A 53,621-nucleotide genomic window follows, 5' to 3' on the forward strand; every position below is an offset into this window, starting at 1 on the left:
GGCGCTCCGGTGTCGGCTGCCCGGATGCGTCTCCCCGCTCGCTTTCCCGCCCGAGGAACCCCTACAAGGCCGATCGGAGGATGGCCTCTACGGCCTTCGTGATTCCGTCACCAGGCGCGCACGGGCAGGACCGCCTCCCGAGGGCGTCCTCCTCGTTCAGGTGCAGCGTCTCCGTCGGCTGCACGGCCTCGTCGTGATCCGACTGATCGGCCTCACCTCGGCCGGGCGCGGGCTCGTTCGCGGATCCCCGGCGGCGAGAGGAGGATCGCCGGCGCATCCGCAGTCGCTCATCGACCCATCAGGACGTCCGCTCCGTTCCGGCTCCTCCGACGCTGCCGTCGCGTCGTCCGACCTCGGCGCCGGAGCGGCGGCGACGGGCGCCGCTCCGATGGGACTCGGGTCGGGTCCGGTGAGCGGGCGCGTTCCGCCTCCGGCGCAGTCGGGTGCGGGAGGATGATCGGATGGACGACACGGCGGTACGGCGGCTCCTCGAGGGGCTCGCGGGGGCGGAGGCGAGCTTCCCGTTCGGCCCGGGCACGCGGGTGTGGAAGGTCGCCGGGAAGGTCTTCGCGCTCGAGTCGGAGCGCTTCGAGCGCCCCGTCGTGAGCGTCAATGCGCTGCCCGAGAACGTGGTGCACCTCGTCGCGGGGGTCGAGGGCATCGAGCCCGGGTACCACCTGAACAAGAAGCACTGGGTGACCGTCGATGCGGGCGGGGCGGTGGAGTCCGGGCTGGTGCTGGAGCTGATCGAGGAGTCCCACGCGATCGTCGTCGCCGGACTGCCCAAGCGGCTCCGGCTCGCCCTCGGCGGCACCGCCGCCGGCTCGCTGAACGAGGACCGCTGAACGACGCCCGCCCGGCGCCGCCCTGCCGCAGCGCCCCCGCCGCGGCAGAGGCTCGCGGGGCGCGGCCTACAGGCCGTAGGAGCGGAGGTACGCGGCGGTGTCGTGCCAGCCCTCGACGGCGAAGCACTCGACGCCCATCGCCTTGACGGGGTAGTCGTTGCCGTCCGGGTCGAGGCGGTCGCCGACGAAGATCATGTCGTCGAGAGGGATGCCCGTCAGCTCGGTGAGCTTGTTCATCCCGTACGCCTTGTCGATGCCCTTGCGGGTGATGTCGACCGACGTCGAGCCGCCGGAGCGCACCTCGAGGTCGGGGAGCACGGCCTGCACGGCCTCGCGGAGGGTGTTCTTCTTCTCGCCGTCCGGGTCCCAGGCCTGCTTGACCTCGACGGGCGCGGACTGGCCGAGGGCCGAGAAGGTGATCTGCGAGTCGCGGTCCTCGAGGATCGGGCCCCAGGTCTCGGACTCCCAGTAGCCGAGCTCCTTCGCCTTCTCCTCGACGGCGGCGAGCGCGCGCGACTTCTCGTCCTCGGTGAGGTTCTCGGCGTAGATCTGCGCCCAGTCGCCGTTCTCGTACCGGTAGTACTGCGTGCCGCAGGTGGGCATGAGGTGCAGCTTCGCGAGGACCTCGGGGTCGGCGCCCTCGAGGCGGTCGAGCACCTGCATCCGGAACTGGCCGATCTGGCCGCCCGAGATGATGCACACCTCGGTGGCCTGGAGCAGCTTCACGAAGAGGTCGGCCATCGCCGGGTCGACGGGGGACTTCGAGGCGGCGAGGGTGTCGTCGAGGTCGAAGGCCATCAGGCGGGGCAGGGTGCTCATGGAACTCGTTTCACGGTCTGCGGACGGGGCGGTAACGAGGATACGGGGCGCCGCCGGAACGCGCTCGCGGTCGGCGCGAGCGGGCTCCGAGCGCAGACTGGGGGCATGACCGCCGCCACAGCGACCGACGGAGGACGCCGCTCCCTCCCGCGCACTCTCGCCCGCATCCTCCTGGGCCTGCTGCTCGTCACGGCCGGCACGGCGCACCTGACGGTCGCGCGTCAGGCCTTCCAGGCGCAGGTCCCGCCGTGGCTGCCGGCCGACCCGGACCTGGTGGTCGTCGCGTCGGGCGTCGTCGAGATCGCGCTCGGGCTCGCGCTCGTCGTGCTCGTGCGGTGGCGCGTGATCGTGGGAGTCGTGGTGGCGGCGTTCTTCGTCGCGGTCTTCCCGGGGAACATCTCGCAGCTGGTGACGCGGACGCCGGCGTTCGGCCTCGAGACGGACGCGGCGCGCGCGGTGCGGCTCGTCTTCCAGCCCCTGCTGGTGGTCTGGGCGCTCTGGTCGACCGGGGCGTTCTCGGCCTGGCGGGCCCGCCGGTCGCGACGCCGCGGGGACTGAGCCGCCGGTCCGCGGCCCGATCGTCCCGCGATCCTCCGGAACGGCGAACGGCGGCCGGCGGGAGACCCCGCCGACCGCCGCCCGTGCCCTGCTCGGCTAGGCCGCGAGGCGGCGTCGCGCGACGACCAGCGCGAGACCCGACAGCAGCAGCACGAGGGCTCCGCCGATCAGGCCGGCCGCGTCGGCGCCGGTGTTCGCGAGCGAGCCCGGGCCGGAGCCTCCCGCGACGGGGGCCGCCGTGGTGGTGGGGTGCGGCGACGGAGCTGTGGTGGGCTGCTCCGTCGGGGTGCCGGGCTCGGTCGGCGCCGGGGTGACCGGGACCTCGGCGGCGGGCTCCGTCGTCAGCGACCAGTTGGGGTCGTAGAAGTCGGCCTGGTCGATCACGCCGCGGGCGGTCGACCAGTCGATGAGGAGCTGGCGGATCTCGAGACGCTCGTCGTAGACGAGCGGTGCCTGCGCGACGGCCGGGTAGGCGCCTCCGCCGCTCTGGCGGTAGTTGTTGACCGCCATCACGAAGCGATCGTCGTCGGCGACCGGGGTGCCGTCGGCGTGGGCGAGACCGCGGATCCGCGAGCCGGCGGGCTGGGAGACGTCGATCACGTAGTCCAGGCCCGAGATCGCGTCGTAGTTGTAGTCCGGGATGCCGTCGGGGCGGTCCTCGGTCGTCGCGTTGGTGCCGGTCTCGGGGTCGAACACGGCGCCCTCGGCGGTCTGCACGAAGTAGCGGGCCGAGAACTCGAGGTAGTCGCGCACCTCGGCTCCGGTCAGCTCCACTCCGCGGAGGGTGTTCTCGTAGATGTACAGGCCCGCGATGTCGCGGATGCTGACCTGCCCCTTCGGGAAGACGGCGGTGCGCGAGAACGGCGACGCCTGCGAGATCACCGGCAGGTCGGCCCACTCGGTGCCCTCGAGCGCCGACTCGACGGTCTCGGCCTGGACGGTGTTGATGAAGTCGATGATCGGGGTGTCCTCGTAGCGCGAGGTCGCGGCCGAGAGCTCCTCGACCGAGTCGGCGACGGGGGTGTTCACGTACTCGATCGTGGCGGCGTGCTGCTCGGCGAGGGCGTCGACCAGTGCGGGCGACTCCTCGGCGATGTCCTTCGCGTAGACGGGCTGCGTGACGGGTGCGTTCCCGGCCGACCAGTCGACCTCGAGGCCGCCCGCGGCGTCCGGCACCAGGTTCAGGGTGACCTCGGTGAGGCCCTGCGCCCAGAACTCGGGCTGGGTGACCAGCACCTGCTCGCCGGCGACGTTGGTGAACAGCGTCTGCGGCAGGTCCTTGTGGCTGTGGCCGGCGACGACCACGTCGATGCCGGGGACCTGCGTCGCGATGTTGTTGACGACGTCCTCGTTGAGGTCGGCGGCGTCGTACTCGGCGTCCGGGACCGTGCCCTGGCCGGTGTGCGCGAGGACGACGACCACGTCCGCCTGCTCCTGCACGATCGGGACCCACTGCTTCGCGGCGGCGACCATGTCCTGGAACTCGAGGACGCCGTCGACGTACTGCTTGTCCCAGACGCGGACGCCGGGGGTGACGAGGCCGAGGACGCCGACGGTGACCGTCTTCCCGTCGATCTCGCGCTCGATCAGCGTGTAGGGGTCGTGGTACGGCTTGCCGGTGGCGACGTCGACGACGTTCGCGCCCAGCAGCGGGGCGTTCAGGTCGCCCTCGTACGCGCTGAGCATGTCGAGCCCGTAGTTGTACTCGTGGTTGCCGACGACCTGCGCGTCGTAGCCGATGGTGTTGAACGCGGTGGCCATCGGGTGCGTCGTCTCGCCGGAGAGGACGCCCGCGGCGCCGTCGCCGAGGCCGTAGTAGTAGGTGAGTGGCGTGCCCTGGATCGCGTCGCCGTTGTCCATGACGAGCACGGACTCCTCGCCCTTCTCGGCGCGGAGGCGGTCGACCTCGGTCGCGACGCGGGTGAGGCCGAGCGCACCGTCGGCCGGGTACGGCGCGTTCGCGAAGTAGTCCCAGTCGTAGACGTGCCCGTGCGTGTCGGTCGTCGACACCAGGGTGAGCTCGACGCCGTCGTCGAGAGGGGCGGCCGAGGCGATCGGAGCGGCGGTGGCGGCTCCGAGTGCGACGACGGCGAGGAGGCTTGCGGCGCGGAGTCTGCGCATCGTGGTCCTGTTCGCGTGATGAGTGGAGTGTGAACGTCCTCGAATCTATGCGCCGCGTGTGAACTGCGCATGACGGGATCGAGAGCATTGCTCGGCGATGCGTCCGCGGGGCGGCCCGGTGCCGGGGGAGTCCGCGGGCCGGCTCGGAGCCGGGGAGTCCGCCGGTGCGGCCTCGCGCCGCGGGCGTGCACTGCACCGGCCTCGTGGGCTGGAGCCGTCCTCCGGCCCCTCCGCTAGAATCGAGCGGCTGGTCGCGCGGAGGCGGCACGACTGCCGCGCCGCACCCGCCCACCCCCGCCCCTCCCGTCGAGAAGGACACGCCATGCCAGCAATCGTCATCACCGGCGCCCAGTGGGGCGACGAGGGCAAGGGACGCGCCACCGACCTCCTCGGCAGCCGCGTCGACTACGTCGTGAAGTTCAACGGCGGCAACAACGCCGGGCACACCGTCGTGGTGGGCGACGAGAAGTACGCCCTGCACCTGCTCCCCTCCGGCATCCTCACCCCGGGCGTCGTCCCGGTCATCGCGAACGGCGTCGTCGTCGACATCGAGGTGCTGTTCCACGAGCTCGAGGCGCTGAGCGCCCGCGGCGTCGACGTGTCGAAGCTGCTCGTCAGCGCCAACGCGCACGTCATCACCAGCTACCACCGCACCCTCGACAAGGTGACGGAGCGCTTCCTCGGCAAGCGCCAGATCGGCACCACCGGCCGCGGCATCGGCCCGGCGTACGCCGACAAGATCAACCGCGTCGGCATCCGCATCCAGGACCTCTTCGACGAGAACATCCTCCGCCAGAAGGTCGAGGGCGCCCTCGACCAGAAGAACCACCTGCTGGTGAAGGTCTACAACCGCCGCGCGATCCTGGTCGAGCAGGTGCTGGAGGACCTGCTGCAGTACACCGAGCGCCTGCGCCCGATGGTCGCCGACACGTCGCTGATCCTCTCGCAGGCGCTCGACGCCGGCAGGACGGTGCTGTTCGAGGCCGGCCAGGCCACGATGCTCGACGTCGACCACGGCACCTACCCGTTCGTCACCTCCTCCAACGCGACCTCGGGAGGAGCGGCCACCGGCTCCGGAGTCGCACCGAACCGCATCGACCGCGTCATCGCGGTCATCAAGGCGTACACGACCCGCGTCGGCGCCGGCCCGTTCCCGACCGAGCTCTTCGACGAGTGGGGCGAGTACCTCCGCCGGCAGGGCTTCGAGTTCGGCACCACGACCGGCCGCCCGCGCCGCTGCGGCTGGTACGACGCCCCGATCGCCCGCTACTCGGCGCGGATCAACGGGGTCACCGACTTCGTCCTCACCAAGCTCGACGTGCTCTCGGGCCTCGAGACCATCCCCGTCTGCGTCGCCTACGACGTCGACGGCGTGCGCCACGACGAGGTCCCGGTCTCGCAGAGCGACTTCCACCACGCGAAGCCGATCTACGAGGAGTTCCCCGGCTGGCAGGAGGACATCTCCGGCTGCCGCGAGTTCTCCGACCTGCCGCAGACCGCGCAGGACTACGTGCGCGCGCTCGAGGCGATGAGCGGTGCCCGGTTCTCGGCGATCGGCGTCGGGCCGGAGCGCGAGCAGGTCGTCGTGCTGCACGACCTGCTCGACTAGAAGCGGCGAGGAGCCGGGTCGGGCAGACCTCTCGGAGGCGGCCGACGTGGTCACAACGGAGGAAGAACGTCGGGGACCTCGCGGAGTGACGCGGATCCCGGGCCCTCTCGACGAATCCTTCCGCCGGTGTGGACACGCCCGCCGCCGAGCGCGCCGGATAATCGGCGCATGCAGATCTACGCCGACCTCCCGGCCGTCCGCGCGCGGCAGATCCTGGCCGACGCCCTCGCTCTCGGCGTGGCCGTCGTGGCGATCGCCGCGGGGATCGCGGTCGGCTCGCTGATCGCCGGCCTGGCCGAGATCGGCCGGCGGCTCGAGAGCGCCGGCAGCGGCTTCGGCTCGACCATGAGCGACGCCGGGACCACCCTCGGCGGCATCCCCCTGCTCGGCGACGCCGTGCGCGCGCCGTTCGACGAGGCGAGCGGGGCCGGCTCCGTGCTGGCCGCCGCCGGACGCGACCAGCAGCAGCTCGCGAGCGCCCTGGCCGTGGTCGCCGGGCTCGCCGTCGGGGGCCTCCCGCTCCTGCTCCTGGCCGTGCTCTGGCTCCGGCCCCGGCTCCGCTTCGCCCGCCGGACCGCCGAGCTGCGCGCCCTCGGCTCGACCGGTGGCGGAACCGAGCTGCTGGCCCTTCGCGCGCTCACCCGGGCGTCCCCCCGCGACATCCTCGCCGCGCACCCGGAGGCCGCCGCGGGCTGGCGGACCGGTGACCCCGCCGTCACCGCCGCGCTGGCGGCCCTCGCCCTCCGCCGGGCGGGGCTCCGGCCCCGCTGACCCCGCAGGACCATCGCGGATCCGCCGGAGGGATGACGCGGCGAGCCACTGCGGACGACGCCGGCGACACGGGTGCCTCCGTAGCGTCGAGGACATGCAGAACCAGACCTCCTCCGTCGTGGCGCGCGTCGAGGGCGTGCGCAAGCTCTACGGCAGCACGCCGCCCGTCGTCGCCCTCGACGACGTCACGCTCTCGATCGAGCGGGGCGAGTTCACCGCGGTGATGGGCCCCAGCGGATCCGGCAAGTCGACGCTCATGCACGTCCTCGCCGGCCTCGACACCGCCTCCTCCGGCCGCGTGTTCCTCGGGGACGCCGAGATCACCTCGATGAGCGACGTCGAGCTGACCGTGCTCCGCCGCCGCAGCGTCGGCTTCGTCTTCCAGGCCTTCAACCTCGTCCCCACGCTCGACGTGCGCGGAAACATCCGCCTCCCGTTCGAGCTCGACGGCCGCTCCGTGACCGGCGACGAGGAGCAGTGGATCGCCCGGCTGATCGAGTCCCTCGGGCTCCGCGAGCGCCTCACGCACCGGCCCCATGAGCTCTCGGGCGGGCAGCAGCAGCGCGTGGCGATCGCCCGCGCCCTCGCCACCCGGCCGCAGCTGATCTTCGCCGACGAGCCCACCGGCAACCTGGACTCGCGCACCGGCCGCGAGGTCCTCAGCCTGCTCCGGGCCTCCACCCGCGAGTACGGCCAGTCGATCGCCATGGTCACCCACGACCCGATCGCGGCGGCCTACGCCGACCGCATCGTCTTCCTCCGCGACGGGGCCGTCGTCGACGACCGCCGCGGGATGAGCGCCGAGGAGATCTCGCGCGCGATGCTCACGATGGAGGGCGCGGCGTGAGCGGCGTGCGCACGGGCTCGAGCCAGGGCGGGGGCGCCATCGTCACCGTCGCCGCACTCGCCGCGGCGTTCGGCGCCGTGCTGGTGCAGGTCATCGCCGACATGGTCGCGGCCTTCGCGGCAGCGGGGATCGACGGCATCGGCCAGGTCGCCCTCATGCTCGGGATGGTCGGCGCCGTCTTCTTCGGCATCGCGGTGTTCGTGGGCGGGATCGTCACGGCCAATGCGGTCTCGACCGTCATCGCCGGGCGCACCCGCGAGATCGCCCTGCTCCGCCTGCTCGGCGCCTCCGGCCGGTCGCTGCGCAGCGGGATCGTCCGCACGGGCCTCCTGCAGGGGCTCCTCGGAGCGGCGATCGGCCTGGTCGCCGGCGTCGCTCTCGTGGCGCTCGCCGCGGAGCTCGCCATCCGGAGCGGCACCCTGCCCCGCTTCGACTACCCGCTCGTCTCGCCCGGCCTCGTGCTGCCGCTGATCGCCGTGGTCGCCTCGACGGTCATCGCCTCGTGGTCCGGATCGCGCCGCGTGCTCGCGGTCGCGCCGTCGCAGGCCGCCGGATCCTCCGCCGAGCCCCGCTACGAGGAGCTGCGCGGCCGCACCGCCCGCAACGTCACGGCGATCGTCTTCGTCGTGGTCGGCGCGCTGCTGCTCGCCGCCGGTGTCGTCCTCGGGCTCGCCAACCCCGGCGGCGTCCTCCTCGGGCTGGTCGGAGGCATGGCGTCCTTCACCGGCGTGATCCTCGGGGCGCCCGTCCTGCTCCCTCCGCTCACGGCCCTCGTGGGCCGCGCCTTCGGCCGGGGCCCCGTCGCCCGCCTGGCGTCCGCCAACGCCGTCCGCAATCCGGCGCGCAGCGCCCGCGCCGTCATCGGACTGGTCATCGGAGTGTCGCTGGTCACGATGTTCGCGGTCGCCGCCGCCACCTTCGGCACGATCATGGAGCGCTCGGGTGAGACGAACCCCGAGGTGATCGCGGCGTTCGAGCAGTTCATCCAGGTGAGCACCGCGGTGATGAGCGTCCTGCTCGGCTTCTCGGTCGTCCTGGCCGCCGTCGGGATGGTCAACACGCTGTCGCTCAGCGTGCTGCAGCGCCGGCGCGAGCTGGGCCTGCTCCGCGCGCTCGGCTTCACCGGCTCGCAGGTGCGGTCGATGGTGGTGCTCGAGGCGGCGCAGATGATCATCGCTGCCGCGGTGCTCGGCATCGTGCTCGGGATCGTCTACGGCTGGTGCGGCGCGATCTCGGTGTTCGGCTCGCTGCCGGGCATCGGACTGATCCCGCCGACCGTCCCGGTGCCGATCCTGGTGGCGGTGCTCGTGGTCGGTGTCGTGATCACGGTCGTCTCGGCCGTGCTGCCCGCCCGCCGCGCCACGAAGGTGTCGCCGGTCGCCGCTCTCGCCGTGGCCTGAGGACCGGCACCACGTAGAACCCGCGGCCCGAGGATCGGCGCCCTCACCACGGAGGACCCGGTGCCCCGAGGGCCGGCGCCGCGCAGAACCCGCAGCCGGAGGGCCGGCGCCCTCACACCACCGAGAACCCCGCGGCGAGGGGCTCCCGCCCGCTCAGCGCGAGCAGGAGCTCCTCGCCGCGTCCGGCTCGAGCGGCCAGCCCGCCGGTCAGCGCGCAGCACGCCTCGACGGCCTCGCCGGCCAGCACGTGCGGGATCCCGGTGGCCCGCGAGAGGTCGAGCGTGTGCACGACCAGCTCGAGCAGCCGGGTCCGGAGGTACTCGTCCAGCTCGATCGCGCGGCCGCCCACGGCGACGAGGCGGCCGGGACGCTGGGCGGCGACCAGCTCGACCGCGCGGCCCGCCGCCTCCGCCAGCGCCTGAGCCGGCCTGTCGCCGAGCAGCAGCCCCGCCTCGACCCCGCGCCGCGCCACCGCCGCGGGGTCGGCGACGTTCCCGGCCAGCGCGTCGTAGTAGTCGAGCGCGTCCTCGATGGTCGGCTCGGGCGGCTCCGGAGCGAGGAGGTACGCCTCGACCGTCAGCACCGCCCGCGACGCGTGGCCCGCGAGGCCGCGGACGTCCCAGACGCCGAGCCCCGGCTGCTCCCACTGGTCGTCCCGCACCTGCGCGAGCAGGCCGACGAGGGCGGCGGCGGCGGACTCGAACAGCGCGGCGGTGCTCATGGAGCCATGCTGGCACGGTGCCCCACACTGATCGCATGAGCAGCCCCCGCCGCCCCGGTCCCGTCACGCTCGTCGGCCGCTCGATCGTCCTCGAGCCGCTCGCCGTCGAGCACGTCGAGCCGCTCGGGCGGGCGATCGGACGTCCGGAGGTGTTCGCCGGCGGCTACGGAGGAGGACCGTCCGGCCTCCCCGGCACCCCGGAGGAGTTCCGCACCTTCGTCGACCGCTACTACCCCTGGGGCACGGGCCTGCCGTTCGCCGTGCTGCAGGAGGGACGCGTCGTCGGCACGACCTCGCTGGCCGACTTCGACGAGGCGCGCGAGGCGGCCCACCTCGGCTGGACGGCCTACGCGCCCGAGACGTGGGGCACCGTCGTGAACCCGGAGGCGAAGCGGCTGGTGCTCGGGCTCGCCTTCGACAGCGGCTACGAGCGGGTGAAGCTCCAAGCGGATGCGGTGAACGCGCGCTCGCGGGCCGCGATCCTCCGCCTCGGCGCCGTGTTCGAGGGGGTGCTCCGCCACGACCAGCGGCGGGCCGACGGCTCGTGGCGCGACACGGCCGTCCACTCGATCCTCGCGGCCGAGTGGCCGGCCGTCCGCGACGCGCTCGACCGCCGGATCGACGCGGCGCTAGCGCTCCCCGCCTCGACCGCGCAACCGCTGACCGGGCGGCCGCCCGAGGAGTAGGAAGGAGGCATGGAACGCATCCACTACGCCGGCAGCTCCGTGCTGACGGGTACCGCCATCGCGCGGTCGCTGCTGGCCTACGCGGAGGCGCTGGCGCTCACCAAGGGGTCGATCACGGTCGACATCCCGATCCGCCAGGAGTCCGGCCGGCCTGGACGGGCGGCGCTGCTGATCGGACCGGCGAGCCAGCTGTTCTCGGAGTCCGAGGACGACGGAGCCGAGGAGCTGCTCGACGAGGAGCTCGTCGAGCGCTTCACCCGCGAGACGGCCCGCCTGGGCGTCTCACACCCCGTGGCCGAGGAGGACGGCGGCGCCGGGCCCCTCTCCGCCGTCGACACCGAGATCCCGCACTTCCACGGCGAGGACGACTCCTGGTGAGCATCCGGGGCGCCGGTAGGATCGACACTCACGACTCCGCCCGACCCTTCGCGGACGGGCGACTTCCCGAACGGAGAACCGCCTGATGGGGCGACTGATCTACGACTCGACCCTCGAGGCCGACTTCGACGACCGTCTGCTGGCGCACCTGCAGATCGTGATCGGCTCGAAGCTCGCGCGCAACGAGTCCTTCTACTTCTCGTGGAAGGACTCGCAGGCGGTCGGCGACGGACGCACCTCGATCTGGCTGCACCCCGCCATCCCGCTGCGCTTCAAGTACCACGGCGGCCGTGCCCCGAACATCAACCCGGACTGGATCCGCCAGCTGCTCGCCGACTCGCACACGGCGCACGGGCTGCGGATCAGCGAGGAGCCCCACGGGACCGCCCGTCAGAGCGAGGAGAGCATGCTGTGAAGCGCGTCGAGATCATCTACGGCGGAGCGCCGTTCAGCCTGAGCGAGACGTCGGCCGCGGAGGTGCGCGAGAGCATCGACCGCGCCCTGGACGGCTCCGCGTCGCGCTGGATCACGGTGAACCAGGGCGAGGGCGAGCCCCGCGAGACCTCGATCCTGATCACGCCGGGCGTGGCGTTCTCGGTCGCCGACGTCGCGCACTGAGGTCGACGCCGCGGTCACGGTGACCGCCGCCTCTCACGCCGCCGGCTCGGTCCGGGGCGCTCGCACCGCCGGCCCGCCTCGGAACGACTGCCGTCCTCAGCGCACCCGTCCCGCTCAGCCCGCCAGCACGCGCGGGAACTCCCCCGGGATCTCGCTCGCGAGGTACCCGGCCGGGCCGATCCGTGCGGAGAGGCGCGTGTCAGCCTCCGTGTGCAGGAACGCGCCCCACGCGGCCGCGCCCATCGGATCGACGCCGCGCCCGCGCAGGCCCGCCGTCGCTCCGGCGAGCACGTCGCCGCTGCCCGCGGTGGCCAGCCCGGGGTGCTCGCCCTCGATCCGCACCGCGTCGCCGTCGGGCGAGGCGATCGTGTTGAACAGGCTCACCACCGCGCCGTAGCGCTCGGCGACAGCGAGGGCGGCCCGCTCGACGTCGTCGACCTCCTCGCCGAGGAGGCGGGACGCCTCCTCCGAGTTCGGGGTCAGCAGGAGCCGGCCCGCGAGCCTCCGCGCGATACCGCGCTGCCCGGGCAGGACCCCGAGCGGGAAGGCGTCGAGGTGCACAGCCGGCACGTCGTCGAGGAGCGGAGCGAGGGCACGGAGGGTCGCGGCGGTCGCGCGCGGGTCGTCCAGGCCGGGTCCGATCAGGGCGACGTCGGCGGAGGAGAGCTCGCCGGCCAGGACGTCGAGCCCGCGGCCCGAGACGGAGCCGGTGCGCGTCTCCGCGAGCGGGACCACTCCGCACTCCGGCAGCGCGACCGCGGTGGCCGACGCGACCGACTCGGCGACGCAGAGCGTGATGCGACCCGCGCCGGTCCGCAGCGCGGCGATCCCCGCGAGGATCGCGGCGCCGGGCGTCTTGCGGGCGCCGCCGACGACGACCACGTCGCCGCGGGAGTGCTTCGAGCCTCCGGGCTCCGGGAGGGGCCAGCGCTGCTCGAGCAGGGCGCGGGAGACGAGGTCACTCATGAGGGTCTCCTTCTCCGGCCGCGCGGTCGTCGTGCCGGGTGACGGGGGCGCCGGAGCGCTCGAGGTGGGACGTGCGGTTGAAGAGCTCGAGGCGCCACGCGTCGCCGTCGCGGACGAGACGGGTGACGGAGCCGTTGGCGACGGGCGTCGAAGCGCCGATGTCGAGCAGCTCGTGCTCGGAGAGGCCCTCGAGGACGTAGCGGAGGACGAGGACGACCGCGTCGTGGCAGAAGAGGATCGCCGGCCCGGGAGGCGCGGCGACGGCGAGGTGGTCGACGAAGGCGCGGACGCGGAGCGCGAGGTCCGTCCAGGCCTCGCCTCCCGGCGGCCGGTAGTAGAACTTGCCGAGCCACTCGCGCCGCGCCGCCTCCTCGGGCATCCGGGCCCGCACGCCGGCGGAGGTGAGGCGGTCGGTGACGCCGAGGTCGCGGTCGCGCAGGCGCTCGTCGGGGCGCAGCCGCAGGTCGATGCCGGCCTCGCCGAGGGCGAGGCGGGCGGTCGCGGAGGCGCGGCGGTAGGGCGACGTCCAGGCGGAGGCGGGCCGCGCCTCCTCGGCCAGCCAGCGGCCGAGCGCGCGCGCCTGCTCCTCGCCGGCGGGGGAGAGCTCGACGTCGGGGTCGCGGCGGTCGACGGCGATCTCGTGCGCCCCCGAGGCCTCGGCGGCGCTCGCCGCGATGTTGGCGAGGCTCTCGCCGTGACGGACGAGGAGGAGCTCGGTCGGGCCGGTGGAGGAGGCGGGCATGGCTCCACGCTCCGCCTCGCGGGCCGGAGGCGCCAGGGGGTTCCGCCGCGGCGACGCGGGTTGCTACGGAGTCGTCAGGGGTTCCGCCGTCGTCAGGGCGCCTCTCCGTCGGCGCGCTCCTCCGCCGAGACCGCCGTGACGACCGCGGTCAGCGTCTCGGGGTCGCTCAGGATGCGGAAGTGCCCGCCGGTCTCGATCCGGACGTTGACCGCGCCCTCGAGCATGCTGCCCTCGGGGATGTGCGGGTCGAAGAGGCCGAACACGGACGTGATCCGCGCGTTCGCTCCGGAGCGGCTCGACAGCAGCAGGGTCGTGGCGTCGCGCGGCGAGAAGGCGCGCAGGCTCCGGAGGACCAGGTAGGGCGCGTAGCGGGAGCCGCCGAACGGAGTCGCCACGGCGACCATCCGGTCGACCCGGCCGTCCGGGTCGAGCTCGGTCATCACGTACTTGCCGATCAGTCCGCCCTTGCTGTGGGCGACGATCACCACGTCGCGGAGCCCGTGCTCGGCGAGGTAGGCGGCCACGTCCTCGGCCGTCCGGGCGACCGGGCGGCCGTTGCGGCCGAGGCTCGTCAGCACGTGGAGAGGGTGCCCGCGCTCGTGCAGCGGATCGATGATCGGGCGGAGGAAGGACCAGGTCTCCCAGATCCCCGGCAGGACCACGACGGGCCGCCGGTCGCCGTCGAGGTAGTCGTCCGGGGCACGGCGCGAGAGGACGCCGCGCACCTGCCAGGCGACGGCGTAGGCGTAGTCGCGGATCCACCAGACGGCGTCGCGGACCAGGCGTCGGAGCCGGCTCATGCGGCCGGCTCCGACCGGAGGGGGAGCGGGGCGGCGGGCCTCTCGCCGAGCGCAGCGGCGAAGCAGAGGATCTCGCGGGCGAGCGCTCCGGGCTCGGTGCGGGGGACGACGTGGCGCGAGCCGGCGAACTCGACGAGCCGCCCCTCGCGCGCGTGGGCCGTGAGCCGCTCGCACCAGTCACGGGTGGCGATCGGATCGTCGCGGCCGCGGGCGACGAGGACCGGCACCTCCAGCCGGGCGACGCGCTCCTGCACCGGATGCCTCAGCATCTCGGGCAGCTGGCGCAGGTACCAGCGCAGGCCGCCGCGCAGGTAGTCGGCCAGCAGGATCGCGTCGACGCCCACCGGCTCGCCGAGGCAGTCCCGCAGCAGCGCGAGCCCCTGGCGGACCGCTCCGGGCCGCTGCGGATCCACCACCGGCCCGATGAGCACCGCGCCGTCGACCAGGCCGGGCGCGCGCAGCCCCAGCTCGACCGCCACCTGCGACCCCATCGAGTGCCCGACGACGACCGCGCGCGAGACGCCCAGTCCGCGGAGGACCTGCTCGACCTGCCGCGCGTGGTCCTCGAGGCCGACCCTCCGCCGCGGGCGCGCGTTCGCGCCGAAGCCGGCGAGGTCGACGCCGATCACCCGGCCGTGCCGCTTCAGGCGGGCGGCGAGCGGCGAGAAGGTGTGGTGCGACATCCCGATCCCGTGGATCAGGACGAACACCGCGCCCGCCCCGGCCTGACCGGTGTCGACCGTCCGCAGCGTGACGCCCTCGACCTCGTGTCGCACGGGGAGGACGCGGCGGGGCGGTGTCGGCAGCATCGTCCCAGGCTAGGGATCGGCGGCCGGCCGCGCGGGGGGATGCGCCCGCTCCCGCCGTGGTCTAGGCCGCATCCGCCCTGGGGAGGAGCATTCATCCCGCCGGCCGCCGGCGGTCCCCGCCGAGCGTCCCGTCGTGCCCGCTGTCAAGCGGCTCCTCCGCGGCGGCGCCCCTGCCTAGCCTCGGAGGAGGGGGCCGGCGTGCGCCGCTCCCGGAGGGATGACGCCATGCGGATCGCGATCGTCGGGGCGACCGGCAACCTGGGGACGGCCCTGCTGCGGCGCCTGCACGGCGAGGCCGGGGTGGAGGAGATCGTGGGCATCGCCCGCCGGGCCCCTCGGCTCCGCTCGGAGGAGTACCGCGACGTGCGCTGGGTCGAGATCGACCTCGCGTCGAGCGTCGCCCCACGGCGGCTCCGCGAGGCCTTCGCCGGCGTCGACGCCGTCGTCCACCTCGCCTGGGCGCTGCAGCCCAGCCACGACGAGCCGTTCCAGCGGCTGGTCGACGTCGGAGGCACTGCGGCCGTGCTCGAGGCGGTCGCCGCCGCGGGAGTCGGCCAGGTCGCCGTCGCCTCGTCAGTGGGCGCCTACAGCGCCGCGCCGAAGTCGATCCGGGTGACCGAGGACTGGCCCACGGGCGGCCTGCACACCTCGACCTACAGCCGCCACAAGGCCGCGAACGAGCGGCAGCTCGACGCCTTCGAGGAGCGGCACCCCGAGATCGTCGTCACACGCCTGCGCCCGGGGCTCGTCTTCCAGCGCGGAGCGGCGACCGAGATCGCCGGGCTCTTCGCCGGACCCCACTACCCGACGCGGTGGCTGAAGGCGGTCCGGATCCCGGTCCTTCCGCTGCCGAGGAGCATCGTCTTCCAGGGCGTGCACGCCGACGACGTGGCCGACGCCTTCTGGCGCGCGCTCGACCGGCGCGCCGGCGGGGCCTTCAACATCGCGGCCGAGCCGGTCCTCACTCCGGAGCGGCTGGCGCACGCCTTCGGCGCCCGCCTGGTCACGGTGCCGTTCGGGCTGCTCCGCTCCGTCGTCACGGCGACCTGGCACCTGCGCCTGCAGCGCACCGACGCGGGCTGGCTCGACATCGCGGGCAACGTCCCGGTCACGTCGACCGAGCGCGCCCGCGCCGAGCTCGGCTGGGCGCCGACCCGCACGGCGGAGGAGGCGCTCGCTGAGCTCGTGGCCGGCCTGGCCGACCGCTCGACCGTCCCGGGCTCGCCCCCGCTCCGGGGATGATCCGGCCGGTCGTCGATCGGAGGCGAGCCCTCCCGGTCAGTCGGCAACGCGGATGAGCACCTTGCCCGTCGCGCCCTGCTCGACCGCGTCGTGGGCGGCCGCGGTCTCCTCGAGCGGGAACCAGGTCAGCGGGAGGCCCGCCTCCTCGCCCACCGGGAGCGCGCCGTCGACGAGCGCCGCGGTGATGTCCTCGGCCGCGGCCTGCAGTGCCTCCTCGCCCACGGTGTAGAGCAGCAGGCCCTGCCAGCGGGCGTTCTTCGCGAAGCTCGCGACGATCGGCACGGTGAACTCGTCGCCGTTGTTGTTCGCGTAGTACCCGATGCTGCCGTGGTTGGCGAGCACCTCGACGTCGAGCGCGGCGTTCTGAGCCGGTGCGACCTCGACCACGTGCTGGACGCCCTCGGGGGCGAGCTCGCGGATCCGGTCGGCGAGGGCGTCGTCCGGGTACTGCAGCACGTGCTGCGCACCGGCCGCACGGGCGAGCCGCTCCTTGGAGTCGCTGCTCACCGTCGCGATGACGGTCGCCCCGGCCCAGACCGCGAGCTGGATCGCGGCGTGCCCGACGGCTCCGGCGCCGCCCTGGACCAGGACGGTGCGGCCGGCGAGGGCGCCGGGGGCGAGGCGGGAGGGGCCGTGCTCGTGCACGGTGAGGGCGCGGTGGGCGGTCATCGCGGGGACGCCGAGGCTCGCGGCGACGTCGGTGCCGACGCCCTCGGGCAGGCGCACGACGTGCTCGGCGGCGAGCACCGCCGACTCCTGCGCGGTGCCGGTGGGGCGGCGGTGCGCGGAGAGGTACATCCAGACCCGGTCGCCGACGGCCAGGCCCTCGACGCCCTCGCCGAGCGCCTCGACGACACCGGCGCCGTCCTGGTTCGGCACGACCTCGTCGAACGCGAGGTCGCCGTCTGCGCGCGCCTTCCAGTCGGTCGGATTCACGCCCGATGCCAGGACGCGGACGCGGACCTCGCCGGAGCCCGGAGCCCGCTCCTCCCGGTCGACGAGGGAGAGGACGGAGGAGTCACCGGTGCGGGAGTAGACGATCGATCGCATACGGAGGGCAAGGAGCGCGGGCGGCGGTGTATTCCCGGCGGCACGACGAAGGGCGGCGGGCCCGGAGGCCCACCGCCCTGTCAGCGCCGACGGATCAGTGCTGCACGTCCTCCTGGACGGCGTGCTTGGCCTCGCGGGCCGAGTCCTTCACGTCGTCGGTGGCGGAGGTGCCCGCCTCCTTGACGTTCTGCGCGGCGTCGGTCGCGGTCTCCTTGACGGAGGCGAACGCCTGCTGCGCGGGCTCGCGGAGCTCGCTCGCCGCCTCCTTGGCCGCGTCGGTCACCTTGTCGACGACCGGCTGGGCCTGCTCCTTGACGCGGCTCGCCGCCTCCTTCTCCTTGCTGGAGGCGGGGATGAGCGAGGCGACGAGGAGTCCGGCGCCGAGGGCGATGAGCCCCACGGCGAACGGGTTGCCCTCGGCCTTGGCCTTCGCCGAGCCCGCACCGCTCGAGAGCGAGTCGGAGGCGTCGTGCGCCGAGCCCATCACGCGGTCGCGGACGGAGCCCACGGCCGACTTGACCTTGTCGGTCTGACGCTGCGCGATGGCGGACGGGCTGACCTTCTCGGCCAGCGCGTCGACGTCCCCGCCCAGCTCGAGGCGCGTGCGCTCGATGTCCGCCCGGATCTCCTCGGGTGTCTTGTTCTGTCCTGCGTCGTACGTCATCGTCCTGCCCCGTTCGGCTTGAGGGTGTCGGGAATCTTCTTGAGGGAGTCGACCGTCTCGGGAGCGCCGTCGACCTGCTTCAGGCTCTTGCGGCCCACCGCGTAGAGGATCGCGGCCACGATCGCCCAGATGACGGCCACGACCACTCCGGACCAGCCGTTGCCGATCAGAGTGCCCAGGCCCCACCAGAGGGCGATCGAGAGGAAGAGCACGGCCATCAGCGCGGCGTAGCCCGCCCCGCCGAGGAGGCCCGCTCCCTTGCCCGCCTTGCCGGCGGACTCCTTGAGCTCGGCCTTGGCGAGGGCCATCTCCTGGCGGATCAGCGTGGAGAGGTCGCGCGAGACCTCGCCGAGCAGATCGCCCAGCGACGTCGACCCGGCCCGCTGGTCGGGCGTCTCCGTCGAGCGGTGGACGCCCGTCGGGTCGGTCACAGCCGGCCGCCGTTCGGGAAGCCGCCGTCGAGCGGGTCGGAGACGGGCTCGGTCGGCGCGTAGTCGCGCTCGAGGGAGCTCGAGCCGACGGTGCCGTAGGCGGACGCGACGGGCGCGTCGTACGCGGAGGCGTCGGAGTGCGCGGTGGTCGAGGCGGGGGCGTCGAACTCGGGTCCGTCGGTGCGGGTGCTCGTCGCCTCCTTCTCGTCCTTCGCCTCGGCGGTCAGGGCGCGGATGAGGCGCCCGCCGACGAGTCCCGTCGCCGCGGCGATGAGGATGAAGGCACCCGGGCGGCGGCGGGCGAACGCGCGGACGTCGTCGAGGAGCTCGGACGGGTCGCGGTTCTCGAGCCACGAGGCCACACCCTGCACGCGGGTGGCCGCCTGGGAGACGAGCTTCGCCGCGGCGTTGTCGCTGCCGCCCTCGCCGTTGGCCAGCGCGGTCAGGTCGTCGCTGAAGGCGCGGGCGCCCTTGGCGGCGTTCTCCTTCTGGGCGTGGGCCTGCTCGGTGAGCTGGGTGCGGCTCTGGTCGTAGAGGTCCTTGACCTGGACCTTGGCCTCCTGGACCACGTTGGCGGCCTCGTCCTTGCCGGTCGAGAGCACTTCGCTCGCGGCCTGCTTGGCGTCGCCGGCGACGGCGCCGGCCTGGTCCTTGGCGGTGCCCGCGGCGGCGCTCGCCTTCTCCTTCGCGGAGTCGGCCGTGCTGCCCGAGGAGGAGCCGGAGGAGGTGTCCGTGGAGGCGACGTGCGCCCCGCTGTCGATGGGGGTCTCGGTCGCGCCGAAGTTCGCGGCGCCGTCTCCGAACGGAGGTGAAGCGGGATCGATGTTCGACATCGTCTGTCCCTTCCAGGATCGAGTGGGGAATGAATGCGTGCCGGCGTCGCCAGTCTGTTCGGGCCCTCGAGTACCGGGAAGGGCATAGCGGCTGACCCCCCGATGGGGCTACCATCCCGCGCCCACGAGGGCGGGGCCCGAGAGCCCGTGGATCGACTGCTCCGCCACCGCGTCAAGCCCCTTCTGACCCGCGAACAGGGCTCCCTACCGTCGAGAGGACAGACATCGGACGTCCGCACCCGGATCCGCCCGGCTACCCCGGAAAGGCAACCAGTCATGTTCTTCCACCGTCAGGAACTCCAATTCACGTCCACGCCCTCGAAGCCCGACGCGGTCTTCGCCCGCCGCTTCCAGGAGGTGCTCGGCGGCCAGTACGGCGAGATCACCGTGGCGATGCAGTACGGCTTCCAGGCCTGGAACGCCCACGACCCGGGCAAGTACCGGGACCTGCTCTTCGGCATCGGCGCCGAGGAGTTCGGCCACGTCGAGATGATCGCCGTGATGATCGCCCAGCTGCTCGAGAAGGCCCCGGTCGAGCAGTCCGAGGACGCGATGAAGAAGGACCCCGTGCTCGCGGCGGTCATCGGCGGCTCCGACGTGCAGCACGCCATCGTGGCCGGCGCCGGCGCGCGCCCCGTCGACAGCATGGGCAACCCGTGGCAGGGCTCCTACATCACCGCCAGCGGCAACCTGCTGGCCGACTTCACCGCCAACGCGAACGCGGAGATGCAGGGCCGGCTCCAGGTCGCCCGGCTCTACCACATGACCGACGACCACGGCGTGCGCGACCTCCTGTCGTTCCTCCTGGCCCGCGACACCATGCACCAGAACCAGTGGATCGCGGCGGCCGCCGAGCTGCGCGCGGAGGGCCGGGAGGACCTGCCCGTGCCCTCGAACTTCCCGATCTCGAAGGAGGAGCGCTCCGTGTCGTACGAGTACATCAACTTCTCGGACGGAGCAGCGGCCTCCGAGGGCAGCTGGGCCTCGGGTCCGACCCCGGACGGCAAGGGAGAGTTCAGCTACCGTGTCGCGGAGCCCGGCGGCAACGTCCCGATGCCCCCGCCCACGCAGCCGGACGAGCGCCTCTACGGCACCGACCCGAAGCCGAACATCGTCGAGAAGGCAGTGGGGGCCGTCAAGGACGCGGTGACGGGCAAGTGAGCGCCGCACGGGTCCTCGGGGCGCTCGGCGCCTCCGCTCTGACGATCGGCCTGCTGGCCGGCTGCACCGGCGACGCCCAGACGCCGTACCAGTCGGGGAGCGCGGTGCCCACCAGCGCCGACGACGGATCGTCGCAGACGCCCACGAACGCGCCCTCGCAGTCCGCTCCGTCCGAGTCCGCCACCCCGGCGACCTGATCCCGCGCCCTCGACCGGCCGGCCCCGGTCGAGGGCGCGAATCATCGCAGTCCAGCGGGCACCCGGGCAAGCCCCTTCCCGCTCCCAGGAAGCGGGCAGTTCCCGGTCCTACGGTCGTGCCAACGATCAGCGAAGGAGGCACCACCATGGGGCTCGATGACAAGATCAAGAACGCCGCTCAGGACATCGCCGGCAAGGCGAAGGAAGCCCTGGGCGACCACAAGAACGACGACAGCCTGAAGGCCGAAGGCCAGAAGGACCAGGCCGCGGCCTCGGCCAAGAAGGCCGGCGAGGACGTCAAGGACGTCTTCAAGTAGGTCTCGGCAGTACCGCGAAGGCGGCGCTCCCCTCGGGGGGCGCCGCCTTCGCTGTTCCCCGGCTAGGGGTGCAAGACGACCTTGATGCAGCCGTCCTCCTTCTTCTGGAAGGTCTCGTAGAGGGCCGGAGCGTCCTCGAGCGGCGCCCGGTGGGTCACGAGGTCCATCACGCCGAGCGGATCGGAGGAGTCCTCCACCAGCGGCAGCAGGTCGTCGATCCAGCGCTTCACGTTGCACTGGCCCATCCGCACCGTCACCTGCTTGTCGAACATCGACTTCAGCGGCATCGGGTCGGCCTCTCCGCCGTAGACCCCGCTCAGCGACACGGTGCCGCCGCGGCGCACCAGGTCGAGGGAGGCGTGCACCGCGGCGAGGCGGTCGACGCCGACCGTGTCCATCGCCTTGCGGGCGATCGGGTCGGGCAGGAGCCCCGCCATCGACTGCGCGAACGAGCCGACAGGCGAGCCGTGCGCCTCCATGCCGACCGCGTCGACGACGGAGTCGGGGCCGCGCCCGTCCGTGAGGTCGCGCAGCTGCGCGGCGATGTCGTCGGACAGGTCGAAGGTCTCCACGCCGTACCGCTCGGCCATCGCGCGCCGCTCGGCGACGGGCTCCACGGCGAGGACGCGGTAGCCGCGGTGGGCGCCGATCCGCGCCGCGAACTGGCCGACAGGGCCGAGTCCGAAGACGACCAGGGTCCCGCCGTCGGGCACCTGCGCGTACTCCACGCCCTGCCAGGCGGTGGGCACGATGTCGCTGAGGAAGAGGTAGCGCTCGTCCGGCAGGTCCGTGCCGACGACGATCGTGTTGTAGTCGGCCAGCGGCACGCGGAGCAGCTCGGCCTGCCCGCCGGGGACCTGGCCGTACATCTTCGTGTAGCCGAAGAGCGCCGCTCCCGAGCCGTACTCGGTGACCTGCGTCGTCTCGCACTGCGACTGCAGCCCTCGGCGGCACATGAAGCACTCGCCGCAGGCGATGTTGAAGGGCACGACGACCCGGTCGCCGGGCTTCAGGGTGGTGACTCCGGAGCCCACCTCCTCGACGACGCCCATCGGCTCGTGGCCGAGCACGTCCCCGCGGTCGATGTAGGGCCCGAGGAGGCGGTAGAGGTGCAGGTCGGAGCCGCAGATCGCGGTCGAGGTGATCCGGACGATCGCGTCGGTCGGCTGCTGGATGCGGGGGTCGGGGACGGTCTCGACCGAGACCTTCTCGATGCCCTGCCAGGTGAGTGCTCGCATGCTCGTGTCCGTTCTCCGGCTCGCGCCGGTCGGGGTCGGTGTCCCTCCACCGCACACCCGGAGGGCGCCGAGGGGGAGGGGCTTGACGCTCCCCGGAGCGTTCCCGAGGGGGATTCCCGGGAGAACGCACGGACGTGCATCCCGCGTTCACCCGACTCACGGCGGCCGAGTGGTGGGATGGGGGGATGGATGCTCTCTACACCGCCATCGCCCACGCCTCCGGTGGAGGACGCGACGGCCACGTCCGCACCGAGGACGACCGTCTCGACCTCGACACCCGCGCCCCGCAGGAGCTCGGCGGCTCCGGCGAGGGGACCAACCCCGAGCAGCTGTTCGCGGCCGGCTACTCCGCCTGCTTCCTCAGCGCCCTGCACGGAGCCGGTCGCCAGCTGAAGATCGACACGACCGACGCGGCCGTCTCGGCCAGCGTCTCGATCGGGAAGAACGACTCCGACGGCTTCGGCCTCTCGGTCGAGCTCGACGTCTACGTGCCGAAGGCGAGCTCCGAGGACGCGCAGAAGGTGGCCGATGCGGCGCACCAGCTCTGCCCGTACTCCAACGCCACCCGCGGCAACATCCCCGTGCAGATCAACCTGGTCGACTGACCGGGACCTCTCGACGGCCCCTCCCGGACTCCGGGCAGGGGCCGTCGTCGTGTCCGGGGGCGGTCCGTTAGGGTCGGGGCATGACCGAGGAGCTGTCGCACGAGGAGCCGTCGCACGAGGAGTCCCTGGCGCGGGCCGAGCTCGTGCAGATCCGTCAGAGCATCGACAACATCGACGCGGCGCTGATCCACCTGCTCGCCGAGCGCTTCAAGTTCACGCAGAAGGTCGGCCGGCTGAAGGCCGCGCACGGGCTGCCCGCCGCGGACCTCGAGCGCGAGGCCCGCCAGATCGCGCGGCTGCGGGCGCTCGCCGAGGAGTCGCACCTCGACCCGGCGTTCGCCGAGAAGTTCCTCGGGTTCATCGTCGCCGAGGTCATCCACCACCACCAGCGCATCGCCGACGGCGCTGAGGACTGAGGCTCAGCCCTCGATCCGCAGCAGCCCCGCCGTGCGCTCGCGCAGCACGCCGAGCAGCAGCGGGTAGTCGGGGAAGAGCTGGTCGCGCCGCAGCGTCGGCACCCGCAGCCCGAGGGGGACCTCCGTGACGCGGCCGTTCGTCTCGGTGAGGGTCAGGCGGAGGCTATGGCTCCCCGTCGGGCTCGAGGCGACGACCGAGCGCAGAGCCTCGAGCGGGAAGACCAGCCCGTCGATCTGGATGGCCGACTCCGACACCACGATCGAGCCCGGCAGCCCGGGCCGCAGCGCCAGCCGCGCGGCGACCAGCCCGAGCGGGAGGGAGAGCGCCACGACGACCGCCCCCAGCGCGATCTGCGCGCGGTCGCCCGACGGGGATCCCGCGAGGGCGACGGCCAGGACGCCGGCGGCGAACGCCTCCGTGGCGACGACGACCAGGGCGACCGCCCGGCGCTGGAGCGGAGCGCGGTGCGGCCGGAAGCGGACGGCCGAGGCGGGCCCGGCCAGAGCGGGCGGCAGGGCGTGGCGGACGCGGGCGGCGGCGCCGAGGTCGGCGAGCAGGGCGGCGAGGTCCTCCGGGCGGAAGTGGCCGCAGCGCACCTCGACTCCGTCGCCGCGGCACCAGGCGACGAAGCCGTCGCCGTCGGCGGACTCGAGGAAGCGGACCGACCGGCGGGGCCACTGCTCGCGGCGGCGGCGGCCGCGCATCAGCACGACCTGCGTCTCGGTCGTCATCACGCGGGTGGGGGAGACGACGAAGAGCGAGACCGCCGAGGCCAGTCCGATGACGACGGTGAGGGCGAGGAGCCCGAGCGCGAGCACCGACTCGTCGAGGACGCCGCGGCGGTCCGCGAGGACGGCGAACGGGATGAGCACGGCCGCGAGGCCGGCGCCGAGGAGCCGCAGGAGGAGGGCGCGGAGGCGCCGCAGGACCGATGGGCCGTACACCCGTCGCGTCCGGATCGCCATCGGTTCCGACTCCATCGCGTCAGGCTAGCCCCGGCCGGGGCCGGTCGCCCGGAGAGGCGGGGCGGTGGCGCGATCCTCGCGCCACCCGTCCCCGGTTCGGGGGAGGAGTGGCGCGAGGCGCGGCCTACGCCTCCGCGGTGCGGTGCAGGGCGCGGACCGAGACGACCCGGCGGCGGGCGATCGCGGCGACGGTGAGCAGCAGGCCGAACAGCAGCCAGATCACCAGGCCGACGACGGCGCCGGCCGTGCCGTCGGTGCCCTCGACCACTCCGGACAGCGCGTTCTGCGCCGCCGAGAGCGGCAGGAACCCGAGCACGTCGTCGAACAGCCCGGGGACCGTCGAGATGATGCCCGCGCCGAGCGCGATCACCGCCGCGACCATCGCGAGGAAGCGGCCGATCCCTCCGAGCAGGGCGACCAGCCCCTGGTTCACCGCGGCGAACGAGGCGCCGGTGAGCATCGCCAGGAGGGCGAAGCCGACCCAGCGGCCCGGCTCCAGGCCCGCGACCCCGCTCATCACGATCGCGACCGCGAGTCCCTGCACCACGCCGATCACGAGCGCCGGCACGTAGGAGGAGAGGGCGAGCGCCGCGGAGGATCGGGTCGAGGAGAGCGCGCGGTGCGAGAACGCGGCGAGCACCAGGAACGTCGCGAGGGCGCCGAGCCAGAGGGCGATCGTCGCGAAGAACGGGACGCTGGAGGCTCCGAACAGGTCGGTCGCGCTGCTCGCGTTCTCGACCGGGTCCGAGACGACGTCGGCGAGGTTCGTCGACTCCGACTCGGTGTAGGTCGGGAGCTGCGCGACCGCGGCGTCGAGGCCGGTCGCGAGCGTGCGGGTGCCGTCGGCGAGCTGCACGGCGCCGTCCGAGACCCCGCTCGCGCCGTCGGCGAGCTGGTCGGCTCCGTCGGCGGCGGAGGAGGCTCCCGTGGCGAGGTCGGCGGCGCCGCCCGCGGCGGTGGTCGCGCCGGTCGCGAGGTCGCGGGCGCCGGCCGCGGCGGCGGTGGCGCCGGTCGCGAGCTGCGCCGACCCGGCCGCCGTGGTGTCGAGGCCGTCGGCGAGCTGGGACGCTCCGCCCGCGGCGTCGTCCGCGCCGTCGGCGAGCTGCGTCAGGCCGCCGGACAGCTGTCCGATGCCCCCCGAGAGAGTGCGCGCGCCGGTGGCGGACTGCCCGACCGCGTCGATCAGCGAGGGCTGCCCGTCGCCGCCGAGGCGGATGCCCGCGTCGATCCCGGCGACGGCTCCCGCGGTCGTCGTGGCGAGGGTGGTCGCGCCGGTGGGTCCGTCGGCCGAGGCGATGACGGCGCGCGCGGCGAGGCACTGCGTCGTCTCGCAGCCCTCGAGGGCGGCGCTGAGCGCCTCGAAGGTCCCCGCGGTGGCGGCGGCGGCGCCGGCGCTGAGTGCGGCGACCTGCTGGGTCCCGTCGCCGGTCCTCACCACTCCCTCCCTCAGCTGGTCGAGCCCGTCGGCCAGGTCGGAGGCGCCGCCCTGCAGCGCGGTCGCCCCGGTCGCCGAGTCGCGGGCGCCCGTCGCGAGCTGTCCCACTCCGCCGGAGAGGCCGCGCGCACCGGTGGCCAGCTGCGCGACTCCGCCGGAGAGGTCGGAGGCCCCGGTGCCCAGCTGCCCCACGCCGTCGGCGAGGGACGAGGCTCCGGTGCCGATCTGCCCGACGCCGTCCGAGAGCGAGGAGGCGCCGGTGGCGAGCTCGTCGATCCCGTCGGCGAGGCTGCTCGTGCCGTCGGCGAGGGTCGAGGCGCCGGTGCCGAGCTGGTCGGCGCCGTCGGCGAGCGTGCCCGCGCCCTCGGCCGCCTGGCCGATCTGCTCGTTGAGGGTGTTGAAGCCGACGTAGACGTTCTCGAGGTAGGCCGTGGTCAGCTGCGTGTTGAGCAGCGAGGTGGCGGTGCTGGTCACGGTGGCCGAGATGGCGTCGTCGACGAGCTTGGCCTTCTCGCTGGTGGCGATGTCGATGGTCGCCTTCGTCGCCTCCGCGGCGTCGCCGGAGTACGAGGTGGCGGCGGCGGAGAAGGAGGAGGGGATCGTCACGACGGTCGCGTAGCTGCCGTCGGCGAGGCCCTTGGCGGCGTCGTCCTTGTCCGTGAGGACCCAGGTGAAGTTGCCCGTCGAGTCCGAGCCGGAGACGTTGGGCACCGGGGTCGTGCTCGCGGACGGCGTCGCGCTCGCCGAGGGGGTGGAGGAGGGGGCGTCCGAGCTCGCGGAGTCGGTGCCGCCCGTCACCAGGCCGGCCGCGAGCTGGCGCCCGAGCGGCACGGTCTGCCCGTTGATCTCGACCGGGGTGTCCTCGTTGACCACGGCGGCCGTGATCGTGTCGAGGCGCTCGGTCGGGTTCCAGAGCGCCCACACCAGGAGGCCGCCGATGACGAGGGGGACCAGGACGATCCCGAGAAGGGTCAGCCAGGACACCTTCTTGACGCCGCGGGGGCGTTCGAGGGAGAGGAGAGCCATCTGTCAGAGGACCTTTGCGATCGCGCGGCGCTCGGCCGCGGGCGAGACCGCGAGCACGCCGCGGTCGGAGGGGAGGAGGTCGTCGAGCGCCTCGGCGTCGACGGAGGAGGCGACCACGGTGAACGCGTCGTCGGCGGCGCGGGCGGCGTCGAGCTCGGCCCGGATCGCGCCGCGCAGCTGCGGGTCGGTGACCGTGTCGAGGTCGTCGAGTACCAGGATCGGCGGGGCCGACTCCAGGGCCGACCGGACGTCGGCGACGGGGTCGGCGGCTCCGGCGAGGCGCACCAGCCCGACCCGCCCGCGCACGGCGGCGGAGCGGATCGGCACGACAAGGCCCGCGACCTTCAGGCGCCCGGAGTCGGGGGCGAGCCGGCCGGCGATGCTCAGCAGCAGCGCGGTGCGGCCGGAGCGGTGCGGCCCGTGGACCACGAGGGAGGAGCCGGGAGCGACCCGCAGCGAGACGCCGCTGTAGACGGGACCGTCGGGTCCGTCGAGGCGGAGGTCCTCGGCCGCGATCACGTCGGTGGATCCGGGCTCCGGCCAGTCGACCAGCGCGAGCTCCTTCGTGAGGCCCTCGCCCTCGACGTCGAAGGACGGCAGGACGCGGTCGAGCCAGCGCGGCATGTGCCAGGCGCGGTCGCCGAGCAGGTGCAGCACGGCGGGCACCAGCGTCATCCGCACGATGAACGCGTCGACGAAGACGCCCACGGCGAGCCCGAGCGCGATCGGCTTGATGTTGGTGTCCCCCTCCGGCACGAAGGCGGCGAAGACCGAGAACATGATGACCGCGGCGGCCGTGACCACCTTGGCCGAGCCGACGAAGCCCGACTCGACAGCGGCGCGCGCCGGCCTCCCGTGCACGTAGTCCTCGCGCATCCGCGAGACCAGGAACACCTCGTAGTCCATCGCGAGGCCGAAGAGCACGCCCATCAGGATGATCGGCATGAAGCTGATGATCGGGCCCGTCTTGTCGACGTGCAGAGCGTCCGAGAACCATCCCCACTCGAACACCGCCGCCACGGCGCCGAAGGACGCGCCGACCGACAGCAGGTAGCCCAGCGTCGCCTTGATCGGCACCCAGAGCGAGCGGAACACCATCGTCAGCAGCACCAGCGACAGGCCCACGACGAGCAGGCCGAACGGCAGGAGGGCCTTGGCGAGCGTGTCCGAGATGTCGATCCCGACCGCGGTCTGGCCGGTCACCGCGAGGTCGACGCCGTACTCCTGCTGGAAGTAGTCGTGCTTGTCGCGGATCTCGGCGACCAGCGCCTTGGTGGCCTCGGAGTCGGGGCCGCCCTCGGGAATGACCTGGATGATGCCGGTGTCGGCGGTCTCGTTGGGCGTCGCGAGCGGCACCGAGGCGACTCCGTCGAGCTTCTCGATCTCGCCCTTGAGGTCGTCCATCAGGCCGAGCGGATCGGTCGAGCCGATGATCGTGCCGGTGACGATGAGCGGGCCGTTGTAGCCGGCGCCGAAGTTCTCGGCGAGCAGGTCGTAGGTGGTGCGCGCGGGAGTGCCCTCGGCCTGGTAGCCGGCGTCCGGCAGGGCGAGGCGGAGGCTGAGCGCCGGGATGCTCGCGACGCCGAGCACGCCGATCACCGCGATGATCGTCACGATCGGGAAGCGCGTGACGACCCGGACCCAGCCGCGGAAGAACCCGCGCGGGACCTCGGCGTGCACGTGGCCGCCGGGGGAGGCGGTCGCCGCCTCCTCGTGCGCCTCGGTGTCGACGTGGGTGCCCGCGGCGGCGGCGGCCTTCGCGGCCTTCTTCTTCGCGCGGCGCTCCTTCGGGCGCAGCCGCGCGCCGGCGAAGCCGAGGAGGGCGGGGGTCAGGGTGAGCGCGATGACCACGGCGATCGCGACTCCGCCCGCCGCTGCGACGCCCATCGTGGTGAGGAACGGGATGCCCGCGACCGAGAGGCCGACGAGCGCGATGATCACGGTCAGGCCCGCGAAGACGACGGCGGAGCCCGCGGTCGCGGTCGCCCGCGCGGTCGACTCCTCCGGGTCCATGCCCTGCTTCAGCTGGTCCTGGTGGCGGCTGATGATGAAGAGGGCGTAGTCGATGCCGACCGCCAGGCCCAGCATCAGCGCCAGGAGCGGCGTGGTCGAGGAGATCGAGGCGAAGCGGGTGGCGATGAAGATGGCCGACATCGAGAGGGCGACGCCGAGCAGCGCGGTGACCAGCGGCATGCCGGCGGCCAGGAACGAGCCGAAGGTGAGCACGAGGACGACGAGGGCGACCACGAGGCCGATCGCCTCCGTGATGGTCACGCCGGGGAGGTTCTGGGCGAAGAGATCGCCGCCGAGCGAGACCACGGAGCCGGCGGGCAGCGCGTCCTGGAGGGTCGTCGCCTCGGCCTTCAGCGCGTCGCGGCTCTCGGGGCTCGTGGTGGTGGCGGAGCCGTCCATCTGCGCGGTGATGACGAGGGCGTTCCCAGCGTCGGAGATCGTGCCGGACACGCTGTCGGAGTAGGGGTCCGTGACGGCCGCGACCTCGTCGACGTCGCCGAGCGCGGCGACCGCGTCGCTGACGGGGCCCTTCACGTCGGCGTCCTGGACGCTGCCTCCGTCGGGCGCGACGACCACGTACCGCGCGGACGTGCCGCTGACCTGGGGGAAGGTGCGCTCGAGCTGGTCGAGGGCGGTCTGCGACTGCGTGCCCGGGATGGAGAACGTGTTGTCGGTGCCCTGGTTGAGCAGCAGCGCTCCTCCTCCGCCCGCCACCACGATCAGCAGCCACAGGACGGCGACGAGGCGGTGGGCGCGGTACACGCGACGACCGAGACGGTAGAGCAGCGACGACACGCGGTCTCCTGACGATGGGTGGGGAGGGTGGCGATACGTCTCTGTACCAGGGCGGAGCCGGGCTCCGATACACGAGCGTATCCGATACAGGACCGTATTCGATACGTGAATGTATCGGATAAGGTGAACGGCGTCGAAGGTGTTGACGGGGCGGGCAGGAGGCTGGTGATGACGGCGATCGACTCCACCCCTCCCGAGACCTCCCGCCGAGGCCGCACCCGCGAGCGCCTGCTCGACGCGGCCTACGACGTCTTCGCCGAGACCGGCGTGCACAGCGCGTCCGTCGAGCAGATCTGCGAGCGCGCCGGGTTCTCGCGCGGCGCCTTCTACTCCAACTTCTCCACCAAGGAGGAGCTGTTCTTCGCGCTCATGGAGCGGGAGAACGGCGCCCGGGTGACCGCCCTCGTCGAGCAGATGGACCGTACGATCCCGCGCGTCGTCTCGGCCGACGAGCCGCTGACGGCCGAGACGCTGGCCGTGGTCATCCTCGACTTCCTCCAGGGTCCTGCCACCGACAACCGCCGCTGGTGCGTGGTCGAGTCGGAGTTCGAGCTGCTCGCGCTGCGCGACCCGCGGATCGCTCCGCAGTACCGCGACTTCCGCGCCGGCTTCGACGCCTCGCTCGTGCAGATCGTGCACGGGGCGCTGCGCCAGGTGCGCCGCGACTTCTCCCTCGAGCCCACGACCGCCGTGCGCCTGCTGGTGGCGGGCTACGACGACGCGGTCAAGCAGTCGATCCTCGAGGACGAGTCGGAGCCCGCGTCGCTCGAGCGCCTGCGGGCGACGCTGACGGCGATCGTCCTCGCGATCTCGTCCGCCGACGCCTGAGCCGGGCCGGCTCTCGCGGCCGCCGCCGTATGCGCCGGCCGGCTCCGCACCCGGCGGCCGAGCGGCCGCTGGGGAGTGCCGGGTCCGGTCCCCGCTCCTCCGCCCGCGCGACGAGGATGGACCCATGGAACTGCGACAGCTCGAACACTTCCTCGCCGTCGCGAAGGAGCAGCACTTCACCCGCGCCGCGAGCGCCCTGCAGATCTCGCAGTCGGGCCTCTCGGCGTCGATCCGCGCGCTCGAGAGCGAGCTGGGCAGCCCCCTCTTCACCCGCAGCACGCGCCGGGTCGAGCTGACGCCGGCCGGCCGGGCGATGCTCGCGGAGTCGGAGCGCTCGGTCGCCAGCGCGCTCGCCGCCCGCGACGCGGTTCTCGCCGTGCAGGGGGTGCTCCGCGGGAGCCTCGCGGTCGGCACGGAGGAGTGCCTCGGCGGCGTGCACCTGCCGCGCGAGCTCGCGACCTTCCGCGAGCAGCACCCGGGAGTCGCGCTCCGGCTGATCCACGAGGGGTCCGGCACGCTGCTCGACTCCGTCGCCGCCGGCCGCCTCGACCTGGCGCTGGTCGCCGACATCGGAGCCGTGCCGGGCGGCGTGCGGACGATGCCGCTGGCGAGCGAGGGCTTCGCGGTGCTCGTGCGCCCGGGTCACCCGCTCGCGAGCCGCGTCGGCTGCCGCATCCCGGACCTGGCGGGCGAGACGATCGTGGGGCTGCAGGAGCACTGGGCGGCGAGTCACCTCGCGGCGCGGGCGTTCGCGGCGCACGGCCTCGCGTTCGAGGTCGAGCTCGAGGTGAACGACGTGCACACGCTGCTCGACCTGGTCGAGTACGGCATGGGGATCGCGGTCGTGCCGGCGCACTTCGCCGAGAAGCGCCCGGCCGGGCTGCGGGCGGTGGCGCTCGCCGATCCGCTCCTGGTGTGGCGGACGATGGTGGCGGTGCCGGAACGGCCGAGCGCCGCGGCCCGCGCGTTCGTCTCGGCCCTCCCGCAGCCGCTGCAGGACGCGGTCTGAGTCGGATCGCGCTCGCAACGGAGGAGGGATCAGCGCCGAGATCCCGCGATCCGCGTCGGACCGGTGCCTCGACCGGATCCCTCCTCCGTGATGAACGGGCTCAGTCGAGCGAGGCCAGCTCCTCGGGCGTGAGCTCCAGGTCGGCCGCCGTGGCGGAGTCGCGGATGCTCTCGGGGCGGGAGGCGCCCGGGATCGGCAGCACGACCGGGGCCTTCGCCAGCTCCCAGGCGAGGCAGACGACCTGCGGCGTCACGCCGCGGGCCTCGGCGACCGCCGCGAACGCGGAGTAGCGCGAGCCGAGCTCGCCCGCCGAGGAGATGCCGCCGAGCGGGCTCCACGGCAGGAACGCAAGTCCCAGCTCGGCGCAGAGCTCGAGCTCCGGCTCGCTGGAGCGGAACGACGGCGAGAACTGGTTCTGCACCGAGACCAGGCGCTCGCCGAGGATGCCGTGCGCCTCGCGGATCTGGTCCGGGTCGGCGTTCGAGATTCCCGCGCGGAGGACGACGCCCTCATCGAGCAGCTCGGCCAGCGCTCCGATCGAGTCGGCGTAGGGGACCGCCGGGTCGGGCCGGTGGTACTGGTAGAGGCCGATCGCGTCGACGCCGAGGCGCTTCGCGGACGCGCGAGCCGCCTCCTTGAGGTACTCGGGGCGGCCGTCCTGGTCCCAGGGGCCGGGCTCGCGCCGCAGGTGGCCGCCCTTGGTGGCGACGAGCACGGCGGAGGTGTCGCCGCCGTAGCTGCGCAGCGCCTCCGCGATCAGCAGCTCGTTGTGGCCGAGGTCGTCCTGGGTGGCGAGGTGGTAGGCGTCGGCCGTGTCGATCAGGGTCACGCCGGCGTCGAGGGCGGCGTGGATCGTGGCGATCGAGCGCTCGCGGTCCGGGCGGCCCTCGATCGACATCGGCATGCCGCCGAGTCCGATCGCGCCGACCTGGACGTCGCCGAGAGTGCGCTGCTTCATGAATGCTCCTTCGCAGTGGGGTGGGTGGTCACCAGGCGTAGTCCTCGGGGGCGGTCCGGTGGCCGGGGAAGATCTCGTCGAGGCGCGCGAGGGCCTCCGAGTCGAGGGTGATGTCGACGGCGGCGACGGCGCTCTCGAGCTGCTCGAGCGTTCGCGGCCCGGTGATCGGACCGGTGACGGCGGGCTGGTGGAGGAGCCACGCCAGCGCCAGCTCGCCGGGCGCCTCGCCGCGCTCGCGGGCGAACGCCTCCCACTGCTCGAGCGCGGGACGGTGCTCCTCGATCGCGGCGAGGGTGCGCTCGGAGGAGCGGCGCCCGCCCTCCGCGGTCTTCTCGAGCACGCCGCCCAGCAGTCCGCCCTGCAGCGGCGACCAGGGGATGACGCCGAGCCCGTAGTGCAGCGCGGCGGGCAGGACCTCGCGCTCGACGTCGCGGACGAGCAGGTTGTAGATCGACTGCTCGGAGGCGAGGCCGGTGAAGTGGCGGGCGCGCGCCGCCTCCTGCGCCTGGGCGAGGTGCCAGCCGGCGAAGTTGCTGGAGCCGACGTAGAGGACCTTGCCCTGCTGGACGGCGACCTCCATCGCCTGCCAGATCTCGTCCCAGGGCGTCGTCCGGTCGACGTGGTGGAACTGGTAGAGGTCGATGTGGTCCGTCTGCAGGCGGCGGAGGCTCTCGTCGAGCGCGCGGCGCAGGGTGAGCGCCGAGAGACGGCCGCCGTTGGGCCAGGAGTCGCGGCCGCGCTCGGCTCCGGGAGCGGCGAACTCGCCCATGTCGCCGAAGACCTTGGTCGCGAGGACGGTGCGCTCGCGGCGCTCGCCGCCCTGCGCGAACCAGCGGCCCACGATCTCCTCGGTGGCGCCGCGGCCGGCCTCGCCTCCGTACACGTTGGCGGTGTCGAAGAAGTTGACGCCGAGCTCGTGCGCGCGGTCCATGATCGCGAACGAGTCGGACTCCTCGGTCTGCATGCCGAAGTTCATGGTGCCGAGGACGGTGCGGGAGACGGACAGGCCGGTGCGACCGAGGTGCGTGTACTGCATGGTCCCAGTCGACTCCGGTTCGGGCCGCGTGTCCAACAGGCGCTCGGCATGGGTGCGATCGACGGGGGAGGTCAATCGGGGGCGCGCCGTCCAGGGGCCGCCCGAGCCCCGCCTCGGTCGGGCCTGCGCGTCGGCCGGGTCCAGCGGCCTCGACCGGATCGCCCGCAGCCCGCTGGGCGCGGTGGCGCCCGGCCGCCCGGGTGCCGGGTTAGAGTCGCGGAATGGTCCGGACGACGCAGCGCCTCGTGATCGCCCTCTCCGCCGTGGTCCTGCTCGCCGGCTGCACGGCGGAGGCGACGAGCCCCGCCGCCGCACCCGCCGAGCCGACCGCCTCGACCGCCTCGACCGCACCGCCCGCCGCCGGAGCCGAGTCCACGCCGCGGCCGGTGCCGAGCGTCTCGACCACTCCCGCACCCGTCGAGGACGTCTCGGGCGAGTGCGTCGTCCAGGCGCTCGACGAGGGGACGCTCGACGGCGTCGACCTCGAGCGCGTGCGCGACCGCGGCACCCGCGTCGGCGCGACCGGGACGGCGAGCACCGCCTCCGACGGCGCCCCGGCCTCCTACCTGGTGGCAGCGGGCGACATCAGCGAGCGGATCGCGGACCGGTTCTGCATCAGCTCCGACTACCTCTCCGCGCTGAACTCGGTGCGCCGCGACGGCGTCGACATCGACAGCCTCTACGGCGGCGACACCCTCAACCTCCGCCCGACGACCGTCCTGAGCGTCGGCGACCAGAACGGCCGCGTCCTCGACAACGCCGAGCCCGACGACCTCCCCGCGCAGACCGGCTGACGCCGCTCCCGCCCGCGCCCGCCGCCACTCCTCCCGCCTCGCAGCAGCACGCGACCACCGCGGAAGGCGCGGATCCGACGGCACGTGCGCGGCGCTCAGCCCAGGACGCCGATCAGGACCGCCGACACGGCGACGGTCGCCGCGAGCCCGGTCGTCCGCGAGCGGCGGCGCGCCGGGTCCTCGAACCACGGCAGCCCGTCCCAGCGCAGCACGGCGCCGGCCGCCCCGGCCGCGGTGAGAGCCACCAGCACGGCCCAGGGGAGCAGCGTCAGCGCCGACCAGTCGACGAGCGCCCGCCCGAGCAGCAGCACGGCGACGGCCTCGACGCCGCGGGCGAGCGTCCGGACGCGGTCGCGGTCGAGGAACCCGGCCGCCCGGCGCCGGGGGATGCTCCCCAGGGCGAAGCGGCCGACGGTGAACGCGACGACGAGCAGGACGAGGATCGAGGCGATCATCACGACTCCTCCCCGGCGCGCTGCAGCAGGCGCAGACCGAGCTCGTCGACCGAGCTCGCCGTGTCCCCGTTGACGAACACGGCTAGGCCGCGCTCCCGGTCCATCGCGAGCATCGTCGAGTAGCCGGAGGTCCCTCCGTTATGCCAGGTCACGGATCCGCCGTCCTCCGACTCCGAGGTGAACCAGCCGAGGCCGATCCGCGCCCCGTCGGCGTCGAATCGGGGATCCAGGACGCTCGCCGCGGGCACGCCCAGCGCGGGGTCGTCGGTGAGGAGGGCCTGCGCGTAGCGGGCCATGTCCGCCGCCGTGGAGCGGACGCCGCCCGCCGGCGCGTAGCCCGCCATCGTCCACGCGTCGACGGACCGCCCGCTCGCCGAGAAGCCGGTCGGCGCGTCGGCGGGGAGGGCGTCCGCGGTCTCCGGGACGGAGGTCGCGGACATCCCGAGCGGAGCGAGGACGCGCTCGCGGAGGAGGCCGGCGTAGTCGCGGCCCTCGGCGCGGGCGAGCGTCTGGCCCAGTACCGCGGCACCGAGGTTCGAGTAGGCGTGCACGTGCTCGCCCTGGTCCGCCTCGGCTGCCTGCCGGAGGACGTCGTCGGCCGACCAGCCCGCGTAGGGGTCCGTGCCGCGCAGCTGGGCGACGAGCGTCGAGGCGAGGTCGCCGATACCGGTGGGGAGTCGCGGCAGGCCGGAGCGGTGGGTCGCCAGCTCCTCGAGCGTCCCGGTGAAGCCGCCGACGTCGGCGTGCTCCGCGGCGGGGTCCTCGAGCCCGACCGTCCCCTCGGAGGCGCTCCGGGCGAGGAGGAGCGCGGTCATCGTCTTCGTGACCGATCCGATCTCGACCTCGGTCCGCTCGTCGGCTCCGAGTCCGCCGTAGCGCACGCCGTCGGGCGTGATCACGGCCGCGACGAGGTGGTTCCGCGCCCCGTCTCCGACGTCGGTCCGGAGCCACCCGGCGATCTCGGCGTCGCCCGTCGCCTCGGTCGAGAGGGTCGGAGCGGAGGGACGGAGCAGCACTCCGCCGAGCAGGACGACGGCCGCGGCGGAGGCGGCGGCGAGGGCGAGGCGGCGGCGGGTCATCGGGGTCCTCCGGAGGCGAGCAGGATCACGAGCAGGGGGACGAGGCGCTCCGGCGGGACGCCGTAGCGGCCGCGGCCGCGCGCCTCCAGCCAGCCGGCGGCGACCAGCTGGTTGACGTGGTGGTAGATCTGCCCGGTGGTACCCGCGCCCTCGCTCTCGGCGAGCTGCGCGACGGTCTCGACTCCGCCGGCCACCGCCTGCAGGAACCGCAGGCGCACGGGGCTGCCCAGCGCGGCGAGCGCGGTCGGCCCGGGGCTCGCTCCCCAGTCGCGCTCGAAGAACGCGTCGGTGCTGAGGCCGTACTGCCACTCGACGGGGCCGGCCGGAGTGGCGACCGAGCCGGCGAAGACGACTCCGCCGGGAGAGGGCACGCGCTCGCGGAGAGCGGTCAGGGCCCAGAGCGGATCGTCGGCGGCGGGCGCGGCGGGGGTGTCGGCGCGCTCGAGGCGGTCCAGCCGCGCTCGGAGCTCGTCGACCTCGCCGGCGAGGTCTCGGGAGGAGGTCATGCCTCCACTATTGCAAACATTCCGTAATCACGGAACTCCGGAGCGGAGCCGGTACCGCAGAAGTCGCGGTGGTCCAGCTCGACCACCGCGACTCCTGCGGACTCGGATCGCCCGGAGGCTCAGCCGAAGTGGCGCGGCAGCACGGCGCCGTTCACCGAGCGCAGCTCGTCCAGCGGCAGCGTGAAGAGACCCTGCACCTCGACCGCGGGGGTCGCCGCGTCGGTCACGCCGATGCGCAGCACCGGGTAGCCCCGGCCCTCGCAGAGCCCGCGGAACTTCACGTCGTCCTCGCGCGGCACCGACACGAGCACACGGCCGGTCGACTCCGAGAACAGCGCGGCCGTCGCGTCGACGCCGTCGCGCTCCATCAGCTCGTCGAGCCAGATGCGCGCGCCGACGCCGAAGCGCAGCGCGGACTCGGCCAGCGCCACCACGAGCCCGCCGTCGGCGAGGTCGTGGGCGGAGGCGATGAGCGACTCCTTCGCGCCCGCCGAGATCAGCTCGGCCAGCGCGCGCTCGGCGGCCAGGTCGAGCTGCGGGGGCAGCCCGCCGAGGTGGTCGTGGATGGTGCCGGCCCAGGCGGAGCCGTCGAGCTCGTCGCGGGTGGTGCCGAGGAGGTAGAGGTTGTCGCCCTCGTCCTGCCAGCCGGAGGGGATGCGGCGCGCGACGTCGTCGATAACGCCGAGGACGCCGACGACGGGGGTCGGGAAGATCGGCACGTCGCCGGTCTGGTTGTAGAACGAGACGTTGCCGCCGGTGACGGGGATCTCGAGCTCGAGGCAGGCGTCGGCGAGCGCGCCCACGGCCTCGCGGAACTGCCACATCACCTCGGGGTTCTCGGGGCTGCCGAAGTTGAGGCAGTCCGAGACGGCGACTGGGGTCGCTCCGGTGACGGCGACGTTGCGGAACGCCTCGGCCAGCGCCAGGCGGGCGCCCTGCGCCGGGTCGAGCTGGCACCAGCGCCCGTTCGCGTCGGTCGCGACTGCGAAGCCGAGGCCCGACTCCTCGTCGACGCGGACCATGCCGCCGTCGTCGGGGTAGCTGAGCGCGGTGTTGCCGAGCACGTAGCGGTCGTACTGCGAGGTGATCCAGCTCTTGTCGGCGAGGTTCGCCGAGCCCAGCAGCGCCAGGGTCTCGGCGCGCAGCGCGTCGCCGCCGGTCGAGCGGGGCAGGCGGGAGGAGGAGTCGGCCTGCAGCGCGTCGAGCCAGGAGGGGTACTCGATCGGGCGCTCGTAGACCGGGCCGTCGACCGCGACGGTGCGCGGGTCGACGTTGACGATCTCCTCGCCGTGCCAGTTGATGATGAGGCGGCCGGAGTCGGTGACCTCGCCGAGCACGCTGGTCTCGACGTCCCACTTGCCGACGACCTCGAGGAACGCGTCGAGCTTCTCGGGCGTGACGACGGCCATCATCCGCTCCTGCGACTCCGACATGAGGATCTCCTCCGCCGTGAGCGAGGGGTCGCGCAGCAGCACCGAGTCGAGCTCGATGAACATGCCGCCGTCGCCGTTGGAGGCCAGCTCCGAGGTGGCGCACGAGATGCCCGCGGCGCCCAGGTCCTGGATGCCCTCGACGAGGTCCTTGCGGAACAGCTCGAGGCAGCACTCGATGAGCACCTTCTCGGCGAACGGGTCGCCGACCTGCACCGCGGGGCGCTTGGTCGGTCCGCCGTCGGCGAAGGTGTCGGAGGCGAGGATCGACGCGCCGCCGATGCCGTCGCCTCCGGTGCGCGCCCCGAACAGCACGACCTTGTTGCCGACGCCGCGGGCGTTCGCGAGGTGCAGGTCCTCGTGGCGGAGGACGCCGACGGCCAGCGCGTTGACGAGCGGGTTGCCCTGGTAGACCGAGTCGAAGTAGGTCTCGCCGCCGATGTTCGGCAGGCCGAGGCAGTTGCCGTAGAAGGAGATGCCGGCCACGACGCCGTGGACCACGCGCGCGGTGTCGGGGTCGTCGATCGCCCCGAAGCGCAGCGCGTCCATGACCGCGACCGGCCGGGCGCCCATCGAGATGATGTCGCGGACGATGCCGCCGACCCCCGTCGCCGCACCCTGGAAGGGCTCGATGTAGCTCGGGTGGTTGTGGCTCTCGATCTTGAAGGTGACGGCCCAGCCCTCGCCGACGTCGACCACTCCGGCGTTCTCGCCCATGCCGACCATGAGGTTCTTCTTCATGGCGGGGGAGACCTTCTGCCCGAACTGGCGGAGGTACATCTTCGACGACTTGTAGGAGCAGTGCTCGCTCCACATCACCGAGTACATCGCGAGCTCGCCGCTCGTGGGGCGGCGGCCGAGGATCTCGCGGATGCTCGCGTACTCGTCGGGCTTGAGTCCGAGGGCCGCGTAGGGCTGCTCCCGCTCGGGCGTCGCCTCCGCGTTCGCAGTGGTGTCGGGAACGGCGGTGCGGCTGTCTGCCATGTGCTGGAGGCTCCAGGGGAGGGGGACGGGATGCGCGTCGATCCTACCCGCCGCGGTCGCCGGGGTCCGGGCCCTCCGGTGGAGCGGTGCGGGCACCGGCGCCTAGGATCGGGCGGGTGAAGCGGGCGGCTCTGATCGGGACCGTGCTGTGGGGGCTCTACCAGTGCTTCGGGAACCTCGGAGCGGCGAACATCTCGTCGGACGAGCCCGTGTACCTCGCCGCGGGCTGGGACTACCTGCACGGCGACGTGAGCGCGAACCTCGAGCATCCGCCGACGGCGAAGTACCTGATCGGGCTCGCGCAGGTGCTGCTCGGCGAGGGGCTGCTCGCGGGCAGGATCGCCGCCGGCGCGGCCGCGTTCCTCACCGGGGTGGTGCTCTGGCTCTGGTTCCGGCGCGAGCTCGGCCCGACGCTCGCGCTCGTCCCGGCCGGCCTGTTCCTCCTCCTCCCGCGCACCGCCGTGGGCGCCGGCACCCGGATCGACCGCCTCGCGCTCCTGGAGCCGTTCATGGTGCTCTTCGCCGTCGCGGCGATGGCGGCGGCGTGGACCTGGTCGCACGCCTCCCCGGGCAGGCGGAGCGGCTGGCTGATCGCGCTGGCCGGTGCGCTGCTGGCGCTGTCGGTCACCTCGAAGCTGACCACCGCGGTCCTCGCGCCCGTGCTCCTGCTGCCGCTGCTCTGGTCGGGGAGCAGGGCCCGGGCTCTGCGGGGCGGCCTCGCCCTCTCCGTCGCGTTCGTCGTCACCGGGGTGCTCGCCTACCTGCCGGTGCACCCGGTCGAGGCGATCCGGTACCTGCTCGAGTTCCAGTCCGAGCACAACGCCGACGGCCACCTGATCGAGGTCGCCGGGACCGCGTAAGTCTTCCCTCCGTGGTGGGCGAACCTCTGGTTCATGGTCGTCGGCATCGGGCCGGCGGCGCTCGCCGTGCTGCTCCTCGGGACCCTGCTGGCCCTGCTCGCTCCGCGGCGCCGCGCGCTGGTGCTCTACCTGGGCGCCGCGACGCTGCTCCTCCTCGTGTTCCACCTGGCGATCAGCTCGGTCGCGCTGCCGCACTACTACGCGGCGTGGGCGTGGCTCCTCTGCGCGCTGGCGGGCATCGGCATCGCGGAGGCGCTGCGCGGCGGGATCGTGCTGCCCGCACCCCTCGCCCGCGGCGTCGGCGCGGTGCTGGTGGCTCCCTCGTGATCGCGATCGCCACCTCGGCGGGGATCGCCCAGGAGCGGCCGACCGGGATCGCGCGGGTGGCCGACGTGCTGCGCGAGCGCGGCCTCGACGGCGGCCTGGTCCTCGCACAGGGCATGTCCTCGGGCGTCTACGTGCCCTACCTCGGCGACCGGGTGACGACCGATCCGTCGTCAGCCGGGATCGTCGCCATCGCGATCGAGCGGTCGGCGCGCTTCCCCGTCGATCCGCGCGTGTCCGCCTACCTCGAGTCGGCGCGGCCCGAGACGGTGCGGCTCGACGACCTCACCCTCGTGCTGGTCGACGGACCGCTGCCGTGACCGCTCACTTCGAGCGGCAGGCCCCCGGATCGACGGCATCCGTCAGCGAGGCGGCCTGCTCGACCACGGGAGTGAGGACCGAGAGCGGGATGGCGTAGCCGACGTTGTCGACGGAGGCGGCCTTGCCGAAGACGACGCCCGACACGGTGCCCTCGAGAGAGAGCAGCGGGCCGCCCGAGTTGCCCTGGTTGACGACGGCGGCGAGGGTCAGCACCTCCCGTGAGGTCGGTGCTCCGTCGACCATCAGCGAGACCGTGGCGTCGGAGGAGATCTCGGCCGAGCCGAGGGTCAGCGGGCCGCCGAAGGGGTAGCCCGCGACCACGGCGTCGTCCCCGGCGGCGACGGCGTCGTCGAGCGGGAGCGGAGAGGCGTCGAGCCCGTCGACGGCGATCACGGCGAGGTCGGCGGCCGGGTCCAGGTAGACGACGCGGCCGGTGCGCGGGGCCTCGCCCGGCGCCTCGACGACCGGCTGCGAGACTCCGCCGACCACGTGCGCGTTGGTGATCACGCGGTCGTCCGAGACGACGAAGCCGCTGCCCGTCACTCCGACGTCGCAGGCCCAGGCCGTGCCGGAGACGCGCACGACCGAGCGGGTGGCGGCGGCGACCTCCGGGTCGTCGGTCGAGACGTCCGGGATCGCGGGCGCCTGGGTGGGAGCGTCGAGCGCCTCGACGACCCAGGACGTGCCCTCGTCGACCACGGTCGACTGCAGTTGGGCGAGGAAGGCGCGGACGGGGGAGGGGGTGAGGTCGTCGATCGTGCGGATGACCGTCGATCCGGCGACCGAGGTCGTGACGAGGGGGACGCCGAGGAGGGAGACGGCCGAGGTGACGGCGATCCAGACCAGGCCGGAGATCGCGACGCCGGCGACGCCGCCGGCGAGCCGGTCGAGCAGGCCGAGCTTCACGCGGTCGGCTCCGCGGCCGATGACCGCGCCGAGCGTCGCTCCGATCGCATAGCCGACGCCCAGCAGCAGCACGGCGGTGCCGATCACGGCGAGCAGGCGCCACTCGCTGCCGGCCGTCCACGACGAGACGGCGGGCACGGCGAACGAGGCGCCGATCGCGCCCGCGACGATCCCGGCGAGACCGCCGAGGGTCCGGAGCAGGCCGCGCCGCAGACCGTCGACGAGCGCGCCGATGAGGCTCAGCACGACGATGACGTCGACGATCACGGATGCACCCACGCGGAACTCCTGCCGGTGTCGGGGACGGGTCCTCCAGCATGACCGACGCGGGATGCGCGGACGCCCGGAGGCGGCTGGCAGTCCGCGGCGGCTGAGGTGCGCGGGACGGCGGCGGCGCGGGAGCCGGACACCGCCGGCCGCGCGCTGCCGCCGGCCGGGCGCTGCAGCCGAGCGGGCGGTGCCTCTTAGAAGAACGAGATGCAGTACGGCGTCGCGATCGGCGCGAACAGGCGGTCCATCCGCCCCGCCTCGCCCGTGACGCGCGCCAGCCCGGCCTTCGCCAGGATCGACGGCCGCACCGAGCCCAGCAGCAGCGAGCCCAGGTCGGCCACGTCCAGCGCGAGCTCGGCCTCGTCCCCGGTGCGCTCCACGGTGGCGGAGCCGCCCGAGGCGGTGAGGCGGTAGCGGCCGTCGGCGAGCCCGAGCCCGTCGGCCACCTCGACCACGACCGAGCCGTCAGCGGTCCACGGCCGGGCCGAGAACGCGGCGGCGACGTCGAGGATCCGCAGCCAGATCAGGTCGCCCACGTGGCTCACCTGCACCACGCGCGCGTCGCGGAGCGCCCAGGTCAGCGGATCGTCCACCGGCGCCATGTCCCAGGTCACCGCGGAGGCGAGGTCGACCGCGCCGAGGTAGCCCCAGAGCGCGAGGTAGGCGTCGGCGCCGGGGGCGACGAGGTCGACGATCTCGAGGGTCTTGTCGTCCTCGGGCCCGACCGCGCGGTAGGTCACGAAGCCGTCGAGCGTCCCCTCCTCGTCGAGGTGGACGGCCGAGCGGACGTCGAGGCCGGGCGTGGTCTCGCCGGACGCGGTGCCGACGGAGTTCGCCTCGTAGCGCGACTGGCGGGTCAGCGAGCCGGGGGTCGACGCCTGGAACGCGGCGAACACCGCGGGGATGCGTGGCTGCAGCCAGCTCGTCGCGACCACCTCGACGCGGCCGGCGGGCTCGGTCTGCAGGCCGAAGCGCGGCCCGGTGTCGACGCGGATGGAGCGCGTGAAGGCCGAGCGGCCGAAGCCGAACCGGCGGTAGATGGAGGCCTCGCTCGCCGTGAGCGCGGCGACCGGGGTGCCGGCCTCCTTCGCCAGGCGCAGGTCCTCGGTGATCATCGCGCGCAGGATGCCGCGGCGCCGGTGCGTGGGCCGCACGGTCACCTGCGACACCAGGTGCGCCGGCAGCTCGCGTCCGCCGCCGACCTGCAGGGCCCCGGGGAACGCCGCGTAGGTGCCGACCGGCACGCCCGCGCCGTCGAGTCCCTCGGGGGCGGAGGAGTCGACTACCGCGGTCAGCACGCGCTGGTCGGCGACCATGTGCTCGGCCCAGTCCCGCAGCTTCTCCGGCGTGAACTCCTTCTCGTGGAAGCCCGCGTTGATCGCGGTGGCCCACGCGGCGGTGGCGGCGTCGGGACCGCCCTCGTCGTTCAGGGCGGCGGGGAAGCGGCGGAGGTCGAGACCGGTGAGAGGCATCCGTCCAGCCTATTCACCCGGAGTGCGCGGGGGCTGAACCGGTGCGCGAACGGTCACTGCGACAGGCGCGCCCGTAACGCCGACCGCCGTCAGAGCACGGTCCACCGCTTCTCGAGCGCCGCGTCCACCGCCTCCGCGAGCTCGTCCAGCCGCCGGGAGTCGAGGCGCCCCGGGTCCGCGGCCGCCCGGATCCGCCCGCTCATCGCCGCGATCGCCGAGCGCCGCCGCGGCAGGGTCGCGGTGAACGCGCAGTCGCGCAGCAGCACCAGCAGCTCGCCCGCCCGGCCCTGCGCCTCCGCGAGGACCTCGAGCCGCCGCTCGAACGGCGACTCCGGGACCGTCACGCGCAGGAACCCGTCCGGATCCTGGAACGCCGCCGGCGGATCCGGGACCCGCGCGAGCAGCGCCAGAGCGGCGCCCAGCTCGTCCAGACCGCCCACGTGCGCCAGCTCCCGCAGCCGCGAGTCCAGGTCCTCGGCCGGCCCCGCCCCGAGCTCCACCGTCCGCAGCACGAGCGCGTCGAGCCGGCGCTCCTCCTCCTCGCCCGGGACCGACGGAGTCGCCGACCACCACGAGAGCACCGGAGTCGCGGCCACCGCGTGCTCGCCGATCCGCCGCTCCAGCGCGATCAGCAGGTCCTCCCGCGCGGCGAGCGCCACCAGCGCGTCCACGTCGACGTGGAGCAGGGTGCCCGAGGCGGGCGGCGCCACCAGCCGGCGTCCGGAGGGAGGGACGGTCTCCGCCCGCGTCCTCGCCCCGGGTCCGCGCTCGCTCGCCCGCAGGATCTCCTCCTCGAGGGTCCGCCGGGGTCGTCGTCGTCCGCTTCCGCGCGCCATGCCGTCACGCTACCGTCGGCCGCATGACCCGGTTCCTCGCCCTCCTCCGCGGAGTGAACGTCAACGGCCGCACCGTCCGCAGCGCCGAGCTCGCCGAGACGGTCGCCGGGATCGGCGTGGACCGGGTGCGGACGGTCCTCGCGAGCGGCAACGCGGCCTTCGACTCCGACCGCCCGGCCGCCGAGCTGAAGCCCGCGCTCGAGGCGGCGCTCGCCGAGCGGTTCGGCTACGACGCCTGGATCGTGCTCGTGACGCAGGAGGCGCTCGCCGCGGTGCTCACCGCCTACCCGTTCCCGCGGATCGACGAGGAGGCGCATCCGTACGTCGTCTTCGGCTCGGACGAGGAGGCGCTCGACGCCGCGCAGGCCGCGATCGGCGAGCCGGATCCGGCGGTCGAGCTCGTCGCCCGGGGTGCCGGTGTCCTCTACTGGCGCTGCCCGCGCGGCTCCTCGACGGACACTCCGGTCGCGCGGATCCTCGCCCGCTCCGCCTACCGCTCGAGCACCACGACCCGGAACCTGCGCACCGTCGAGAGGCTCGCGACGGCCTGACGTCCGCGGCCGTGGCAGGGCCGTCTCCGGGCTCGGCGAGCGGCACCTCGGGGCGCCTCCGACCTCGGGAGGCGAGGAATCGGGGCTGAGAGCACGCACATTCTTTGGTTAGGCTGTCCTTAGTGGCGGTCCACTCGGACCCTGCGCCGCCTCCCGCACAGCCTCTCGAAAGGGACCCATGCCCCGCGCCACCACGCCCCTCGCCCTGCTCGCCGCCACCGCGCTGACGATCGGCCTCGCCGGCTGCAGCGGCTCGGCCGCCGGAGACGACGCCGCCGCCGACAGCGGCTTCACGCCGATCACGATCGAGCACGCTCTCGGCACCACCACCATCGAGTCGGCGCCCGAGCGTGTGGCGACGGTCAACTGGGCCAACCACGAGGTCCCGCTCGCGCTGGGCGTGGTCCCCGTGGGCATGGCCGCCGCCAACTTCGGCGACGACGACGGCGACGGACTCCTCCCCTGGGTGAGCGAGAAGCTCGACGAGCTCGGCGCCGAGACCCCCGTCCTCTTCGACGAGACCGACGGCATCGACTTCGAGGCCGTCTCGGACACCGACCCGGACGTCATCCTCGCCGCCTACTCCGGCCTCACGCAGGAGGACTACGACACCCTGAGCGAGATCGCCCCCGTCGTCGCCTACCCCGAGACCGCCTGGGGCACCTCCTGGCGCGACATGATCACGCTGAACAGCGAGGCGATGGGCAGGGCCGACGAGGGCGCCGCCCTGATCACCGAGCTCGAGGGCGAGATCGAGGAGAAGGTCGCCGCGCACCCGCAGCTGGCCGGCACCTCGGCGATGTTCCTCACCCACGTCGACCCGACGGACCTCAGCCAGGTCAGCTTCTACACCTCGCACGACACCCGCCCCGCGTTCTTCGAGGACCTCGGCATGGCGACCCCGGGCAGCATCGCCACCGCCTCCGCCGCGACCGACAAGTTCTCGCTCACGCAGAGCGCCGAGCAGGCCGACGCGTTCAGCGACGTCGACGTGATCGTCACCTACGGCGACGACGAGCTCGTGAGCACCCTCAAGGCCGACCCGCTGCTCTCGCAGATCCCCGCGGTCGCCGACGACGCCATCGTGCGCCTGCCCTCCACCCCGCTCGGCACCGCCGCCAACCCGACGCCGCTCTCGATCTCGTGGGTCCTCCACGACTACCTGGACCTGCTCGACGAGGCCGCCGCCAAGGCCGCGCAGAGCACTCCGGCCGCCTGAGCCGGGATCCGACCCGCGTGACCCTCGCCGCTCCTCCCGCCGCCTCGGGCGTCGCCGCCGTGCGCCGCCCGAGGCGGCTGCGCGCCCTCTGGCTGCTCGCGGCCGTGGCCGTGCTGCTCGCCGCCGCCGTGGTGTCGGTGCTGGTGGGGTCGCGGGAGGTGGCGTGGAGCGACGTGGTCGCCGCGTTCGGCGGGTCCACGGACGGATTCGCGCTGGCCGCGGTCGCCAAGCGCATCCCGCGCACCGTGCTCGCCGCGATCGCGGGCGCGGCCCTCGGCGTCGCCGGCGTGCTGATGCAGGGGGTGACCCGCAATCCGCTGGCCGACCCCGGCATCCTCGGGGTGAACACCGGAGCCTCGCTCGCGGTCGTGACGGGCATCGTCTTCTTCGGACTGACGAGCTCCGCCGCCTACGTCTGGGTCGCGATCGGCGGGGCCGCGGTCGCCGCGGTCTTCGTTTACACGGTCGGGTCGCTCGGGCGCGGCGGCGCGACTCCGCTCAAACTCGCCCTGGCCGGGGCCGCCACCTCGGCCGCGCTGGTCTCGGTGATCAGCGCGATCGTCCTGCCGCGCGCCGACATCGCGGGCGGCATCCGCTCCTGGCAGATCGGCGGAGTGGGCGGCGCCACGTCCGCGAGCATCGCGCAGGTGCTCCCCTTCCTCCTGGCCGGCCTCGTCCTCTGCGTGCTCTCGGCCAAGAGCCTCAACACCCTCGCGCTCGGCGACGAGCTCGCCGCGGGCCTGGGGGAGCGGGTCGCCCTCGCGCGCGGCGGGGCCGCCCTGGGCGCGGTCGTGCTCTGCGGAGCGACGACCGCGGTCACGGGGCCCATCGGCTTCGTCGGCCTGGTCGTCCCGCACGCCTGCCGCCTCCTCGTCGGCGTGGACCACCGCTGGCTGCTGCCGTTCTCGGCGGTGACCGGCGCCGTGCTCCTGATCGCCGCCGACATCGTCGGCCGCGTCGTCGCGCGCCCGAGCGAGATCGACGTGGGCATCGTCACCGCGCTGGTCGGCGCCCCGGTGTTCATCGCGATCGTCCGCCGCCAGAAGGTGCGCGAGCTGTGACCGCGCTGCTCGAGGCGCCCTCCGCCACCGCCCGCGCCGTCGCGGCCGGCCGCCGCCGCCGCGGGGCCCGCCGCCGGATCGTCGTCGCCGTGCTCGCTGTCCTGATCGCGGCCGTCCTCGCCGTCTCCCTGCTGGTCGGCCAGACCGTCTACTCGCCCGACGAGGTGCTGCGCGTGATCCTCGGCGAGCAGGTCCCCGGGGCAAGCTTCACCGTCGGGCGCCTCCGCCTCCCGCGCGCCGTCCTCGCCCTGCTGGTGGGCCTGTGCTTCGGGCTCGGCGGAGTGAGCTTCCAGACCATGCTCCGCAACCCGCTCGCCAGCCCCGACATCATCGGGATCAGCGCCGGGGCGAGCGCCGCCGCGGCCTTCGCGATCGTGACGCTCTCGCTCGGGGCGGCGCAGGTCTCGGCCCTCGCGATCGTCGCGGGACTCGTGGTCGCCCTGCTCGTCTACGCCCTGTCCTACCGCAGCGGAGTCGCCGGCACCCGGCTGATCCTGATCGGCATCGGGGTCGCCGCGATGCTCGACTCCCTCACCGCCTACGTGCTCTCGCAGGCCGCCGCGTGGGACCTGCAGGAGGCGTCCCGCTGGCTCACCGGGAGCCTCAACGGCGCGAGCTGGAGCGAGGTCGTGCCGGTCCTCGCCGCGGTCGTCGTCCTCACCCCCGTCCTGCTCTCGCGCTCGCGCGACCTCTCCGCCACGCAGCTCGGCGACGACACCGCCTCCGCGCTCGGCATCCGCGTGAACGCCACCCGCCTCGTCGTGATCGTCGCCGCGGTCGGGCTGATCGCCTTCGCGACGGCCGCCGCCGGCCCGATCGCGTTCGTGGCCTTCCTCTCCGGCCCGATCGCCGCCCGCCTGATCGGGCCCGGCGCGTCGCTCCTCATCCCCTCGGCCCTCGTCGGCGCGCTGCTCGTGCTCGTCGCCGACTTCGTCGGGCAGTTCGGGCTGGGCCTGCGCTACCCGGTCGGAGTGGTCACCGGCGTCCTCGGGGCGCCGTACCTCGTCTACCTCATCGTCCGCAGCAACAGAGCGGGAGGCTCACTGTGACCACCGCGCACACCCTGACGGCCGAGGGGGTCACCCTCGGCTACGGCGACCGGACCGTCGTCGACGGCCTCGACCTCGTCGTCCCGCCCGGCCGCATCGCCGCGATCGTCGGAGCGAACGCCTGCGGCAAGTCGACGCTCCTGCGCTCGATGTCGCGCCTGCTCGCGCCCCGCTCCGGCGCCGTGCTGCTCGACGGCAGGGCCGTGCACCGGACGCCGGCGAAGCAGCTCGCCCGCACGCTCGGCCTCCTCCCGCAGTCGCCGATCGCCCCGGAGGGCATCACCGTCGCGGATCTCGTCGGCCGCGGCCGCCATCCGCACCAGGGGATGCTGAGCCGCTGGAGCGCCCACGACGACGAGGCCGTCGCGACCGCGCTCGACGCGACCGACACCGCCGCCCTGGCCGACCGCTCCGTCGACGAGCTCAGCGGCGGGCAGCGCCAGCGCGTCTGGATCGCGATGGCCCTCGCGCAGGAGACCGACGTGCTGCTGCTGGACGAGCCGACCACCTTCCTCGACGTCAGCCACCAGATCGAGGTGCTCGACCTGCTCGTCGACCTCAACCGCACCCGCGGGACGACGGTGGTGATGGTGCTGCACGACCTCAACATGGCCGCCCGCTACGCCGACCACCTCGTGGCCATCGCGCACGGCGCGGTGCACGCCTCCGGCACCCCGGCCGCGGTGCTCACCGAGGAGACGGTGCTCGCCGTGTTCGGCCTCGACAGCCGCATCATCACCGACCCGACCTCGGGCACCCCGCTGATGCTCCCCCTCGGGCGGCACCGCCTCGCCCCCGAGCGGATCGACGCCCCCGGCGGCGCGCAGATGACGGACGTGTAAACGGTTCCACACGGCGGCCGGGGGGCGTATACGATACCTGCAGTCCGCGGCGGACGACCGTCATCGGCGGAACCGCCGAACGCCTGCCCCCGATCAGAGGTCCTCCCCGCCGTGACTGCATCCCCGACGCGCCCCGACGCCTCCGCCCTCCGCGGCGTCCGCGCGCTCCTGTTCGACCTCGACGGCGTGCTCACGCCGACCGCCGACGTCCACATGCAGGCCTGGTCGCGGCTGTTCACGGAGTACCTCTCCTCGCGCGGGATCGCCGAGGGCTACACCGACGCCGACTACTTCCGGTACATCGACGGACGCCCGCGGTACGACGGCGTCCGGGCGCTCCTCGCCTCGCGCGGCATCACCCTCCCCGAGGGCGCGCCCGAGGACGACCCGTCGCTCGAGACCGTCTGCGGGCTCGGCAACCGCAAGAACGACGCCTTCAACCGCACCCTCGCCGAGACCGGCGTCGCTCCCTACCCGGGCTCGCTCCGCTTCGTCGACGCCGCGATCGCCGCGGGCGTGCAGGTCGCCGTCGTCACCTCCTCCCGCAACGGCGTGCCGGTGCTCGAGGCGGCCGGCCTCCGCGACCGCTTCGAGGTCGTCGTGGACGGGCTCCTCGCCGCCGAGCGCTCGATCGCCGGCAAGCCCGCGCCCGACACCTACCTCTACGCGGCCGAGCTCCTCGGCCTCCCGGCCGCCGAGTGCGCCGTCCTCGAGGACGCGCACTCCGGAGTCGCGGCAGGCCGCGCGGGCGGCTTCGGCCTCGTCGTCGGCGTCGACCGCGGAGTCGGGGCCGACACCCTGCTCGAGCACGGCGCCGACCTGGTCGTGGACGACCTGGCCGAGCTGCTCCCCTTCCTCCCCACCGCTCCCGCCCCCGAGGACGCCGCATGAACCCCATCACCTCCGACCCGCTCGACCGGAACCGCTTCCCGATCGACGAGTGGGCCCTCGTCGAGACCGAGTTCGCCTCCGAGCTGCAGGGCCGCACCGAGACGCTCTTCGCCACCGGCAACGGCTACCTCGGCCTCCGCGGCAACGTGGAGGAGGGGCGCGACGGCTACGCCTACGGCACCTTCATCAACGGGTTCCACGAGACCTGGCCCATCCGCCACGCGGAGGAGGCGTTCGGCTTCGCCCGCGTCGGCCAGACCATCGTCAACGTGCCGGACGCCAAGATCATCCGCCTCTACGTCGACGACGAGCCCTTCGTGCTGAGCGAGGCCGACGTCCTCGCCTACTCGCGCCGCCTCGACTTCGCGAACGGCGTGCTCACCCGCGAGCTGGAGTGGCGCACCCCCTCCGGCAAGCGCGTCCTGATCCGCTCGCGCCGCCTGGTCTCGTTCACCGACCGGCACCTCGCGATCCTCGACTACGAGGTCGAGATGCTCGACCACGACGCGTCCGTGCTGATCTCGAGCCAGATCCTCAACCGCCAGGACGGCGTCGACGAGTACCACGCCCCCTCCGGCAGCGAGGGGGCCGGCTTCGACCCGCGCAAGGCGGAGTCGTTCGAGGACCGCGTGCTCCAGCCGCGCCTCAAGCGCGTCAGCGGCACCCGCTACCTCCTCGGCTACCGGACCACCAACTCCCAGATGACCGTCGCCTGCGGCGCCGAGCACCAGCTCGAGACCGAGAACGAGTGGGACCAGACCTCCCAGATCGACGACGACCTCGCCAAGCACGTCTACCGCGTGAAGGCCAAGGCCGGCCGGCCGGTCCGCCTGGTCAAGACGCTGACCTACCACACCTCCCGCGGCGTGCCCGTGCGCGAGCTCGCCGACCGCTGCGACCGCACGCTCGACCGCGCCCGCGAGACGCCGGTCGAGGAGCAGTTCGTCAAGCAGCGCGAGTGGCTCGACGACTTCTGGACCCGCTCCGACGTGCAGCTGGACGGCCAGCCCGCCATCCAGCAGGCCACCCGCTGGAACCTCTTCCAGCTCGCCCAGTCCACCGCCCGCACCGACGGCGGCGGAGTCGCGGCCAAGGGCGTCTCGGGCTCCGGCTACGGCGGCCACTACTTCTGGGACACCGAGGTCTACGTCCTCCCGTTCCTCAGCTACACGGCGCCCCTCGTCGCCCGGAACGCCCTGCGCTTCCGGCAGAACATGCTCGAGGCCGCCCGGGCGCGCGCCTCCGAGCTCAACCAGCGCGGCGCGCTCTTCCCCTGGCGCACCATCAACGGTCAGGAGTCGTCGGCGTACTACGCCGCCGGCACCGCTCAGTACCACATCGACGCCGACATCTCCTACGCGCTCATGCAGTACGTGGGTGCCACGGGCGACGACGACTTCCTCGCCCGCGGAGCGATCGACATCCTCGTCGAGACCGCGCGGATGTGGGCCGATCTGGGCTTCTGGCGCAGCAACGGCGACGATCACTTCCACATCCACGGAGTGACGGGGCCGGACGAGTACACGACCGTCGTCAACGACAACCTGTACACGAACGTCATGGCCCGGGCGAACCTCCGCTCGGCCGCACGCGCCGTCGAGCTGCTGAAGGCCGTCGAGCCCGCCGCGTACGAGCGGATGGCCGACCGCCTCGCTCTCGACGAGGGCGAGGTGCTCGAGTGGGCGCGCGCCGCCGAGAAGATGCACATCCCCTTCGACGCGCGGGCGGGCATCCACCCGCAGGACGCGGCCTTCCTCGAGAAGGAGCTGTGGGACCTCGAGAACACCCCCGCGAGCAAGCGCCCGCTGCTGCTGCACTTCCACCCGCTGGTGATCTACCGCTTCCAGGTGCTCAAGCAGGCCGACGTCGTGCTCGCGCTGCTGCTGCAGGGCAACGAGTTCACCGCCGAGCAGAAGCGCGCCGACTTCGAGTACTACGACGCGCTGACCACCGGTGACTCGACCCTCTCGGCCGTCGTGCAGTCGATCATCGCCGCCGAGGTCGGCTACAGCGACCTGGCCCGCCACTACTTCCTGTCGGCGCTGTTCGTCGACCTCGCCGACCTGCACCGCAACACCGCGGACGGCATCCACGTCGCCTCGACGGGCGGCGTCTGGAGCGCCCTCGTCTACGGCTTCGGCGGGATGCGCGACCACGGTGGGCGGATCACGCTCGACCCGCGCCTGCCCGACGACTGGGACCGCCTCGCCTTCCGCATCACCCTCCACGGCACGCGCGTGCGCGTCGAGGTGACGCAGACCGAGGTCCTGCTGACGGTCGAGACCGGCGACTCCGCCGCGATCACCGTCCGCGACGAGCGCGTGCACGTCGCTGCCGGCAGCCCCGTGCGCGTCCCGCTCACGCACCAGGGCCGCCGCCTGCACGGCGCGCCGACCACGTCCGACATCGAGGGCACCCGCCGCTCTGACGGCACCGTGATCACCGCCTCGATCCCCACCATCTCGATGACCCCCGAGCCCGAGGTCCTGACCGGGCCCTGAGCGGCTCCGCGAACATCGCCCATCACGCACGAGACCCCCGGCCGGAACCGGGGGTCTCGTGCGTCGCGGGCGGGCGGAGCCGCCCGGACCGGATGCGTCAGGCGGAGGCGAGCAGCGACTTCAGCGCCGACGTGAAGAACGTCAGCCCGTCCACACCCGAGCGCATCGCGGCGGCCGTGTCGGGCCCGAAGCCCTCCTCGACGGCGTGCTCCGGGTGCGGCATGAGCCCCACCACATTGCCGCGGCGGTTGCTGATGCCGGCGATGTCGTTCATGGAGCCGTTCGGGTTGTGGCCGAGGTAGCGGACGACGACGCGTCCCTCCGCCTCGAGCTCGAGCAGCGTGTCGGCCGAGGCGATGTAGCCGCCCTCGCCGTTCTTCAGCGGGATCGTGATCTCCTGGCCGGGCTCGAAGCCGTTCGTCCAGGCGGTCTCGGTGCTCGCGACCATCAGGCGCTGGTCGCGGCAGACGAAGGATCCGATGTCGTTCGCGATCAGGCCGCCGGGCAGCAGGTGCGCCTCGGTGAGCATCTGGAAGCCGTTGCAGATGCCGAGGACCGGGGTCCCGGCGTTCGCCGCGTCGACGACCTCGCGCATGATCGGGGAGTGGGAGGCGATGGCGCCGCAGCGCAGGTAGTCGCCGTAGGAGAAGCCGCCGGGCAGGACGATCGCGTCGACGCCGTCGAGGTCGTGGTCGCCGTGCCACAGCGCGACCGGCTCCGCACCCGCGAACCGGACGGCGCGCTGGGCGTCGCGGTCGTCGAGCGAGCCGGGGAAGGTGATGACGCCGATCCTCATCGGGCGGCCTCCGCCGGGTAGTGGATCCCGACGACGTCCTCGATCACCGAGTTCGAGAGCATCTCGTCGGCGATGCGCTGCACCGAGGCGCGCACCTCGTCGGTCACCTCGTCGACGGTGATCTCGAAGCGCTTGCCCACCCGCACGCCGTGGAGGGCGGAGTGGCCCAGCCGCGCGAGCGCGCCGGCGACGGCCTTCCCCTGCGGGTCGAGCAGCTCGGCCTTGGGCATGACTTCAACGACGATCGTGGGCACCGTGTTCTCCGGAGTCTCGGGGGAGTGCGGTCTTCCGCGCGACCATCGTACCCGCGGGGGTCCCCGCGGTCGGCGGCGCTCAGAAGGTCGTGACGCGGATCGCGTTCGCCCAGGGGTCCTCGAAGGCGAGGGTGCGGCCGTCGTCGCGGGTGGCGACTCCGGAGCGGGCCAGCCGCTCGCCGAGCGCGCCGAGGTCGTCGGCGCCGGGCACCACGATCTCGACCTGTCCGAGGCCGAGGGCCTGCTGCCGGCGTCCGGCGCCCGCCGAGTTCCAGGTGTTCATCGCCATGTGGTGGTGGTAGCCGCCCGCCGAGACGAAGAGCGCCTGCCCGCCGTACGCGATCGTCGTCTCGAAGCCGAGCCGGTCGACGTAGAACTCCTTCGCGGTGGCGACGTCGCCCACGCTCAGGTGCACGTGGCCGACGGAGGCGCCGCCGAGGCGCGGCTGCGCGATCGACTCCTCGGTGAGGTGCTCCTGCAGGAACGCGTTCGGGTCGAGGAAGAGCGTGCTCATCTCGATCCGCCCGTGCGTCCACGACCACTGCGTGCGGTCGCGGTCCCAGTAGAGCTCGACGCCGTTGTGCTCGGGGTCGTCGAAGTAGAAGGCCTTGCTGACCAGGTGGTCGGAGCTGCCGGTGAAGGAGCCGGGGTGCCGGGTCGCGACGCTGTACACGGCCGCGGCGAGCGCCGCCTCCGATTCGAAGAGGATCGCCGTGTGGAAGAGGCCGGCGCTGCGCGGCGAGGCGTGCACCAGCTCGGGCGCGTGCTGGAGGATCACGGCCGGCACTCCGCCGCGGCCGAGCACCGCGACCGGTCCGTCGTGCGAGAGCAGCTCGAGCGTCACGGCGTCGCGGTAGTAGGCGATCATCCCGTCGAGGTCGGCGACGCGGAGGGTCACCGCGCCCATCGCGGTGTCGGGAGCGAGCAGGTCGGGGGAGGAGGTGGTCACGGCGGAGACGCTACCCGCTTTTGGTTGAAGCTACAACCATTCAGAGGGGCGAGCGCTCATAGGAACCGCATAAGCATCGTCCAGGCGGCGCGGGGAGGCCGGGCGTGGAATGGGAACCGGTCGCCGTCAGGGGCGGCCCCGGCACGAGGACGACACCATGAACGAGCGACACGAATCCGACGAGCGAGAGCTCACCGACCAGCCCGCCATCACCGAGGCGACGGGCGCCGACGAGGTGCGCGCGCTGCGCGCGGACGACCGTCGTCGTCGTCGTCGGGCGCTGATCGCCGGCGGCCTCGGCCTCGCCGTGCTGATCGGAGTGACAGCAGGCGGAGTCGCCACCGCCGGCCGCACCGAGGCG

General features: G+C 73.6%; 57 protein-coding genes (1 of these 57 only partly in view). 30 read left to right on the forward strand and 27 right to left on the reverse strand.

Going from position 1 to position 53,621, the window contains the following annotated elements; all coding sequences use genetic code 11:
* The first annotated feature begins 461 nt into the window (after positions 1 to 461).
* Positions 462 to 845 carry an MmcQ/YjbR family DNA-binding protein gene (locus C5C36_RS08455; protein WP_104309569.1) on the forward strand — a complete coding sequence of 128 codons (384 nt, stop codon included), beginning with the start codon at positions 462 to 464 and terminating at the stop codon, positions 843 to 845.
* A gap of 66 nt (positions 846 to 911) precedes the next feature.
* On the opposite strand, the gene C5C36_RS08460 is transcribed toward C5C36_RS08455, so the two are convergent.
* Positions 912 to 1,664 carry an HAD-IIB family hydrolase gene (locus C5C36_RS08460; protein ID WP_104222786.1) on the reverse strand — a complete coding sequence of 251 codons (753 nt, stop codon included), beginning with the start codon at positions 1,662 to 1,664 and terminating at the stop codon, positions 912 to 914.
* A gap of 105 nt (positions 1,665 to 1,769) precedes the next feature.
* On the opposite strand from C5C36_RS08460, the gene C5C36_RS08465 reads away from it, so the two are divergent.
* A complete protein-coding gene (locus tag C5C36_RS08465; RefSeq protein WP_104247486.1) occupies positions 1,770 to 2,222 on the forward strand; it encodes a DoxX family membrane protein in 453 nt (150 codons plus the stop codon).
* A gap of 96 nt (positions 2,223 to 2,318) precedes the next feature.
* On the opposite strand, the gene C5C36_RS08470 is transcribed toward C5C36_RS08465, so the two are convergent.
* Positions 2,319 to 4,343 (reverse strand): bifunctional UDP-sugar hydrolase/5'-nucleotidase, encoded by a 2,025-nt coding sequence (locus tag C5C36_RS08470; RefSeq protein WP_104247485.1) that lies wholly within the window; start codon positions 4,341 to 4,343, stop codon positions 2,319 to 2,321.
* Between the two features lie 322 nt (positions 4,344 to 4,665).
* Here C5C36_RS08470 and C5C36_RS08475 point away from each other — a divergent pair, with 322 nt between their 5' ends.
* The 4 genes from C5C36_RS08475 to C5C36_RS08490 all read left to right on the forward strand — a co-directional run bounded on the left by C5C36_RS08475 (position 4,666) and on the right by C5C36_RS08490 (position 8,970).
* Positions 4,666 to 5,952, forward strand: a complete 1,287-nt coding sequence (locus C5C36_RS08475) for an adenylosuccinate synthase (RefSeq protein ID WP_104234282.1) — start codon at positions 4,666 to 4,668, stop codon at positions 5,950 to 5,952.
* A 168-nt stretch (positions 5,953 to 6,120) separates the two neighbouring features.
* The gene (locus C5C36_RS08480) at positions 6,121 to 6,723 is read left to right on the forward strand and encodes a hypothetical protein (protein WP_104247484.1); all 603 of its coding nucleotides are present in this window, start codon (positions 6,121 to 6,123) and stop codon (positions 6,721 to 6,723) included.
* Positions 6,724 to 6,817: 94 nt separating this feature from the next.
* Positions 6,818 to 7,570: an ABC transporter ATP-binding protein gene (locus C5C36_RS08485; protein ID WP_104269028.1), complete on the forward strand. Its 753-nt coding sequence runs from the start codon at positions 6,818 to 6,820 to the stop codon at positions 7,568 to 7,570.
* Complete coding sequence (locus C5C36_RS08490) at positions 7,567 to 8,970, forward strand: FtsX-like permease family protein (protein WP_258063296.1); 1,404 nt, start codon at positions 7,567 to 7,569, stop codon at positions 8,968 to 8,970. The genes C5C36_RS08485 and C5C36_RS08490 overlap by 4 nt, the downstream gene beginning before the upstream one ends.
* Positions 8,971 to 9,082: 112 nt before the next feature.
* Here C5C36_RS08490 and C5C36_RS08495 read toward each other — a convergent pair whose 3' ends face one another.
* On the reverse strand, positions 9,083 to 9,691 hold the full coding sequence (locus tag C5C36_RS08495) for a maleylpyruvate isomerase N-terminal domain-containing protein (RefSeq protein ID WP_104309570.1): 609 nt from the start codon (positions 9,689 to 9,691) through the stop codon (positions 9,083 to 9,085).
* A 35-nt stretch (positions 9,692 to 9,726) separates the two neighbouring features.
* On the opposite strand from C5C36_RS08495, the gene C5C36_RS08500 reads away from it, so the two are divergent.
* The 4 genes from C5C36_RS08500 (at position 9,727) to C5C36_RS08515 (ending at position 11,373) form a co-directional block, all read left to right on the forward strand.
* Positions 9,727 to 10,377: a GNAT family N-acetyltransferase gene (locus C5C36_RS08500; protein ID WP_104309571.1), complete on the forward strand. Its 651-nt coding sequence runs from the start codon at positions 9,727 to 9,729 to the stop codon at positions 10,375 to 10,377.
* Between the two features lie 9 nt (positions 10,378 to 10,386).
* The gene (locus C5C36_RS08505) at positions 10,387 to 10,755 is read left to right on the forward strand and encodes a hypothetical protein (RefSeq protein ID WP_104222777.1); all 369 of its coding nucleotides are present in this window, start codon (positions 10,387 to 10,389) and stop codon (positions 10,753 to 10,755) included.
* Between the two features lie 85 nt (positions 10,756 to 10,840).
* Positions 10,841 to 11,170, forward strand: a complete 330-nt coding sequence (locus tag C5C36_RS08510) for an ATP-dependent DNA ligase (RefSeq protein ID WP_104222776.1) — start codon at positions 10,841 to 10,843, stop codon at positions 11,168 to 11,170.
* Positions 11,167 to 11,373, forward strand: a complete 207-nt coding sequence (locus C5C36_RS08515) for a hypothetical protein (RefSeq protein ID WP_104222775.1) — start codon at positions 11,167 to 11,169, stop codon at positions 11,371 to 11,373. The genes C5C36_RS08510 and C5C36_RS08515 overlap by 4 nt, the downstream gene beginning before the upstream one ends.
* 114 nt (positions 11,374 to 11,487) lie before the next feature.
* Here the strand turns inward: C5C36_RS08515 and C5C36_RS08520 are convergent, their stop codons facing one another.
* From C5C36_RS08520 to C5C36_RS08535, 4 genes are all read right to left on the reverse strand, one after another.
* Positions 11,488 to 12,339, reverse strand: coding sequence for an ADP/ATP-dependent (S)-NAD(P)H-hydrate dehydratase (locus C5C36_RS08520; RefSeq protein WP_104309572.1), 852 nt, complete (start codon positions 12,337 to 12,339; stop codon positions 11,488 to 11,490).
* Positions 12,332 to 13,081, reverse strand: a complete 750-nt coding sequence (locus tag C5C36_RS08525) for a histidine phosphatase family protein (protein WP_104250670.1) — start codon at positions 13,079 to 13,081, stop codon at positions 12,332 to 12,334. The genes C5C36_RS08520 and C5C36_RS08525 overlap by 8 nt, the downstream gene beginning before the upstream one ends.
* A gap of 92 nt (positions 13,082 to 13,173) precedes the next feature.
* Positions 13,174 to 13,881, reverse strand: coding sequence for a triacylglycerol lipase (locus tag C5C36_RS08530; protein WP_104239324.1), 708 nt, complete (start codon positions 13,879 to 13,881; stop codon positions 13,174 to 13,176).
* Entirely contained in the window at positions 13,878 to 14,690 is an 813-nt protein-coding gene (locus C5C36_RS08535; RefSeq protein WP_104309573.1) for an alpha/beta fold hydrolase, read from the reverse strand. Before C5C36_RS08535 ends, C5C36_RS08530 begins: the two co-directional genes overlap by 4 nt.
* Positions 14,691 to 14,915: 225 nt before the next feature.
* Here C5C36_RS08535 and C5C36_RS08540 point away from each other — a divergent pair, with 225 nt between their 5' ends.
* Positions 14,916 to 15,932, forward strand: a complete 1,017-nt coding sequence (locus tag C5C36_RS08540; RefSeq protein ID WP_104309574.1) for an NAD-dependent epimerase/dehydratase family protein — start codon at positions 14,916 to 14,918, stop codon at positions 15,930 to 15,932.
* A gap of 36 nt (positions 15,933 to 15,968) precedes the next feature.
* Here C5C36_RS08540 and C5C36_RS08545 read toward each other — a convergent pair whose 3' ends face one another.
* The 4 genes from C5C36_RS08545 to C5C36_RS18025 all read right to left on the reverse strand — a co-directional run bounded on the left by C5C36_RS08545 (position 15,969) and on the right by C5C36_RS18025 (position 18,910).
* Positions 15,969 to 16,982 carry an NADPH:quinone reductase gene (locus C5C36_RS08545; protein ID WP_104309575.1) on the reverse strand — a complete coding sequence of 338 codons (1,014 nt, stop codon included), beginning with the start codon at positions 16,980 to 16,982 and terminating at the stop codon, positions 15,969 to 15,971.
* 94 nt (positions 16,983 to 17,076) lie between these two features.
* Positions 17,077 to 17,646, reverse strand: a complete 570-nt coding sequence (locus C5C36_RS08550; RefSeq protein ID WP_104222768.1) for a DUF3618 domain-containing protein — start codon at positions 17,644 to 17,646, stop codon at positions 17,077 to 17,079.
* Positions 17,643 to 18,077, reverse strand: coding sequence for a phage holin family protein (locus tag C5C36_RS18020; RefSeq protein WP_104222767.1), 435 nt, complete (start codon positions 18,075 to 18,077; stop codon positions 17,643 to 17,645). Before C5C36_RS18020 ends, C5C36_RS08550 begins: the two co-directional genes overlap by 4 nt.
* Positions 18,074 to 18,910, reverse strand: a complete 837-nt coding sequence (locus tag C5C36_RS18025) for a hypothetical protein (protein ID WP_104309576.1) — start codon at positions 18,908 to 18,910, stop codon at positions 18,074 to 18,076. The genes C5C36_RS18020 and C5C36_RS18025 overlap by 4 nt, the downstream gene beginning before the upstream one ends.
* A gap of 276 nt (positions 18,911 to 19,186) precedes the next feature.
* On the opposite strand from C5C36_RS18025, the gene C5C36_RS08565 reads away from it, so the two are divergent.
* The 3 genes from C5C36_RS08565 to C5C36_RS08575 all read left to right on the forward strand — a co-directional run bounded on the left by C5C36_RS08565 (position 19,187) and on the right by C5C36_RS08575 (position 20,585).
* Positions 19,187 to 20,071 carry a manganese catalase family protein gene (locus tag C5C36_RS08565; protein ID WP_104222765.1) on the forward strand — a complete coding sequence of 295 codons (885 nt, stop codon included), beginning with the start codon at positions 19,187 to 19,189 and terminating at the stop codon, positions 20,069 to 20,071.
* On the forward strand, positions 20,068 to 20,268 hold the full coding sequence (locus C5C36_RS08570) for a hypothetical protein (RefSeq protein WP_104222764.1): 201 nt from the start codon (positions 20,068 to 20,070) through the stop codon (positions 20,266 to 20,268). Before C5C36_RS08565 ends, C5C36_RS08570 begins: the two co-directional genes overlap by 4 nt.
* Before the next feature lie 146 nt (positions 20,269 to 20,414).
* Positions 20,415 to 20,585, forward strand: coding sequence for a CsbD family protein (locus C5C36_RS08575; RefSeq protein ID WP_104222763.1), 171 nt, complete (start codon positions 20,415 to 20,417; stop codon positions 20,583 to 20,585).
* A 62-nt stretch (positions 20,586 to 20,647) separates the two neighbouring features.
* On the opposite strand, the gene C5C36_RS08580 is transcribed toward C5C36_RS08575, so the two are convergent.
* Positions 20,648 to 21,823 carry a zinc-dependent alcohol dehydrogenase gene (locus tag C5C36_RS08580; protein ID WP_104247475.1) on the reverse strand — a complete coding sequence of 392 codons (1,176 nt, stop codon included), beginning with the start codon at positions 21,821 to 21,823 and terminating at the stop codon, positions 20,648 to 20,650.
* A 185-nt stretch (positions 21,824 to 22,008) separates the two neighbouring features.
* Here C5C36_RS08580 and C5C36_RS08585 point away from each other — a divergent pair, with 185 nt between their 5' ends.
* Entirely contained in the window at positions 22,009 to 22,428 is a 420-nt protein-coding gene (locus tag C5C36_RS08585; protein ID WP_104222761.1) for an organic hydroperoxide resistance protein, read from the forward strand.
* 80 nt (positions 22,429 to 22,508) lie between these two features.
* Positions 22,509 to 22,844 (forward strand): chorismate mutase, encoded by a 336-nt coding sequence (locus C5C36_RS08590; protein WP_104222760.1) that lies wholly within the window; start codon positions 22,509 to 22,511, stop codon positions 22,842 to 22,844.
* Between the two features lie 3 nt (positions 22,845 to 22,847).
* On the opposite strand, the gene C5C36_RS08595 is transcribed toward C5C36_RS08590, so the two are convergent.
* The 3 genes from C5C36_RS08595 to C5C36_RS08605 form a co-directional block, all read right to left on the reverse strand.
* On the reverse strand, positions 22,848 to 23,825 hold the full coding sequence (locus C5C36_RS08595; protein WP_146078823.1) for a hypothetical protein: 978 nt from the start codon (positions 23,823 to 23,825) through the stop codon (positions 22,848 to 22,850).
* A gap of 109 nt (positions 23,826 to 23,934) precedes the next feature.
* On the reverse strand, positions 23,935 to 26,271 hold the full coding sequence (locus C5C36_RS08600) for a YhgE/Pip domain-containing protein (RefSeq protein ID WP_104288364.1): 2,337 nt from the start codon (positions 26,269 to 26,271) through the stop codon (positions 23,935 to 23,937).
* A 3-nt stretch (positions 26,272 to 26,274) separates the two neighbouring features.
* Positions 26,275 to 29,079, reverse strand: a complete 2,805-nt coding sequence (locus C5C36_RS08605) for an MMPL family transporter (protein ID WP_104309577.1) — start codon at positions 29,077 to 29,079, stop codon at positions 26,275 to 26,277.
* A gap of 168 nt (positions 29,080 to 29,247) precedes the next feature.
* Between C5C36_RS08605 and C5C36_RS08610 the strand changes: the two genes are divergently transcribed.
* Positions 29,248 to 29,907, forward strand: a complete 660-nt coding sequence (locus tag C5C36_RS08610) for a TetR/AcrR family transcriptional regulator (RefSeq protein WP_104309578.1) — start codon at positions 29,248 to 29,250, stop codon at positions 29,905 to 29,907.
* A 124-nt stretch (positions 29,908 to 30,031) separates the two neighbouring features.
* Entirely contained in the window at positions 30,032 to 30,916 is an 885-nt protein-coding gene (locus C5C36_RS08615) for a LysR family transcriptional regulator (protein WP_104222755.1), read from the forward strand.
* A 100-nt stretch (positions 30,917 to 31,016) separates the two neighbouring features.
* On the opposite strand, the gene C5C36_RS08620 is transcribed toward C5C36_RS08615, so the two are convergent.
* Entirely contained in the window at positions 31,017 to 31,874 is an 858-nt protein-coding gene (locus tag C5C36_RS08620) for an aldo/keto reductase (RefSeq protein WP_104234268.1), read from the reverse strand.
* Positions 31,875 to 31,902: 28 nt separating this feature from the next.
* Positions 31,903 to 32,910, reverse strand: a complete 1,008-nt coding sequence (locus tag C5C36_RS08625; RefSeq protein ID WP_104309579.1) for an aldo/keto reductase — start codon at positions 32,908 to 32,910, stop codon at positions 31,903 to 31,905.
* Between the two features lie 221 nt (positions 32,911 to 33,131).
* Between C5C36_RS08625 and C5C36_RS08630 the strand changes: the two genes are divergently transcribed.
* A complete protein-coding gene (locus tag C5C36_RS08630; protein ID WP_104247469.1) occupies positions 33,132 to 33,704 on the forward strand; it encodes a hypothetical protein in 573 nt (190 codons plus the stop codon).
* Between the two features lie 95 nt (positions 33,705 to 33,799).
* Here the strand turns inward: C5C36_RS08630 and C5C36_RS08635 are convergent, their stop codons facing one another.
* From C5C36_RS08635 to purL, 4 genes are all read right to left on the reverse strand, one after another.
* Entirely contained in the window at positions 33,800 to 34,159 is a 360-nt protein-coding gene (locus tag C5C36_RS08635) for a hypothetical protein (RefSeq protein ID WP_104234265.1), read from the reverse strand.
* Positions 34,159 to 35,238 carry a serine hydrolase gene (locus C5C36_RS08640; protein WP_104309580.1) on the reverse strand — a complete coding sequence of 360 codons (1,080 nt, stop codon included), beginning with the start codon at positions 35,236 to 35,238 and terminating at the stop codon, positions 34,159 to 34,161. The genes C5C36_RS08635 and C5C36_RS08640 overlap by 1 nt, the downstream gene beginning before the upstream one ends.
* A complete protein-coding gene (locus C5C36_RS08645; RefSeq protein WP_104309581.1) occupies positions 35,235 to 35,744 on the reverse strand; it encodes a winged helix-turn-helix domain-containing protein in 510 nt (169 codons plus the stop codon). Before C5C36_RS08645 ends, C5C36_RS08640 begins: the two co-directional genes overlap by 4 nt.
* A gap of 119 nt (positions 35,745 to 35,863) precedes the next feature.
* On the reverse strand, positions 35,864 to 38,158 hold the full coding sequence (gene purL, locus C5C36_RS08650; protein WP_104234263.1) for a phosphoribosylformylglycinamidine synthase subunit PurL: 2,295 nt from the start codon (positions 38,156 to 38,158) through the stop codon (positions 35,864 to 35,866).
* 116 nt (positions 38,159 to 38,274) lie between these two features.
* Here purL and C5C36_RS08655 point away from each other — a divergent pair, with 116 nt between their 5' ends.
* The 3 genes from C5C36_RS08655 to C5C36_RS08665 are packed head-to-tail and all read left to right on the forward strand — an operon-like array spanning position 38,275 to position 39,662.
* Complete coding sequence (locus tag C5C36_RS08655; RefSeq protein WP_181133795.1) at positions 38,275 to 39,018, forward strand: glycosyltransferase family 39 protein; 744 nt, start codon at positions 38,275 to 38,277, stop codon at positions 39,016 to 39,018.
* A gap of 33 nt (positions 39,019 to 39,051) precedes the next feature.
* A complete protein-coding gene (locus C5C36_RS08660; protein ID WP_104309583.1) occupies positions 39,052 to 39,345 on the forward strand; it encodes a hypothetical protein in 294 nt (97 codons plus the stop codon).
* Positions 39,342 to 39,662, forward strand: a complete 321-nt coding sequence (locus C5C36_RS08665; RefSeq protein ID WP_104309584.1) for a hypothetical protein — start codon at positions 39,342 to 39,344, stop codon at positions 39,660 to 39,662. The genes C5C36_RS08660 and C5C36_RS08665 overlap by 4 nt, the downstream gene beginning before the upstream one ends.
* 4 nt (positions 39,663 to 39,666) lie before the next feature.
* Here the strand turns inward: C5C36_RS08665 and C5C36_RS08670 are convergent, their stop codons facing one another.
* The 3 genes from C5C36_RS08670 to C5C36_RS08680 all read right to left on the reverse strand — a co-directional run bounded on the left by C5C36_RS08670 (position 39,667) and on the right by C5C36_RS08680 (position 43,147).
* Positions 39,667 to 40,848, reverse strand: coding sequence for a MarP family serine protease (locus tag C5C36_RS08670; RefSeq protein ID WP_244230541.1), 1,182 nt, complete (start codon positions 40,846 to 40,848; stop codon positions 39,667 to 39,669).
* Positions 40,849 to 41,033: 185 nt separating this feature from the next.
* Positions 41,034 to 42,311: a GNAT family N-acetyltransferase gene (locus C5C36_RS08675; RefSeq protein WP_104222746.1), complete on the reverse strand. Its 1,278-nt coding sequence runs from the start codon at positions 42,309 to 42,311 to the stop codon at positions 41,034 to 41,036.
* An 89-nt stretch (positions 42,312 to 42,400) separates the two neighbouring features.
* Entirely contained in the window at positions 42,401 to 43,147 is a 747-nt protein-coding gene (locus C5C36_RS08680; protein ID WP_104309585.1) for a DUF2254 family protein, read from the reverse strand.
* 23 nt (positions 43,148 to 43,170) lie between these two features.
* On the opposite strand from C5C36_RS08680, the gene C5C36_RS08685 reads away from it, so the two are divergent.
* From C5C36_RS08685 to C5C36_RS08715, 7 genes are all read left to right on the forward strand, one after another.
* On the forward strand, positions 43,171 to 43,698 hold the full coding sequence (locus C5C36_RS08685; RefSeq protein ID WP_104250654.1) for a DUF1697 domain-containing protein: 528 nt from the start codon (positions 43,171 to 43,173) through the stop codon (positions 43,696 to 43,698).
* A 178-nt stretch (positions 43,699 to 43,876) separates the two neighbouring features.
* Positions 43,877 to 44,917, forward strand: a complete 1,041-nt coding sequence (locus tag C5C36_RS08690; RefSeq protein WP_104309586.1) for an iron-siderophore ABC transporter substrate-binding protein — start codon at positions 43,877 to 43,879, stop codon at positions 44,915 to 44,917.
* A gap of 17 nt (positions 44,918 to 44,934) precedes the next feature.
* A complete protein-coding gene (locus C5C36_RS08695; RefSeq protein WP_104309587.1) occupies positions 44,935 to 45,978 on the forward strand; it encodes an iron ABC transporter permease in 1,044 nt (347 codons plus the stop codon).
* Positions 45,975 to 47,027: an iron ABC transporter permease gene (locus C5C36_RS08700; protein WP_258060555.1), complete on the forward strand. Its 1,053-nt coding sequence runs from the start codon at positions 45,975 to 45,977 to the stop codon at positions 47,025 to 47,027. The genes C5C36_RS08695 and C5C36_RS08700 overlap by 4 nt, the downstream gene beginning before the upstream one ends.
* Positions 47,024 to 47,869, forward strand: a complete 846-nt coding sequence (locus C5C36_RS08705) for an ABC transporter ATP-binding protein (RefSeq protein ID WP_104309588.1) — start codon at positions 47,024 to 47,026, stop codon at positions 47,867 to 47,869. The genes C5C36_RS08700 and C5C36_RS08705 overlap by 4 nt, the downstream gene beginning before the upstream one ends.
* A 111-nt stretch (positions 47,870 to 47,980) precedes the next feature.
* Positions 47,981 to 48,760, forward strand: a complete 780-nt coding sequence (locus C5C36_RS08710) for an HAD family phosphatase (RefSeq protein WP_104222739.1) — start codon at positions 47,981 to 47,983, stop codon at positions 48,758 to 48,760.
* Positions 48,757 to 51,261: a glycoside hydrolase family 65 protein gene (locus C5C36_RS08715; RefSeq protein WP_104222738.1), complete on the forward strand. Its 2,505-nt coding sequence runs from the start codon at positions 48,757 to 48,759 to the stop codon at positions 51,259 to 51,261. Before C5C36_RS08710 ends, C5C36_RS08715 begins: the two co-directional genes overlap by 4 nt.
* Positions 51,262 to 51,358: 97 nt before the next feature.
* Here the strand turns inward: C5C36_RS08715 and purQ are convergent, their stop codons facing one another.
* From purQ to C5C36_RS08730, 3 genes are all read right to left on the reverse strand, one after another.
* Entirely contained in the window at positions 51,359 to 52,057 is a 699-nt protein-coding gene (gene purQ, locus C5C36_RS08720; protein WP_104222737.1) for a phosphoribosylformylglycinamidine synthase subunit PurQ, read from the reverse strand.
* On the reverse strand, positions 52,054 to 52,311 hold the full coding sequence (gene purS, locus C5C36_RS08725) for a phosphoribosylformylglycinamidine synthase subunit PurS (RefSeq protein ID WP_104222736.1): 258 nt from the start codon (positions 52,309 to 52,311) through the stop codon (positions 52,054 to 52,056). Before purS ends, purQ begins: the two co-directional genes overlap by 4 nt.
* Positions 52,312 to 52,390: 79 nt before the next feature.
* Positions 52,391 to 53,218, reverse strand: coding sequence for a VOC family protein (locus C5C36_RS08730; protein ID WP_104247499.1), 828 nt, complete (start codon positions 53,216 to 53,218; stop codon positions 52,391 to 52,393).
* 199 nt (positions 53,219 to 53,417) lie between these two features.
* Between C5C36_RS08730 and C5C36_RS08735 the strand changes: the two genes are divergently transcribed.
* Positions 53,418 to 53,621, forward strand: the 5' portion of a protein-coding gene (locus tag C5C36_RS08735; RefSeq protein ID WP_258072238.1) for a S1C family serine protease. It continues 1,119 nt past the right edge of the window; 204 of the gene's 1,323 nt are visible here — the first part of the coding sequence; the start codon lies at positions 53,418 to 53,420; its stop codon lies off the right edge, out of view.

This window comes from Rathayibacter sp. AY1G1 (assembly GCF_002932095.1).
In the GTDB taxonomy this organism is placed as follows: Bacteria; Actinomycetota; Actinomycetes; order Actinomycetales; family Microbacteriaceae; genus Rathayibacter.

Excerpts from the sequence above, each read along its gene's own strand:
- C5C36_RS08685 (WP_104250654.1), top strand. The coding sequence starts at position 43,171 with ATGACCCGGTTCCTCGCCCTCCTCCGCGGAGTGAACGTCAACGGCCGC.
- C5C36_RS08525 (WP_104250670.1), bottom strand. The coding sequence starts at position 13,081 with ATGCCCGCCTCCTCCACCGGCCCGACCGAGCTCCTCCTCGTCCGTCAC.
- C5C36_RS08460 (WP_104222786.1), bottom strand. The coding sequence starts at position 1,664 with ATGAGCACCCTGCCCCGCCTGATGGCCTTCGACCTCGACGACACCCTC.
- C5C36_RS08545 (WP_104309575.1), bottom strand. The coding sequence starts at position 16,982 with ATGCGATCGATCGTCTACTCCCGCACCGGTGACTCCTCCGTCCTCTCC.
- C5C36_RS08615 (WP_104222755.1), top strand. The coding sequence starts at position 30,032 with ATGGAACTGCGACAGCTCGAACACTTCCTCGCCGTCGCGAAGGAGCAG.
- C5C36_RS08565 (WP_104222765.1), top strand. The coding sequence starts at position 19,187 with ATGTTCTTCCACCGTCAGGAACTCCAATTCACGTCCACGCCCTCGAAG.
- C5C36_RS08580 (WP_104247475.1), bottom strand. The coding sequence starts at position 21,823 with ATGCGAGCACTCACCTGGCAGGGCATCGAGAAGGTCTCGGTCGAGACC.
- C5C36_RS08660 (WP_104309583.1), top strand. The coding sequence starts at position 39,052 with ATGGTCGTCGGCATCGGGCCGGCGGCGCTCGCCGTGCTGCTCCTCGGG.
- C5C36_RS08690 (WP_104309586.1), top strand. The coding sequence starts at position 43,877 with ATGCCCCGCGCCACCACGCCCCTCGCCCTGCTCGCCGCCACCGCGCTG.
- C5C36_RS08595 (WP_146078823.1), bottom strand. The coding sequence starts at position 23,825 with ATGGAGTCGGAACCGATGGCGATCCGGACGCGACGGGTGTACGGCCCA.
- C5C36_RS08600 (WP_104288364.1), bottom strand. The coding sequence starts at position 26,271 with ATGGCTCTCCTCTCCCTCGAACGCCCCCGCGGCGTCAAGAAGGTGTCC.
- C5C36_RS08500 (WP_104309571.1), top strand. The coding sequence starts at position 9,727 with ATGAGCAGCCCCCGCCGCCCCGGTCCCGTCACGCTCGTCGGCCGCTCG.
- C5C36_RS08675 (WP_104222746.1), bottom strand. The coding sequence starts at position 42,311 with ATGCCTCTCACCGGTCTCGACCTCCGCCGCTTCCCCGCCGCCCTGAAC.
- C5C36_RS08470 (WP_104247485.1), bottom strand. The coding sequence starts at position 4,343 with ATGCGCAGACTCCGCGCCGCAAGCCTCCTCGCCGTCGTCGCACTCGGA.
- C5C36_RS08630 (WP_104247469.1), top strand. The coding sequence starts at position 33,132 with ATGGTCCGGACGACGCAGCGCCTCGTGATCGCCCTCTCCGCCGTGGTC.
- C5C36_RS08455 (WP_104309569.1), top strand. The coding sequence starts at position 462 with ATGGACGACACGGCGGTACGGCGGCTCCTCGAGGGGCTCGCGGGGGCG.
- C5C36_RS18025 (WP_104309576.1), bottom strand. The coding sequence starts at position 18,910 with ATGTCGAACATCGATCCCGCTTCACCTCCGTTCGGAGACGGCGCCGCG.
- C5C36_RS08550 (WP_104222768.1), bottom strand. The coding sequence starts at position 17,646 with ATGACGTACGACGCAGGACAGAACAAGACACCCGAGGAGATCCGGGCG.
- C5C36_RS08495 (WP_104309570.1), bottom strand. The coding sequence starts at position 9,691 with ATGAGCACCGCCGCGCTGTTCGAGTCCGCCGCCGCCGCCCTCGTCGGC.
- C5C36_RS08485 (WP_104269028.1), top strand. The coding sequence starts at position 6,818 with ATGCAGAACCAGACCTCCTCCGTCGTGGCGCGCGTCGAGGGCGTGCGC.
- C5C36_RS08540 (WP_104309574.1), top strand. The coding sequence starts at position 14,916 with ATGCGGATCGCGATCGTCGGGGCGACCGGCAACCTGGGGACGGCCCTG.
- C5C36_RS08520 (WP_104309572.1), bottom strand. The coding sequence starts at position 12,339 with ATGAGTGACCTCGTCTCCCGCGCCCTGCTCGAGCAGCGCTGGCCCCTC.
- C5C36_RS08510 (WP_104222776.1), top strand. The coding sequence starts at position 10,841 with ATGGGGCGACTGATCTACGACTCGACCCTCGAGGCCGACTTCGACGAC.
- C5C36_RS08610 (WP_104309578.1), top strand. The coding sequence starts at position 29,248 with ATGACGGCGATCGACTCCACCCCTCCCGAGACCTCCCGCCGAGGCCGC.
- C5C36_RS08465 (WP_104247486.1), top strand. The coding sequence starts at position 1,770 with ATGACCGCCGCCACAGCGACCGACGGAGGACGCCGCTCCCTCCCGCGC.
- C5C36_RS08480 (WP_104247484.1), top strand. The coding sequence starts at position 6,121 with ATGCAGATCTACGCCGACCTCCCGGCCGTCCGCGCGCGGCAGATCCTG.
- C5C36_RS08535 (WP_104309573.1), bottom strand. The coding sequence starts at position 14,690 with ATGCTGCCGACACCGCCCCGCCGCGTCCTCCCCGTGCGACACGAGGTC.
- purQ (WP_104222737.1), bottom strand. The coding sequence starts at position 52,057 with ATGAGGATCGGCGTCATCACCTTCCCCGGCTCGCTCGACGACCGCGAC.
- C5C36_RS08585 (WP_104222761.1), top strand. The coding sequence starts at position 22,009 with ATGGATGCTCTCTACACCGCCATCGCCCACGCCTCCGGTGGAGGACGC.
- C5C36_RS08505 (WP_104222777.1), top strand. The coding sequence starts at position 10,387 with ATGGAACGCATCCACTACGCCGGCAGCTCCGTGCTGACGGGTACCGCC.
- C5C36_RS08635 (WP_104234265.1), bottom strand. The coding sequence starts at position 34,159 with ATGATCGCCTCGATCCTCGTCCTGCTCGTCGTCGCGTTCACCGTCGGC.
- C5C36_RS08640 (WP_104309580.1), bottom strand. The coding sequence starts at position 35,238 with ATGACCCGCCGCCGCCTCGCCCTCGCCGCCGCCTCCGCCGCGGCCGTC.
- C5C36_RS08730 (WP_104247499.1), bottom strand. The coding sequence starts at position 53,218 with ATGGGCGCGGTGACCCTCCGCGTCGCCGACCTCGACGGGATGATCGCC.
- C5C36_RS08590 (WP_104222760.1), top strand. The coding sequence starts at position 22,509 with ATGACCGAGGAGCTGTCGCACGAGGAGCCGTCGCACGAGGAGTCCCTG.
- purL (WP_104234263.1), bottom strand. The coding sequence starts at position 38,158 with ATGGCAGACAGCCGCACCGCCGTTCCCGACACCACTGCGAACGCGGAG.
- C5C36_RS08575 (WP_104222763.1), top strand. The coding sequence starts at position 20,415 with ATGGGGCTCGATGACAAGATCAAGAACGCCGCTCAGGACATCGCCGGC.
- C5C36_RS08680 (WP_104309585.1), bottom strand. The coding sequence starts at position 43,147 with ATGGCGCGCGGAAGCGGACGACGACGACCCCGGCGGACCCTCGAGGAG.
- C5C36_RS08645 (WP_104309581.1), bottom strand. The coding sequence starts at position 35,744 with ATGACCTCCTCCCGAGACCTCGCCGGCGAGGTCGACGAGCTCCGAGCG.
- C5C36_RS08715 (WP_104222738.1), top strand. The coding sequence starts at position 48,757 with ATGAACCCCATCACCTCCGACCCGCTCGACCGGAACCGCTTCCCGATC.
- C5C36_RS08625 (WP_104309579.1), bottom strand. The coding sequence starts at position 32,910 with ATGCAGTACACGCACCTCGGTCGCACCGGCCTGTCCGTCTCCCGCACC.
- C5C36_RS08475 (WP_104234282.1), top strand. The coding sequence starts at position 4,666 with ATGCCAGCAATCGTCATCACCGGCGCCCAGTGGGGCGACGAGGGCAAG.
- C5C36_RS08620 (WP_104234268.1), bottom strand. The coding sequence starts at position 31,874 with ATGAAGCAGCGCACTCTCGGCGACGTCCAGGTCGGCGCGATCGGACTC.
- C5C36_RS08530 (WP_104239324.1), bottom strand. The coding sequence starts at position 13,881 with ATGAGCCGGCTCCGACGCCTGGTCCGCGACGCCGTCTGGTGGATCCGC.